Here is a 57,671-nt window from a genome sequence, read left to right as displayed (position 1 = left end):
TGGCAGTTCGCGGAGGCGATCCGTGGACTGGCCGACGGCTGCCTGCAGTTGGGCACGCCGGTCACGGGCGGCAACGTGTCCCTGTACAACCAGACGGGCGATGTCGCCATCCACCCGACTCCCGTGGTCGCGGTCCTGGGTGTCATCGACGACGTCGCCCGCCGTACGCCGGTCGCCTTCCAGGAGGAGGGCCAGCTGCTGTACCTCCTCGGCGACACGCATGAGGAGTTCGGCGGCTCGGCCTGGTCGCAGGTCGTCCACGACCACCTCGGCGGCCTGCCCCCGAAGGTCGACCTGGAGCGCGAGCGCCTCCTGGCCGAGATCCTGATCTCCGCCTCCCGCGACGGCATGATCGACTCCGCGCACGACCTCTCCGACGGCGGCCTGATCCAGGCGGTCGTGGAGTCGGCGCTGCTGGGCGGCAAGGGCGCGCGTCTGGTCGTACCGGACGGGCTGGACGCCTTCACGCTCCTCTTCTCCGAGTCGGCGGGCCGCGCGGTCGTCGCCGTACCGCGCTCGGAGGAACTCCGCTTCAACGACATGTGCGGTGCGCGGGGCCTCCCGGTCACCCGTATCGGGGTCGTGGACGGGGACACCGTCGAGCTCCAGGGCGAGTTCGAACTGACCCTGGAGGAGCTGCGCCGGGCGCACGAGGACACGATCCCGGCCCTGCTCAAGTAGGCCGCGGCCGTACGACTCCGAAGGCCCCGCCCGTCGCTGTGACGAGTGGGGCCTTCGTCACGCCGCCACCGGTTCGAGCGCGGGCCGGAAGTGCCGGGCTCGGCGGGGGCCTTGGGCAGCCGGATCTCCGGCGGGCGGTCAGGGCCATCAGGCCGGCGCCGCCCCATGCCGTACACCGGACCAGGACGGTGCCGAAGAGGGCCCAGGAGCCGTCCGAATCCGACGATCACCCTTCCCTCCTTGTCCGTCTTCCCCGCCGACTAGGCTCACCGCCATGCCCACGGCCAGGAAGCGTGCCCGCGCCTACGACCCCGCCAAGATCCGCACGGCCGTCCAGGCCCAGCTCGGGAACGTACGGGAGGCCGTACGGACGCTGAGCCCCGAGCAACTGGCGCTGCCGACACGGCTGGGGGAGTGGACCGTACGGGAGCTGGTCGCGCACATCGGGATGGCGGTCACGGCCGTCCACCGGAGCCTGGACCGGCCCGCGCCCGCGCGGCAGGACGCCGTGCTGCTCGACTGGCCGTTCGCCACCTCCGCCAGCTCCGCGGCCATCGCCGACTTCACCCGGGACCTGGCCGAGCGGCACCCCGACCTCGACGCCTACCTCACCGACGTCGACCGGACCCTGACCGAGCTGCTGGACACCCACCCCGGCACCCGGCTCCTGGAGACCAACGCCGGCGCGCTGCCCCTGGCCGACTACCTCGTCACCCGCACCGTCGAACTCGTCGTCCACACCGACGACCTGAACGCCGCCGTCCCCGGCCTCGACATCCCCTACGACCGTCAGGCCCTCGCCGCCTGCACACGCCTCCTCGCCGACGCCCTCGCCGCGAAGGCGCCCGGCGGTTCGACCGAGGTGCGGGTGCCGCCGTACGCCGTCGTGCAGTGCGTCGAGGGGCCGAAGCACACCCGGGGCACCCCGCCGAACGTCGTCGAGACCGACCCGCTGACCTGGATCCGGCTCGCCACCGGGCGGCTGACCTGGAAGGACGCGCTCGACGCCGCCAAGGTCAGCGCGAGCGGGGAGCGGGCGGACCTGGGCGCACTGCTCCCGCTGATGGGCTGAACCCATCGCACGTCTCGTGCGTCAAAGAGTCATGAAGCGGACGACATACGCCAAGTACGCGGCCGCGGCACTGGCCGGGACCACCGTCCTGGCCGCCTGTGGCACGGAGAGCGTGGGGACCAGGACCCTGGACGTCTCCACCATCGCGGACACCTCCTGGGTGCCCCAGAAGGTCACCGTCGACGGCAAGGACTACGTCCTGCCCGAGAAGGGTGCCCGCAGGAAGGCTCGCATCGACTTCAAGCCCGGCGCCGCCGAACCGGACGTCGGCGGCGGGAACTCCGGTGGTTCCGTGGGCTGCAACAGCATCGGTGCCGATGTCGACATCCAGGGCGACACCGTGAAGGTCTCCGACCTCGCCATGACACTCATCGGCTGCCCAGGGGCGGTGGGGAGGTTCGAGGAGAAGTTCGTCGGCGTCTTCGACAACGACCTCAAGGCCGAGCTGAAGGGCCCGTCAGGTGCCAGGACCCTCACACTGACCAGCCCGCAGAACGACACCATCACCCTGCGCGAGCAGAAGGCCCCCGCTCTGAAGGGCACCCGCTGGTCCCTGGGCGAGAACGCCTACCTCACCCTCACCAGGAACAACACCGTCACCGGCAGCCTCGGCTGCAACACCTTCAACGGCAGGGCCACCGTCAAGGACGGCACGATCGAGTTCGGGCGCCTCGCGACCACGCGCATGATGTGTTCGGGCCCGGTGATGAAGACCGAGCGCCAACTCGCCGAAATCCTCACCGGCAAGGTCTCCTACCAGCAGGAACGGGATTCACTGAAGATCACCGGCGCCTCCGGCGAGAGCGTTACGGCCCACGCGGAGTAAGAAAGCCCACTCTCCGCGAATTCGGACCAGTGGTCGATCTCGCCTACACTCGGAACCGTGCCACGTGGTGACGGACGACTCAACCACGACCTGCTCCCCGGTGAGAAGGGCCCCCAGGACGCTTGTGGCGTCTTCGGTGTCTGGGCTCCGGGCGAAGAGGTCGCCAAGCTCTCCTACTTCGGGCTCTACGCCCTCCAGCATCGGGGCCAGGAATCCGCGGGAATCGCGGTCAGCAACGGCTCCCAGATCCTCGTCTTCAAGGACATGGGCCTCGTGTCCCAGGTCTTCGACGAGACCTCGCTCGGTTCGCTCCAGGGTCATATCGCGGTCGGTCACGCCCGCTACTCGACCACCGGCGCCTCCGTGTGGGAGAACGCCCAGCCGACGTTCCGTGCCACCGCGCACGGTTCCATCGCGCTCGGCCACAACGGCAACCTGGTCAACACGGCGCAGCTCGCCGAGATGGTCGCCGACCTGCCCAAGCAGGAGGGCCGCAGCCCGCGTGTGGCCGCCACCAACGACACCGACCTGCTCACCGCGCTCCTCGCGGCCCAGGTCGACGAGGACGGCAAGCCGCTGACCATCGAGGAGGCCGCTCCCGTGGTCCTCCCCCAGGTCCAGGGCGCCTTCTCGCTCGTCTTCATGAACGAGCACACCCTCTATGCCGCCCGCGACCCGCAGGGCATCCGCCCGCTGGTCCTCGGCCGCCTGGAGCGCGGCTGGGTCGTCGCCTCCGAGTCCGCCGCCCTCGACATCTGCGGCGCGAGCTACGTCCGCGAGATAGAGCCGGGCGAGTTCGTCGCCATCGACGAGAACGGCCTGCGCACCTCCCGATTCGCGGAAGCGAAGCCCAAGGGCTGTGTCTTCGAGTACGTCTATCTGGCGCGCCCCGACACCGACATCGCCGGCCGGAACGTGTACCTCTCCCGCGTGGAGATGGGCCGCAAGCTCGCCAAGGAAGCGCCCGTCGACGCCGACCTGGTCATAGCGACCCCGGAATCCGGCACCCCGGCGGCCATCGGCTACGCGGAGGCCTCCGGGATCCCCTTCGGCGCGGGCCTGGTGAAGAACGCCTACGTCGGCCGCACGTTCATCCAGCCCTCACAGACCATTCGCCAGCTCGGCATCCGCCTGAAGCTGAACCCGCTCAAGGAAGTCATCAAGGGCAAGCGGCTGGTCGTCGTCGACGACTCGATCGTCCGCGGCAACACCCAGCGCGCCCTGGTCCGCATGCTCCGCGAGGCGGGCGCCGCCGAGGTCCACATCCGGATCTCCTCGCCCCCCGTGAAGTGGCCCTGCTTCTTCGGCATCGACTTCGCCACCCGCGCCGAGCTCATCGCCAACGGCATGACCATCGACGAGATCGGCACCTCGCTCGGCGCCGACTCCCTGGCGTACATCTCCATCGACGGCATGATCGAGGCGACCACCATCGCCAAGCCGAACCTCTGCCGCGCCTGCTTCGACGGCGAGTACCCGATGGAGCTCCCGGACCCCGAGCTGCTCGGCAAGCAGCTCCTGGAGACCGAGCTGGCCGCAGGGCCCGCCGCCACGGCCGCGGCCGACGCGATCCGTCGCCCGTAGGCAGCCCGTCATACCTGCCGTACGACACGAAAGTTCTCTACTGCCATGTCTGAGACAACCGGTGCCAGCTACGCAGCCGCGGGCGTCGACATCGAGGCGGGCGACCGCGCCGTAGAACTGATGAAGGAGTGGGTGAAGAAGACCCAGCGCCCCGAGGTCCTCGGCGGCCTCGGCGGTTTCGCCGGACTCTTCGACGCCTCCGCCCTCAAGCGCTTCGAGCGTCCCCTGCTCGCCTCCGCCACCGACGGCGTCGGCACCAAGGTCGACATCGCGCGTCAGCTGGGCGTCTACGACACCATCGGCCACGACCTGGTCGCCATGGTCATGGACGACATCGTGGTGTGCGGTGCCGAGCCGCTCTTCATGACCGACTACATCTGTGTCGGCAAGGTCCACCCCGAGCGTGTCGCCGCGATCGTCAAGGGCATCGCCGAGGGCTGTGTGCTCGCCGGCTGCGCCCTGGTGGGCGGCGAGACGGCCGAGCACCCGGGTCTGCTCGGCCCGGACGACTTCGACGTCGCCGGCGCCGGTACGGGCGTCGTGGAGGCCGACCGGCTGCTCGGCGCGGATCGCATCCGTAAGGGTGACGCGGTCATCGCCATGGCGGCCTCGGGTCTTCACTCGAACGGGTACTCGCTGGTGCGGCATGTGCTCCTGAACGAGGCGGGCCTCGCCCTGGACGCCCGGATCGACGAGCTCGGCCGCACCCTCGGTGAGGAACTCCTGGAGCCCACCAAGATCTACTCACTGGACTGCCTGGCCCTGCTCCGCACGGCCGAGGTGCACGCCTTCTCGCACGTCACCGGCGGCGGTCTGGCGGCCAACCTGGCCCGTGTGATCCCCGACGGCCTGCACGCCGTCGTGGACCGCACCACCTGGACCCCGGGCCCCGTCTTCGACCTCGTCGGCACGACGGGCCGGGTCGAGCGCCTGGAGCTGGAGAAGACCCTGAACATGGGCGTCGGCATGATCGCGATCGTGCCCGAGGAGTCGGCGGACGTCGCCCTGGCCACCCTGGCCGACCGCGGGGTCGACTCATGGGTCGCGGGCGAGATCACGGACCGCGGTGAGCACACCACGGGTGCCGAACTCGTCGGTGACTACGCCTAGGCACTGACAGGCAGCGCAAAACCCGGTCCGGTGGTGTGGACCACCCCGGACCGGGTTACGCACAGCCAGGTCGTCAAGCTCCGCGGCGTTGAGACGTAGGACCGGACTCGTCGTCCTCGTCCTCGTCGTCGTTATAGAGATCCGCGTACTGGGCGTACGGGTCGTCTTCTTCCTCGTCGTCCTCGAACGGCTCGCCATTCGGCGGCTGACTCGAAGTCGAAGCGCCCAGCTCATTGGCCAGACGCGAGAGGTCAGTCCCGCCGCTGCTGTACTTCAGCTGGCGGGCGACCTTCGTCTGCTTGGCCTTTGCCCGGCCGCGCCCCATGGCTCGACCCCCTCGAATACGGGGCTCGACGGCCCCAGAGTCTTGACACGCGTTCATGATCTAGAACGGGCTCTCCGCAGAGAGACCGGTCCGTAGGGCTTCCACGGTACCTGAGCCCACGCCCATACGGTACGTCGCCCGCAGCACGTGCCCTGGCCCAGAACCCTCGGGGAGCCCCGTCCCCGCTGGTCAACCGCGATTTTAACCACTTCTTCGCGGCCGACCCGCCGACGAACGTGAGAGTTCTCTCTAAGTGTGCGCCGACGGGTACCGGTCAAACGTCAGTGCGCCGGTTTCCTGGCCGCCGCCTCATGCATCCGCTGCTCGGCGATCCGGTCGGCCGCGGCGGCCGGCGGAATCCCGTCCTCCTTCGCACGTGCGAAGATAGCCAGTGTGGTGTCGAAGATCTTCGCGGCCTTCGCCCGGCACCGCTCGAAGTCGAACCCGTGCAGTTCGTCGGCGACCTGGATGACCCCGCCGGCGTTCACCACGTAGTCCGGCGCGTAGAGGATCCCGCGGTCGGCGAGGTCCTTCTCCACGCCCGGGTGCTCGAGCTGGTTGTTGGCGGCGCCGCAGACGATCCTCGCGGTCAGCGCCGGCACGGAGACGTCGTTCAGGGCTCCGCCGAGCGCGCAGGGGGCGTAGATGTCGAGCCCCTCGGTCCGGATCAGCGCGTCGGTGTCGGCGACGGCGGAGACGGCGGGGTGCCGGCCGGCGATCCGCTCCACGGCCTCCTGGCGTACGTCGGTGATCAGGACCTCGGCGCCCTCCTCGAGGAGGTGCTCCACCAGGTGGCGCCCGACCTTGCCGACGCCCGCGACGCCGATCCTGCGGTCGCGCAGCGAGGGGTCGCCCCACAGGTGCTGTGCGCTGGCCCGCATGCCCTGGTAGACGCCGAAGGCGGTGAGGACGGAGGAGTCGCCGGCGCCGCCGTTCTCGGGGGAGCGGCCGGTGGTCCAGCGGCACTCGCGTGCGACGACGTCCATGTCTGCGACATACGTGCCGACGTCGCACGCGGTGACGTAGCGGCCGCCGAGCGAGGCCACGAAGCGGCCGTAGGCGAGAAGCAGTTCCTCGCTCTTGTCGCGCTCCGGGTCGCCGATGATCACGGCCTTGCCGCCGCCGTGGTCGAGCCCGGCCATGGCGTTCTTGTACGACATCCCGCGCGCGAGGTTCAGCGCGTCGGCGACGGCCTCCTGCTCGCTCGCGTACGGGTAGAAGCGGGTCCCGCCGAGGGCGGGGCCGAGCGCGGTGGAGTGGAGGGCGATGACGGCCTTGAGGCCGCTCTTGCGGTCCTGGCAGAGCACGACCTGCTCATGGCCGCCCTGGTCCGAGTGGAACAGGGTGTGCAGCACGTCGGCAGCGGCGCCGGTTACGTCGGTCACTGTGGTGACTCCTGGGTACATTGCGGCGATGGGACACAGGCGCCCGTAAGGGTGGCGGGACCTGTGAGCACGAGATTAGGGCTTGGGGCGGCCCCTGACCGTGCAGTGCTCAGGATCACCTCCTCCCGGGGGACGGTCGTGCGACGATTTGCATAGTTTTCCCGCACGTTTGTGTGCGGGTTTCGCAGGTTTTCCCGCCAGGCGGCGGGGGAGAGAGCAGGCGTGCCCAAGGTGTCCCCGGTGATCGTCCCGTACGCGACCTATCTGCGCGTGTACGAACCGCTGGCCGCCTTCCCCGAACCCGAGCGCGGTCACTGGGCCCGTTACGCCCGCCGCCCGGACCGTCCGTCGTACCAGGACGAACTGCGTCGCTCCCTGGCCGACCTGCTGCCCATCCCGCCGGTCCCGGTGCCGGTGCACGAGAGCAGCGACGCCTTCGTGCTCGACGTGGACGGCGTGGTGTGCGTGTGCCCGTGGCGCACCCGGCTGCGCGGGTGGCTGGCCCTGGAGGAGCTCGGGGAGGAGCTGCCGGGGCCGGTCCTGGACGCGGCGCTGCCCGAGGTCGTACGCCGCCAGAGCGCCCAGGACTACGAGCGCTGGCTCGCCCGCAACCCGGACGCCCGGCCCTGGATCCGCACCGCGACCTGGCAGGTGCCGCTGCACTGGTTCGTGCTCGTCTCCGACGAGGAGCGGCGCTTCGACAAGGGCTCCGGCGAGATCCCGCCGATGCTGCGCTACCGCACGCCCATGGTGGAGGCCCGGCGGCGCGTGGCGCGGGCTCTGAGGACCCTCAAGGACGCCATCGACGAGGGACCGCTCATCGACGGTCTGATCGACGTGGGGCGCTGGCTGGAGGAGTTCCACCCGCGCTCGCTGGTCGAGCTCGACTACGGCGGTCTGGTGCACGTGCTGCCGCCGGGCGAGCTGGAGGACGACCACTCGGCGGCGGACGTGGCCGAGGGCATCGAGGCGCTCAGGCACGGCGACGGGGCCGCGGCGGGCGAGGCCTACGGGCGGCTCGTGGAGCGCTGGCGGGGCATCAGGGACCGGCGCTCGGCCAACTGAATGTGCGCCATGTCACGAACTGGCGTTTGACCTGACGCCCGTTTTGGGGTTTCGTCCTCGCTCAAGGTGTCGGCTTCCCCTGAAGTCTCACCGACTAGGGACGTAGGTTCCCGATCCGGGCGTACACCTCACGGAGTGTCAAGCGTGACGGACGGCACGTACCCGGCTCTTGCGTCTCTTGCCCCTCCTCATGCCAAAATAGGACAAGGGGCCCGGGGGAGGTTCCGCTTTGGGGGGTCTGGTGACTCCTGATCGCCCTGTGACTGATCGTCACAGTGGCGTGACTGTCCGCTATGGCATGGTCCATCGGCTTCCGTCGCCGATGAACACCTGGGGGGCAATTCCATCGGTTTGGCCGACGAGGCTGGACGGATGGTGTAGTTGTAGTGCCGAGGACAAGCCGTTCGTCCTATAACCGACTCGACCCGCATCCGCCATTTCGGGCAACGCGGGTCAAGGTGCAGAATTTAGAGGAAAGAACCGAGAACGATCGGTTCTCCCGAGGAGGCCGCTCATGACCGCTCGCACCCCTGATGCCGAGCCGCTGCTGACCCCGGCTGAGGTCGCCACGATGTTCCGCGTGGACCCGAAGACGGTCACGCGGTGGGCGAAGGCCGGCAAGCTCACGTCGATCCGTACGCTCGGCGGGCACCGCCGTTACCGCGAGGCCGAGGTCCGCGCTCTGCTCGCGGGCATCCCGCAGCAGCGCAGCGAGGCCTGAACAACTGAATAACCGGGCAAACCGGCTGGCCCCCCAGTTGGCCGCGCCGCCCGAACCCTGGCTCCAAGCGACGCGGGTCCTGCCCCAACAGGGCCCAATCTCAACCTCGTCGTCGATCGCGCTGGACTCCGCCGAGTCCAGCGCGATCTTTTTTGTGCGTGGCAGGTGGGTGGTCGGCAGCCCTGTGAGCGGGCTTGTCGGAGTCTGGGGAGGGGTGTCGGGTCTGCTGTGAGGGGCCCCTGGCGGGTGTGCGAACGGGAGTGCAATTGCACATATTAAATTGATCTGTTGTAGGACAGCGGTAAGTTCCACGGTTTCAAAAACTCATGCGGTGACTCCCGTCACATGCCAGAGTCCTTGTCGCTCCCGGCTCCCGTGCGCTAAAGGAGGCATGTGTCCCGGACTCCCGTCGGCGGGGCGGGCGTTGGGGTCCGTCGACCGTCACGCCGTGGAGGGGCTTTCTTCCTCGACGGCCTCGTCCGGGGCGGGGACGGTCCGTGGGGCGGAATCCATCGCCAGTCGCAACAGGCGGTGGCAGATCTGGCAGTGACGGGTCAGATGCCGGTACGACGACGCGGCCGCCAGGTGTGCGCGCAGCAGTGCCCGCGTCTCGTGCCTGGCCGTTGCCGCCATACGCCACCTCCGGGCTCCGCTGGGAACGGGGGCCTGGTTTCTGGGTACCGGTGCGACGCGGCGCCGTCAAGACGGCGTGAACGCCACCAGACCCTCACGGGGGGGGGGTGAGGTGGCCGCCCTGGGGGCTGCCGCCCCCAGCCCCCCGCTTCGGCCTGAACGGCCTCGTCCTCAAACGCCGGACGGGCTGAGATTGCTTGAACGGCGTCGTCCTTAAGGCTGGGGGGGCTGGGCTTGCTGAACGGCCTCGTTCTTGACGCTGGACGGCTGAGATTGCTTGAACCGGCGTACACATACGAAGAAGACATACGAAGAAGGCCCGCTCCCCGTTGCCGGGATGCGGGCCTCACTTCCAACTGCGGTCCTGACGGGATTTGCTGTGCCTGATTGCGGCTGCGCCGCGGGCGCGGCCTCCGCCTGGACAGGGCGGCGGGGCGTGGGTGCCGTGGGCATGGAGAAGGCCCGCTCCCCGTTGCCGGGATGCGGGCCTCACTTCCAACTGCGGTCCTGACGGGATTTGAACCCGCGGCCTCCACCTTGACAGGGTGGCGAGCACTCCAAGCTGCTCCACAGGACCAGGTTTCGCGGCGCTTATTGCTGCGTTGCGCTGCGAGAAGGACTGTACAGGAGCAGGGAGGTCCTGGTCGAACTCACCCTGTGTGCGGGGCCCGTCACGGCGCCAGCGTGTCGATCGTCTTTACGATCCGCTTGTCGGAGATCGGGTACGCCGTGCCGAGCGCGTGGGCGAAATAGCTGACGCGCAGCTCCTCGATCATCCAGCGGACGTCCAGAACCTGCTGGGGCACGGGCCGGCCCTGCGGAAGCTGTTCCAGGAGCCAGGCGTACTCGTCCTGCATCTCGTGGACCTTCTCCATACGGGTCGTGTCCCGCTGGACGTTCGTCGGCATCTGCTGGAGACGGCGGTCCGCCGCGACCAGGTAACGCATCAGGTCGGGCAGCCGGCGCAACCCCGTCGCCGTCACGAACCCCGGCTTCACCAACGCGTCCAGCTGCGCCCGTACGTCCGCCAGGTTAGCCAGCAGCGCAGGGCTCCGCACGGTCTTCAGGCGCCGCTCACAGGCCTGCCAGGCGGCGAGCACCTGCTGCACCTGCCCGACCGTACGGACCGTGGTGTCGACGATCTCGGCGCGCACCTTGTCGTACAGCTTCCGGTACGACTCCTCGTCCCACGCCGGCCCCCCGAAGTCCCCGATCAGCTTGTCCGCCGCAGCGGTCGCGCAGTCGTCGAACAGCGCCTGGATCGAGCCGTGCGGATTCGACGACAGGGCGAGCTTCTGGGGGTTCGTCAGCTTCTCGGACGCGAACTTCGCCGGGCTCACCGGGATGTTGCGCACGATCAGCCGCCGCGTGCCCTTCCACATCGCCTCGGCCTGCTCCGCCTCCGTGTCGAAGAGCCGGACCGAGACGGTGTCGCCGTCGTCCACCAGCGCCGGATACGCCTTCACCGGCTGGCCCGCGCGACGGGTCTCGAAAACGCGCGTGAGCGTGCCGATCGTCCAGTCCGTCAGGCCCTTGCGCTCCAGGGACTCGCCGCCCTCGCGGGACGCGGTCGCGGCAGCCGCCTGGGACAGCGCCTGGCGCGCCTTCGGCCTGAGCTTCTGCCGCAACGCCTCCAGGTCCTTGTCCTCGGCCAGATTCCGGCGCCGCTCGTCCACGATCCGGAAGGTGATCCGCAGATGCTCCGGGACCCGCGTCCAGTCGAAGCCCTCCGCGTCGAAAGGCACGCCGACCATGCGCTTGAGTTCGCGGGCCATCGTGACCGTCAAAGGCTCCTGGAGCGGGACGGCCGTATCCAGGAAGCGCCGCGCGAAGTTCGGCGCCGGTACGTAGTTGCGGCGGATCGGCTTGGGCAGGGAACGGATCAGCTCCGTCACCAACTCCTCCCTCAAGCCCGGGATCTGCCAGTCGAAGCCGTCGTCCGTCACCTGGTTCAGGACCTGGAGCGGGATGTGGACCGTCACACCGTCCGCGTCCGCGCCCGGTTCGAACTGGTAGGTCACCCGGAACTTCAGAGGTCCCTGCCGCCACGAGTCGGGGTAGTCGGCCTTGGTGACCGCCTCCGCCGACTCCCGGATGAGCATCTCCCGCTCGAAGTCCAGGAACTCCGGCTGCTCGTGCCGCTTCCGCTTCCACCACGAGTCGAAGTGCGCCCCGGACACCACGTGTTCGGGCACCCGCTGGTCGTAGAAGTCGAACAGCGTGTCGTCGTCGACCACGATGTCCCGGCGCCGCGCGCGGTGCTCCAACTCCTCGACCTCGCTGAGGAGTCTGCGGTTGTCGGCGAAGAACTTGTGATGCGTACGCCAGTCGCCCTCGACGAGAGCGTTGCGGATGAACAGCTCGCGGGAGGACTCCGGGTCGATACGGCCGTAGTTCACCTTCCGCTGGGCGACGATCGGCACGCCGTACAGCGTGACCTTCTCGTACGCCATCACCGCGGCCTGGTCCTTCTCCCAGTGCGGTTCGGAGTACGTCCGCTTCAGCAGGTGCTCGGCGAGCGGCTCGACCCACTCCGGCTCGATCTTCGCGTTGACGCGGGCCCACAGGCGGGAGGTCTCCACCAGCTCCGCCGACATGACGAACCGCGGCTGCTTCTTGAAGAGCGCCGAGCCCGGGAAGATCGCGAACTTGGCGCTCCGGGCGCCGAGATACTCGTTCTTGTTGCCGTCCTTCACGTCCTTCATGCCGATGTGCGAGAGCAGACCGGCGAGGAGGGAGACGTGGACGCTCTGGTCGGGCGCGTCGTCCTCGTTGAGATGGATGCCCATCTGCTTGGCGACCGTGCGCAGCTGGGAGTAGATGTCCTGCCACTCGCGGATGCGCAGGAAGTTCAGGTACTCCTGCTTGCACATCCGGCGGAAGGACGACGAGCCGCGCTCCTTCTGCTGCTCGCGGACATAGCGCCACAGGTTGAGGTAGGCGAGGAAGTCGCTGGTCTCGTCCTTGAAGCGGGCGTGCTGCTGGTCGGCCTGGGTCTGCTTGTCGGCCGGGCGCTCGCGCGGGTCCTGGATGGAGAGCGCGGCGGCTATGACCATGACCTCGCGGACACAGCCGTTCTTGTCGGCCTCCAGGACCATGCGGGCCAGACGCGGGTCGACGGGCAGCTGGGCGAGCTTGCGGCCGGTGTCGGTCAGCCGCTTGCGTACGTCCTTCTGCGCCGGGTCCAACGCGCCCAGTTCCTGGAGGAGCTGGACGCCGTCGCGGATGTTGCGGTGGTCCGGCGGGTCGATGAACGGGAACTTCTCGATGTCGCCGAGGCCGGCCGCGGTCATCTGGAGGATGACGGAGGCGAGGTTCGTCCGCAGGATCTCGGCGTCCGTGAACTCCGGCCTGCCGTTGAAGTCCTCTTCGCTGTACAGCCGGATGCAGACGCCGTCCGACGTACGGCCGCAGCGGCCCTTGCGCTGGTTGGCGCTGGCCTGCGAGACCGGCTCGATGGGCAGCCGCTGGACCTTGGTGCGGTGGCTGTAGCGGCTGATCCGCGCGAAGCCGGGGTCGATGACGTACTTGATGCCCGGGACGGTGAGGGAGGTCTCGGCGACGTTCGTCGCGAGAACGATCCTGCGCCCGGTGTGCGGCTGGAACACCCGGTGCTGTTCGGCGTGCGAGAGGCGCGCGTACAGCGGCAGGACCTCGGTGCCTTGCCCATTAGCGCCTCCGGCGCGGGGGTAGTTCTTCTTCACGAGCGCGTCCGCCGTGTCCCGGATCTCCCGCTCACCGGAGAGAAAGACGAGGATGTCCCCCTTGCCCTCGCCCTGGAGCTCCTCGACGGCGTCGCAGATCGCGGTGATCTGGTCGCGGTCGGAGTCGTCCGAATCCTCTTCCAGGAGCGGGCGGTAGCGCACTTCCACGGGATACGTACGCCCGCTGACCTCGACGATCGGGGCGTCGCCGAAGTGGCGCGAGAACCGCTCGGGGTCGATGGTCGCGGACGTGATGACGACCTTCAGATCCGGCCGCTTCGGCAGCAACTGCGCCAGATACCCCAACAGGAAGTCGATGTTGAGGGACCGCTCGTGGGCCTCGTCGATGATGATCGTGTCGTAGGCGCGCAGCTCGCGGTCGGTCTGGACCTCGGCGAGCAGGATGCCGTCCGTCATCAGCTTCACGAAGGTCGCGTCCTGGTTCACCTGGTCGGTGAACCGCACCTTCCAGCCGACGGCCTCGCCGAGCGGGGTGTCCAGTTCCTCGGCGACCCGCTCGGCGACCGTGCGAGCGGCGATACGACGGGGCTGGGTGTGCCCGATCATGCCCTTCACGCCCCGGCCGAGCTCCAGGCAGATCTTCGGGATCTGGGTGGTCTTGCCGGAGCCCGTCTCACCGGCGACGATCACGACCTGATGATCACGGATGGCGGCCGCGATGTCGTCCTTCTTCTGGCTGACCGGGAGCTGCTCGGGGTAGGACACGGCGGGCACGCGGGCACGGCGTGCGCTCACGCGCTCCTCGCCCTTGCCGACCTCCGCCTCGATCTCGGACAGCACGGCGGCCCGCGCCTCCGGCTTGCGGATCTTGCGCGCACCTTCGAGCCTGCGCCCGAGCCGGTGCGCGTCGCGCAGGGACAGCTCGGTCAGGCGGGCGGCGAGATCCCCGAAGGCGGGGGTACCGGGGGCGGGGGCAGGATGCGTAGACATACGCGATCCAGGATCTCATCCCCGGGAAATTACTGGCGAACGGTTTTGTCCCGCGGCCGGCCTGGCACGACATACAACAAGACCCCGATCCGGAGATCGGGGTCTGTGCTGTGGCTGGGGCCGGGGTCGAACCGGCGACCTACCGCTTTTCAGGCGGTCGCTCGTACCAACTGAGCTACCCAGCCGCGAGGCTTCCGGGGAAACCTCAGCGGTCCTGACGGGATTTGAACCCGCGGCCTCCACCTTGACAGGGTGGCGAGCACTCCAAACTGCTCCACAGGACCAAGCGTTGTGCACGAACAGTGTCGCACACAGTGATGCGTGCCCCCAACGGGATTCGAACCCGTGCTACCGCCTTGAAAGGGCGGCGTCCTGGGCCACTAGACGATGAGGGCAAACTATTACTGCTCTGCTTCGTCTATGCGTCTCCAGGGGGACGTGAGAAGCATGTGACTCCGCTTTCCCCCGGAGGGTTCCGCTTCTCCTGTTCTCCTTACGGAGAGCCGGACGGTCAAGCCCTGACCGGTGCGCTTGGGCACGACGAGACTGTACTACGCCGCTCGGAGCAGGGCCAAATTGATTGGGCGCGGCCGATCAGGGTCGCTTGTCCTCCGGGAGGTGGCGGCTGACCTCCGCCGTCGTGAGGCCGAGGCCGCCGAGTTTGATCTCGTCCCAGGCCTGCAGGCGGCGGGTGTCGCGGTCCATGTAGAGGATCGACGCCTCGATGGGGTCGGGGTACTTGCCCTCGACGGCCCGCAGCCCGCTGCCGCCGGTGGAGCCCTCCACCCGCAGCCGCGTGCCCTTCTTCATGACCTCCATCTCCTGGTGGTGGAGGTGGCCCGACAGGATCATCGGGACCTCGCCGTCGACCTCGCGGGCCGCCGAGGGCTCGTGGGCGATCGCGAGGTCGACCGGGGTGCCCGCGGCCCGCTGCTCGCGCAGGGCCGCGGCCAGGCGGTCGCCCGCCGCCTCCTGGGACTCGTCGGCTCCCGGGTTCGTGGAGCGGTCGGGGGTGAACTGGGGGTCGCCCATGCCCGCGAACCGCAGTCCTGCGATCGTCTCCGCCTTGCCGTTGTCGAGGACGTGGACCCGCTTCAGGCCCTCCATGTAGCGCTGGGTGGTGAGGGAGTCGTGGTTGCCGCGGACCCAGACGTAGGGCGCGCCGAGGTCGGGGATCGGATCCAGGAAGCCGTTCTCCGCCGCCGTGCCGTGGTCCATGGTGTCGCCGGAGTCGACGATCACGTTGACTTTGTACTGCTCCACCAGCGAGGCGATGATCTTCCAGCTCGCGGGGTTCAGATGGATGTCGGAGACGTGCAGGACCCGGATGGTGGTGGGGTCCGGCTGGTAGGCAGGGAGGGTGGACGTGACGTCGTAGAGCTTCGTCACGTTCGTCACCAGGCGGGCCAACTCCTTCTGGTAGACGTCGAATTCGGTGACGATGCTGCGCGCGTTGCCGACCAGGGACGGGGCGGAGGAGAGCAGTCCCGAGAACTTCGGCTCAAGGACGGATTCCGGGTTCCAGGTGGCGTACGCCGTGCCGCCGCAGGCCGCCAGGAGGGTCAGGGCGAGGCCGCCGGCGCCGAGGGCCCGGCGTGGGCGGCGGTAGACCGCGAGGCCGAGGGCCGTGGCGCCCGACACCACGGCGACGCAGGAGCGCAGGGCCAGGTCGAGGGTGCCGTGCTCGACGTCCGTGGCGACCTCGTCCTGGAGGCCGGAGAGACGCTCGGGGTGGTCGACGAGGGCCTGGGAGCGTTCCGGGTCGAGCTGGTCGACGTTGACGTCGAGGCGGACGGGCGCGTGGTGGCTGTCCAGCTGGAGCGCGCCGAGCGGGGACACGTTGATCTTCGTGCCGCCGGTCAGGGACGGGCGCAGGGTCATCGTCGTGTTCATGGGGCCGACCGGGACCCGGACGTCGCCGACGATCAGCAGACCGAGCCATGCGCCCATAAGGACGACGGCGACCAGGCCGAGGGCGCGGGTCCAGGGGTGCGGCTGGGGGACGAGCTCGACGGACGGGTGGGATCGGCGCCTGCCGTACTGGCTGGCGAGGGCTCGCGGGGGCTTGCGTAGGGCGTTCAGGATGCTCCGGACGTTCAGGACTGCGGCGGGGACGCGGGCCATTGATCCCGTATGCCCAAGTCCGCTCGTGGATATGCGGGCGTGCTCATGACTCTCGTACGGATGGGTCGTACCGGAGAATGGGCGTGTGCTGGAGATGACGCGCGAGGAGTTCGAGGAACTGGTCGCCGAGGCCCTGGACCGGATTCCGCCGGAGTTGACGCGGCTGATGGACAACGTCGCGGTGTTCGTCGAGGACGAACCGCCGGCGGACGATCCCGAGCTGCTCGGGCTGTACGAGGGCACTCCGCTCACCGACCGGGGCGAGTGGTACGCCGGGGTGCTGCCGGACCGCATCACGATCTACCGGGGGCCGACGCTGCGGATGTGCGATTCGCGGGAGGACGTCGTCGCGGAGACCGAGGTGACGGTCGTGCACGAGATCGCCCATCACTTCGGCATCGACGACGCGCGGCTGCACGCACTCGGATACGGCTGAGTCCGTTTCGAACGGGGCGCGTGTCCTCTTGTGGGCGGCGGGAGTTGGGCAGGTTGACTTTTTGACGACCGCCCTCGGAGGTGGCTGCTCGTGCGCCCCTTGTACGTACCCGTCCGTCTGGCCGCCACGGTCATGGCCGTCGCCGCCGCCGCGGGCTGCATGAGCGTGGGCGGGGACGGCGGAGACGGCGGCGCGAAGCCGTCGCACTCCGCCGGTGAGCGGGGCGGTGAGGCGCCGGACGGGGGATCCGGGGGCTCGGGTGGTTCCGTGGGGTTCGGCGGGGCGGGCCCGGACGGCAAGCACGGCAGGCACGGCAGGGGGAAGGGCGGCAAAGGGTCCGCCTCGCCGTCGGCGTCCGCCTCGGCGGGAGCCGGCGCGTCGCCCGCGGCGGGGGCGGAGCCGGGGAGTTCGGTGCAGCCGGTGCCCTCGGCGACGAGGAGCGACCCGGCGCCCACCCGTAGTCCCGACCCGGAGCCGCCGGCGCCGAGCGAGCCGCCCGCGTCGCCCACGCCGTCGCCGCCACCGGCCGAGCCGTCCTCGTCCGCGCAGCCGGAGACCGGGACGCAGCTGAGCCAGCGGGAGCCGGCGCCCACTGCCGGGTCGCCGGTGTGACGGACCCCGCCGGTGTGACGGACCCCGTGAAAGGCCCCGAGTGACCTCCGATACATAGGAGGGGATCGGTTTGCCTTCGGGGGCGATGGGTGCGTATGGTTATAGATCGTTTGATCATTTGCCCGGCGCCAAAGCAGAAGAGCGCCGCGTGGCGCGTTCTCTCCCTTACCGTGGCTGACCGCATAGAGGCGGTCGTATTGCGAATCACGGAGTTGACGGGCGCGTGCCGACGAGACTCCGGAAGGTTTCGCATACGCATGTCCATTTCCAGTACTGATCACGTCGTCGTGCCCGAGAACGAGGGCACGGAGGACGTCACCGAGGCCACCGCCGAAGTCACCTTCGCGAGCCTCGGTCTTCCCGAGGGCGTGGTGCGCAAGCTCGCCCAGAACGGCGTGACCGCCCCCTTCCCGATCCAGGCCGCGACCATCCCGGACGCCCTGGCCGGCAAGGACATCCTCGGCCGTGGCCGCACCGGCTCCGGCAAGACCCTCTCCTTCGGTCTGCCGACCCTGGCCCGCCTCTCCGGCGGCCGCACGGAGAAGCACAAGCCGCGCGCCGTCATCCTCACCCCGACCCGTGAGCTCGCGATGCAGGTCGCGGACGCTCTCCAGCCCTACGGCGACGTCCTCGGCCTCAAGATGAAGGTCGTCTGCGGCGGTACGTCCATGAGCAACCAGATCTACGCCCTGGAGCGCGGTGTCGACGTGCTCGTCGCCACTCCGGGCCGGCTGCGTGACCTCATCAACCGCGGCGCCTGCTCCCTGCAGGACATCGAGGTCGCCGTCATCGACGAGGCCGACCAGATGTCCGACCTGGGCTTCCTGCCCGAGGTCACCGAGCTGCTCGACCAGGTCCCGGCCGGCGGCCAGCGGATGCTGTTCTCGGCCACGATGGAGAACGAGATCTCCACCCTGGTCAAGCGCTACCTGAGCAACCCGGTCACGCATGAGGTCGACAGCGCCCAGGGCAACGTGACGACCATGTCGCACCACATCCTGATCGTGAAGCCCAAGGACAAGGCGCCGGTCACCGCGGCCATCGCCTCCCGCAAGGGCCGCACCATCATCTTCGTCCGCACGCAGCTGGGCGCCGACCGCATCGCCGAGCAGCTGTGCGACTCCGGTGTGAAGGCCGACGCGCTGCACGGCGGTATGACGCAGGGCGCACGCACCCGGGTGCTGGAGGACTTCAAGAAGGGCTACGTCAACGCGCTCGTCGCGACCGACGTCGCCGCCCGTGGCATCCACGTCGACGGCATCGACCTCGTCCTGAACGTCGACCCCGCCGGTGACCACAAGGACTACCTGCACCGCGCCGGCCGTACCGCTCGCGCGGGCCGCACCGGCACGGTCGTCTCCCTGTCCCTGCCGCACCAGCGCCGGCAGATCTTCCGGCAGATGGAGGACGCGGGCGTCGACGCCGGGCGTCACATCATCAACTCCGGTACGGCCTTCGAGCCCGAGGTCGCCGAGATCACCGGCGCCCGTTCGATGACCGAGGTCCAGTCCGAGTCCGCGGCCAACGCGGCTCAGCAGGCCGAGCGCGAGGTCGCCCAGCTCACCAAGGAGCTGGAGCGGGCGCAGCGCCGCGCGACCGAGCTGCGCGAGGAGGCCGACCGCCTGGTGGCCCGTGCCGCCCGCGAGCGCGGTGAGGACCCGGAGTCGGCGGTGGCCGAGGCGCAGGCCGTGGTGGCCGAGGCAGCGGCGTCGGCGGTGGCCGAGGCCGTGGCCGCCGAGCAGCCCGCCGAGCGTCCCGCGTACGAGCAGCCGCGTCAGCGCCGTGACGAGCGGGGCAACTACGAGCGTCGTGACGACCGTCGGGACGACCGTGGTGGCCGTTCCTTCGAGCGTCGTGACGACCGTGGCGGCTTCAACCGTGACCGCCGGGACGGCGAGCGGGGCGGGTTCCGCCGTGACGACCGTGGTGGCCGTTCCTTCGAGCGTCGTGACGACCGCTCCTCGGGTGGCTTCAACCGTGACCGTCGTGACGACCGCCCCACCGGCGGCGGTTTCAACCGTGACCGTCGTGACGAGCGTCCCTCGGGTGGCTTCCGCCGCGACGACCGCTCCTCGGGTGGCTTCAACCGTGACCGTCGTGACGACCGCCCCACCGGCGGCGGTTTCAACCGTGACCGTCGGGACGAGCGTCCCTCGGGCGGCTTCCGCCGCGACGACCGCCCCACCGGCGGTGGCTTCAACCGCGACCGCCGCGACGAGCGTCCGTCCACCCACCGGGGCAGCGACCGTCCCTTCAACCGTGACCGTCAGGGCGACCGCCCCACCGGCGGTTTCCGCTCCGGCGGCCACGACCGCCCCTCCGGCCGTCGTGACGACCACCGCGGCACCGGGACCGGCACCGGCACCGGCTCCTTCGGCCGCCGTGACGACAAGCCGCGCTGGAAGCGCAACGGCTGACACACCGTGAGCTGAGGAGGGCCCGTACGACTTCGGTCGTGCGGGCCCTTTTCGTATCCCTATTCGACTACCGAACCCTGTGGGGCAGTTGTTAACATCCGTTGATCGCGTGACGGAGTGTGGCCGAGGGGGACGTCAAGGCCTGCCGCCGCGCCTTTTCTGACTTCCCTGGGGAGGGACCCTTGACCCGGCGTGCCCGGATCGCACTCACTCTTGCCTCGCTGGCCGCTCTGAGCGCCGGCACCCTGACGTCCGCGGGCCCGGCCGCCGCGGACACCGCCCCGACGCCGATCGCCACGGACGGCGTGTGGGGCATCGACTACGCGGGCGGCTATCTGACCAGCGTGGAGAACACGCCGAGCGGCTACCAGTGGGTGGTCGGCCGACAGGTCTCCGCCGACGGTTCCACGGTGCTGGACAAGACCTCCCGCGGATACGCGGACACCTACGCGGGCGGCAGCCATGTGCAGCGGGTGTCGTGCGACGCGGGCGCGGAGGGCTGCGTGCCGATGCGGTCCTTCGGGAACACATATGTCGGCTACTTCATGGACGACGGCACCGGCAAGCAGGTGGCGCAGATCCACCTGACCGAGAACTCGCTCAGCGGCACCGACGAGCCGACCGTCACCGGTGGCCGTTTCGTCGACGCCACTGGCCGCTACTACGTCTACAACGCGGCTTCCACAGGCAAGCAGTACGTCGACGCGGTGGCCGCCTACCGCACTGCAGACGTGCGCAAGACCCGCTCGGTGACCGCCGCCTCCGTATGGGGCTCGGCCCTGTGGACGCCGGGCTCCGGCAACGGCGTCGTCACGCAGTACGACCTGGAGGGGAAGAAGACGGTCGCGACCGTCTCCACCGGGGCCCCCTGCACCGTCAAGGAGCTCCAGGTCATCGGCCGCTGGATCTACTGGAACTGCGGCCCGACGGGCGCGGCGGGCGTGTACGACCGTACGGCGAAGAAGAACATCAAGGTCCCGTCGGGTCCCGCGCTCGTCGGTGACGGTTACCTCGTCCAGCACGACCGGAGCGCCGGCAAGCTGATGCTGACGGACTATCACTCCGGTACGGCCGCCGCCGCGCGCGCGATCGCCGACCTGCCGACCGGGAACACCGCCGACCAGCGGCGGCTGACCTGGACGGTGGACAAGTTCGGCGGCGACATCGCGTACGTCGGCGCGGACAAGGCGATCCAGATCGTGCAGAGCGGGGTGCCGGCGCAGTCGCTGGCCAAGATCGAGTCGGATGTGGCCGGTGACTCGGTGGACGTGAAGGGCCGCAACGGCGTCGAATACTGGGGCAGCTACTGGCAGTTGAACAAGCCAGCCGACTGGACCTTCACCGTGAAGGACGCGCAGGGCCACACCGAGCGCACCATCACGGGCCACGGTGCCCACATCCAGGTGGACTGGGATCTGAAGACGGACTCAGGCGCTTACCTCTACAACGGCCCCAAGAGCTGGAGCCTGAAGGCGGCTGCCGAGGACGGCGGCGGCACGTACACCACGGGCGGCTCGATCGGGTACAACGGTGGCCGCCAGGGCTTCCACGACCAGGGGTACTACAGCTACGGAGAGCTGGTCACGCTCAACTCCTCGGGTGCTCTGAGCCTCCAGTACACGACTGGCAAGGGCAAGTTCGACTTCAAGAAGTCTGGTTCCGGCTGGCCTGTCGGCACTGTGGCCGTGCCCTTCGGCGACATGGGCTCCGACCGCTGCGCCGAGATGCTGGTCCGCATGCCGAACGGCGAGCTACGGCGCTACGCGGGCCGGTGCGGTGAGCCGTACGCCCCGTCGAGCAGCCACACCTCCCTCGGCACCGGCTGGAACGCGTACAACGTCCTCACCGCGCCCGGCGACCTGACCGGTGACGGCCGTACCGATCTGCTGGCCCGCAAGGCCTCGACCGGGGACGTCTATCTCTTCGCCAACGACGGGGCGAGCAAGCTCAAGCCGGGTGTGAAGATCCGCAGCTGGGCGACGTACAAGAAGATCGTCGGCGCCGGCGACCTCAACGGCGACGGCTTCGGTGACGTCCTGGTGCAGGACAGGGCCGGGACGCTGTGGCGTTACGACGGCACCGGCACCGGCCAGGTCAAGGAGCGGGTGAAGGTCTTCTCCAACTGGGGGACCTCGTACAACGTGGTCGTCGGCGTCGGGGACATCACCGGGGACGGGAAGAACGACCTCGTCTCCCGGGACACCGGCGGCAACCTGTACCGCAACAACGGCAACGGCAAGGGGTCGTTCGGCGCGCGCACGAAGATCGCCACCGGCTGGCAGGCCTACAAGGGGATCTTCTGATGCGGAACATGATCAGAACCGGCGCCGCGGCCGGCATCCTGGCGCTGGGCCTCGGGCTCACTCCGGTCCTCGCCGCACCGGCTGTCGCGGACACCCCGGGACAGCTCGACATCACGCCCAACTGGCGTGCCGTGCCCCGCGAGGACTCGCTGGGCTCCTTCGGCGCGACCGGGTTCGTGCACTCGCCCGAGGACGCCGACCCGAGCTTCGGGCAGGAGTTCGAGTGGACCCGGTTCGACACCGGACAGACCACGACCCTGCTCGGCTACGGCAACAACGAGGACGCCGGTTTCGCCGAGTTCGGCGCCGAGTCGGACTACGTGGCCCATCACTACCTGGGCTGGATCGACATCCAGAACATGGCGGACGGCACCACGCACCGGTTCGACGTGCCCTACGGTTCCGGTGACCTCTTCAGCGGCCTGCTCGGCTCCACCGTCCTGGTGCAGGACTACACGGACAACGACCTCCAGACAGTGGACAGTTGGTACCTGCTGCCCGCCGACAACCCGGTCGCCGACGCCCGGCTCACCGTCACCGGCTGGCCCGAGGGAACGGACCTCAAGCAGGTCCGGCTGGTCGCGGGCGACGCCCGCGAGGCGGTCGTACGATTCGCCACCTCGGCCGCCGACGCGGAGAACGGCCGCTACGACCGGCTCGGTCTGATCGACCTGAAGACCGGACAGTTGCGCACGCTCGACGCGAGTACCGGCTGGTCCCCGTATGTCGCGCTCGCCGGTGACGACCTGCTCTGGGTCGATCCCGACCGGGTGGCCCACGTGCGCTCCCGCACTGACCTGGACGCACCCGAGCGGACCTTCCCGGTCTCCTCCGACCTGGACATCTCCAAGATCGGACTGCTCGACGGCTGGCTGCTGGCCTTCACTCAGGCCGACGGCACCGACGCGGCACTGAAGCGGAACCTGGTCGCGCTCTCGTTCGACGGGCAGCGCCGGGCCCTGCTGGAGAAGGCCGACAAGGAGGCCGTACAGATCGCGGGCGGCGGTGTCGCGGTGATCGGCGGGACCTCGTCGGCGGACTGGTATGTCCAGAAGGTCACCGTCGGCGCGGACGGCCTGCCGCGGCTGGAGAAGGTGCGGCGGCTGGACCCGGTCGCGGCGGGGGTGGACGCGATCGCGCTGAGCGCGGGCACCCTGTCCACCGTGGAGAAGGAGGGCCCGCAGGGCGCCGGCTTCTACAACCGCACCCTCAGCCCCGCCCAGGCGCCCACCTCCGCGTCCGACCCCGTGTACGTAGGACGGGAGAGCGGGCGGTCGTACGACTACACGGTCTGCGGTCAGATGACCTGCACCCAGCTCCTCAACAGCGGTGACGGGCGCACGGTCTACCAGGTCCGCAACTACCAGTCGAGCCCCGCCCAGGTCGAGATCGTCGGCCGCCGCGGACCCGACCGGGCGGACCGCGCCCTGACCGGGAACTCCGACGGACGGCTCACCGAGGCCACCGGTCGGTACGCCGTCTACCAGAGCGGCCGGCCGACGGTCCCCGGGTACCCGGTGGACGACGGGGTGACGATCGTCGTCGACCTCGACACCGGCTCGGTGGTCGACCAGCGGCCGGAGACCGGCGCGACCGTGTGGGGCGGCACCCTCTACGCGGCCACGGCGACGGCCGGTACGGTCGCCCGCAAGGACCTCGTCACGGGCAAGGACACCGGAACCCTCGACACGGGCGCGCCCTGCGTTCCCGTCGAGCTGCAGAGCGCCGGGCCTTGGCTGTACTGGACGTGCGAGCAGTTCCAGCAGCACGGCGTGGTCAACGTGAAGACCGGCGAGAAGATCGCGCTGCCCGCCGGCCGGGGCGGCCTGCTCGGCGACGGCTACTTCGTCAACCAGCGCTACACCGGTTCGAGCCTGCGCCTGACCGCTTTCCAGAGCGGCGGCACCGCCGTCACCCATGACCTCGGCATCCCGATGCCGACCGACGGCAGCGACACCCGCCGCCGTACCTGGGCCGTGGACCGGTTCGGCGGCGGCCTCGCCTACGTCGACAAGGCGAACCTCGTCCACGTGGTGCCGAGCGGCGTGCCCGCTTCACCTCTGGCCGCGACCGGGTCCGCCACGCCGACCGCATTCAAGGCGGCGGACACCTGGAAGGCGTCCTGGCAGCTGTCCAAGCCGGCCGCCTCGTGGAAGCTGACGCTCAAGGCGGCGGACGGCACAGTGGTCCGCACCCTCGGCGGAGGCGAGTCCCGCGACTCCGTCACCGCCGCGTGGGACGGCAGAACCACCGCGGGTGCGTACGCCCCGAACGGGACGTACACCTGGACGCTCACCGCCCAGCCCGCCGACGGCCAGGGCACGCCCCTGACCGCGACCGGCAGGGCGGCGCTCTCCGGCGGCGCGGCCGTGCGCCACGACCACGCGGGCGACGACGGGTTCGGTGACCTGCTCACCCTCAACTCCTCGGGCACGCTGACCTTCCAGCAGGGCACGGGCAAGGGGACGTTCTCGGGGAAGGTGAGCGGCAACGGATGGCCGACGAGCGCCAAGTTCGTCTCTTTCGGTGATCTGAGTGGTGACCGGTGCAACGACGTGCTCGTACGGCTGAGCAGCGGGGCCCTGCGGCTGTACAAGCCGGGGTGCGGCAAGGCGGTGACGCCGTCGACGTCGTACACCTCGCTGGGGGCCGGCGGCTGGAACCAGTACGACGTGCTGACCTCGGCCGGGGATCTCACCAAGGACGGCCGTCCGGACCTGATCGCGCGGAACGCCTCCACCGGGGCCGTGTACCTCTACAAGGGGACGAGCACGGGCAAGCTGTCGGCGCGGGTGAAGCTGTACGACAACTGGAAGACGTACAAGAAGGTCGTGGGTGCCGGGGACCTGAACGGCGACGGCATCGGGGATCTGCTCGCGCAGGACAAGTCGAACAACCTTTACCGGTACTACGGCAAGGGCAACGGCACGTTCACGGCGCGGGTGAAGGTGTTCACCAACTGGGGCGGGTCGTACAACGTCGTGGTCGGGGTCGGGGACATCACCGGGGACGGCAGGGCCGACCTGGTCTCCCGGGACAGCGGCGGGAACGTCTGGCGCAACAACGGGGACGGCAAGGGGTCGTTCGGGGCGCGGACGAAGATCGCGAGTGGATGGCAGGGATACAAGGGCCTTTTCTAGAAAGGCTCTTCTCAGCCAAGTTGTGACGTGTGTCACGCCCCCGGGATGGGAATCGCTGGGGGCATGACAGATGACATAGCGAGCGGGCCTTCGGAGCTGTCCGATGAAGAACGGCTTGCCCAGCTCGGCTACACGCAGGTCCTGGCCCGCCGCATGTCGGCGTTCTCCAACTACGCGGTCTCCTTCACGATCATCTCGGTCCTGTCGGGGTGCCTGACCCTCTACCTCTTCGGCATGAACACGGGCGGCCCGGCCGTGATCACCTGGGGCTGGGTCGCCGTAGGCCTGATGACGCTGTTCGTCGGCCTGTCGATGGCCGAGATCTGTTCGGCGTACCCGACGTCCGCGGGACTGTACTTCTGGGCGCACCGCCTGGCCCCGCCCCGGACCGCGGCCGCCTGGGCGTGGTTCACGGGCTGGTTCAACGTGCTCGGCCAGGTGGCGGTGACGGCGGGCATCGACTTCGGTGCGGCGTCCTTCCTCGGGGCCTATCTGAACCTGCAGTTCGACTTCGAGGTGACGCCCGGCCGGACCGTGCTGCTGTTCGCCGCGATCCTGATCCTGCACGGTCTGCTGAACACCTTCGGCGTGCGGATCGTGGCCCTGCTGAACAGCGTGAGCGTGTGGTGGCACGTGGTCGGTGTGGCGGTGATCGTGGGAGCCCTCACCTTCGCCCCGGACCACCACCAGTCGGCGTCCTTCGTCTTCGGCAAGTTCGTGAACAACACCGGCTGGGGCAGCGGCTTCTACGTGGTCCTGCTCGGCCTCCTGATGGCCCAGTACACCTTCACCGGTTACGACGCCTCGGCCCACATGACCGAGGAGACCCACGACGCGTCCACGGCGGGCCCGAAGGGCATCGTCCAGTCGATCTGGACGTCGTGGATTGCGGGCTTCGTCCTGCTCCTGGGCTTCACCTTCGCGATCCAGTCGTACGACGGTGCCCTGAACTCCCCGACGGGCGCGCCGCCGGCCCAGATCCTCCTCGACGCGCTCGGCGCCACGGCCGGCAAACTCCTGCTGCTGGTCGTCATCGGCGCCCAGCTGTTCTGCGGGATGGCCTCGGTGACCGCCAACAGCCGCATGATCTACGCCTTCTCACGCGACGGCGCGCTGCCGTTCTCGCACCTGTGGCACACGGTGAGCCCCCGCACCCGGACCCCGGTGGCGGCGGTGTGGCTGGCGGTGGCGGGGGCACTGCTGCTCGGGCTGCCGTACCTGATCAACTACACGGCCTATGCGGCGGTGACGTCCGTCGCGGTGATCGGGCTGTACATCGCGTACGTCATCCCGACTCTGCTGCGCCTGCGCAAGGGCGAGGCCTTCCAGCGGGGGCCGTGGCACCTGGGCCGCTGGTCCCGCGCGATCGGCGTGGTCTCGGTGGCGTGGGTCGCCGTCATCACGATCCTCTTCATGCTCCCGCAGGTCTCCCCGGTCACCTGGGAGACCTTCAACTACGCCCCGATCGCCGTCCTGGTCGTCCTCGGCTTCGCCTGGACCTGGTGGATGGCCTCGGCCCGCCACTGGTTCCTGAACCCCGATCACGAACGCACCCGGGCCCGCGAGGCGGCTCGCGCGAACACCCCCGAACCGGTCGATCCCTGACCTTCCACCCCGCTTCACCGCCTCGACGTGGCCGTGTCTCCGATACCCGATCGGAGACACGGCCACGTCCCGCTATGCTCGGGGAGGCAACATCGCCTGGGCCCTTAGCTCAATTGGCAGAGCAGTGGACTTTTAATCCATTGGTTGTGGGTTCGAGTCCCACAGGGCCTACGGCTGCGGGGGAGGGGTTACCCCTCCTGACCTGCGGTGCAGCGCTCGGGGTCGGCTTCGGTCGGGTCGGGCGCTGCTTCGGTTCCGGGGACTTGCGTGAGCGATGCGTGAGCGGATGTTCGAGCAGGGTCAGGAGGGATGCGTTCGGCGCGGCCACTGACATCATCGGCGACACTCAGTTTTTCCCAGTCTGGCGCCGTCCTGTTCCATCTAGCGTATGAGCGCGAGACGTGCGCGATGGTGGTACAAGGGGGCGGTCGTGGATTCACAAGCGAAGAAGGTCGTCGTACTGACCGCGCTGCCCCTGGAGTATCGGGCGATGCGCCGCTTGCTTGAGGAGCCGAGGCGGGTCGACCACGCTGGCACTATCTTCGAGTGTAGGACCTTTCGCTGATCAGGCCGTAGAGCATGTGTAGTCCCCGACTATGGGCCGCGCTGGTCAGGTGAGAGCGGCTGCGGGCAGGGCAACCTTTGGGTCGCCCGGGCGGGCCACGCACCACGGGTTGCCGTTGAGCGCGATCGTGGGGCTGCCGTCTTGTTGGGGTGGTGCCGGGGCGAGCCGAACGCTCACCCAGGTGCTGGGCGCAGGGACGGGTAGGCCGAGACCCAAGGCCCGTTCGATGTCCAAGGGGCGAGTGCCGTTCAGGACGAGTACGCCCTGCTCGGCAAGCCTGCGCCGTGCCTCCCGCGCTCGCTTGACGCCATCAGCCTGCATGGTGACGGCGGAAAGGTCCGCAGTGGTGACCGGAGTTAGTTGGGCTCTCAAGAAGAGCTCCTCGATTCGGGCCTGCCCCGAGGTCTTGGCGAAGATCGCGTTCACCACGTCGACAGGCAACCGACGCAGGGCATGATCGGGCAGGCGAAGGTCGTGGGCAATCCAGTGGATCGCGTTCCGGCCCTGCGCGCTCAGCCCGCGTTTCCCGTCGCGGTTGGAACCTGCGCGCATCAACTCGGACCTGACCCGGAGAAGGCCGATACTCCATAGTCCACTGGCGTCGTCCGCGCGCACGACCAAGCACAGGCCGCCCTGAAGCTCAGGCGCGAAGTTCCAGTTGTTGCCGAGGGAGAACTTCACGTCCACCTCGTGCCCGGCCACCGTGAAGTCCAGAAGCAGTCCATCGGCGAGGCCCAACTCACGCTGCATCCGCTGATGTACGGCGGCGCCGAAACCCACCCTCTCGACCTTGGTGAGTTGGGACCACAGGTAGCGGCCGGTGTGCACCGGGTCGAGTAGGTGGCGTCCGGCGCCATCGATCACGGACCCCATTCGGCTTCCGTCCGGGTCCAGGCGCACCATCTCCGCCATGACCTCGGCCAGTTCGGGATCCTGCTCCAGTGTCCGAACGCGCTCGTGTGTCTGTCGTTCCAACGAGGACACCGCCCCATGTTGTGCCTCCCGCTCGACAGGTGCGGCAGTCGCGTTCGGCGCTACTCGGCCGGTTCGGCGGGTGGGGGCTTCATCCAGAGCTATCCGGTCGACGGGATCGGTACGAGTCGTCGGCCACTCCGGAGGTCCAGCGGGGGCAGAGCTTGGGAAGTCCGTGGGACCTGCGGAGTCCGGTGCATGGGCAGCGAGGAGGTCCTCCGTCTCGGCTGGGCGGCGTTGTGCTGCTCGATTGGTCTCGTCTCGTTCGGCCTTGGCTGTTGTGAGCTGAGCCTGTAGCTCAGTCTGTGCCATTTCGGAGTCTGCCCTGAACGGGCCTTCGGATGTACGGGTTGATGTGTCTGAGCCCTCGGGGCGCCCCAGGGCTCCGAACACCAGCAACATAGTCACCAGCGCGCGTGACTGGGCGGATTCTTTCTCAGCCTCGGCAGCCGTCTGGAGGGCGGCAGCGAGTTGGGCTTGGACATTGATCAACTCGCGTTGGACCCGAACCAGTTCGGCCATCGAGCCGCCGTCGTCCGGTGCCATCACCGGCTCCGGCGCTTCCGCTTCGGCATCCTCCGACCAAGCTTGGCGTAGCAGGGAGTTGGCCTGATCCCTGAGAGCCTTGGTACGTCGGTCATCGGGGACGCAGACCCCGATGACGGCTTCGACCAGACGGCGTTCGTTCTTCAACCCGACACCGCTCAGCTTGCGGTACAGCGTCGACCGGGCTGGCAGCTGGCCCTTGAAGTGGCCACCATTCTTCAGCAGTTCGTGGACGTCCTCCACGGAGAGCCGCGCTTGTGTGCGTATGTCCAGTAGGAGCAGTACCAGCGCGTCCATGGGTTCCGAACCCGTCGACGGCGGTACAACCGGCCGTCCACTGCCTAGTGGTGGGGGTGCCATGCCGCTTCTACTCCTCTCGGTAAGGTGCTTATTTTCTCCGGTAGAACCGAGAAAAGCTAGTTGATGAAGACCTCAAGAGGAAAGCTGATCACCACAGCCCGAACCGAGAGGATTCCTACCCATGCGCCGTCCCACCCCGCTCCGACGCACCCCTGCCCTGGACCTCGTTGCCTTCGGCATGGTGCTTGCGACAGGGGTCACGCTGGTGGCCTTGGGGCTGTCTCCGGAGTCCCTTGCCGCCGTGACTATCGCCCTGGCGGGTTTGTACTCGGCATGGCGCACGGGTCGGCCGCCCGCTGGAACGGATGGGCGCCAAGAGGGGGCCCGATCCGGTGACAGGGGTCCGGAAGAGGGGAGGACGGAGCGACTCAGGAGTGAGGCCCCTGAGGAGGAGAACGTTGGGTAGGCATCCCCGGGGCCAGCGCCGGCGCGCTGCCCAGCAGGTCAATCGACGCGACTGGCTGGCTGTTCTCTATCCGTTCGCGTGGTCGGTCCGATTCGAACGGGGTGCTGGATCGAGTGAGTTGGCCGGTGCGGGGGCATGACGGAAGGGCCTCTTGGTAGCTCGCGGTTGTCGAGTCCAGCGTGCAGCGACAGGCCCTGTTGTCGAAGTGTCGCGTGGGCGTGGTTGCCGGGTCCAGTCCGGCCACTCGTGGGTGTGACTGTCTCGCGAACAGGTTCGCGGACGCGGCCGACCGGCCGGATCGCCGGCCCCGGTACGGCTGCCGAGTGGGCGCTCGCGCGGGATCTGTTGCCGGTGCCCGGCGGCTGGCGGGCGGCCGGAGGGCCACTGCCACCGGCACCTGCGACTTTCCGCTCTGGCCGCGCGTGTACGCGTTCTTCGCCCGCTGGCGGGACACGGGACTGGTGGCCGAACTGCACGACCGGCTACGCGGAGCCGTCCGCGAAACTGAGATGTCACGAGGAGGAGCCAACTGTGGGCGTGGTGGACTCCCAGTCCACTGCAGCTGTCAGGTGCCGGCCTGGACGATGAGTGTGCCCACCGTGCGCGGGCCGGGCGGAGCGGCCAGTACCTGCGCGCGCACGTCCGTGTAGCCGTACCGGTGGAGCAGTTGCTTCCACACCTCCGGCTGGTAGTCCCAGCGCTTCACGACGAGCGGGTCCTCGTCGGAGCCGCGCGGAATGTACGACGCCTGGCAGCCGTAGCAGCCCTCGACAGGGGGCCGCTGGGAGAAGACGAATCGGCCACCCGGGCGAAGTCGCTCACGGATGGCGGGCAGCAGTAGCGCCGGGTCGGTGAACCAGGCGACGCCGTACACCGAATACACAGCATCGAAGCCATCCAGGTCCTCCTGCAGGAAACGGATCGCCTCAGCGCGGAGCAGCTCCAGTCCCGACATCTGCCCCCACCGCTCGCGCGCCGCGGCCAGCTGCCTGGGCGAGACGTCGACACCGACGGCGCGCATCCCTAGGGCGGCCAGGTGCGCGGCGTTGCCGCCCTTGCCGCAGCCGAGATCCAAGACCCGGCCGCCGCCTGGAAGCTCGAGGAGTTCGGCGCCAGGGCCGTGGTCTTCGTACTGGGTCCAGTTGAACCAGGTCGTCTCGCCGCGGGCGTTCGTTCGCCGGCGCTCGGGCCTCTGTCGTGCGTAGGTGTCCCAGGCGACCGCCGTGTCTGTCACTGCCTGCTCCGCTCCTAGGGCCAGCCGCCCGGTACGAGACCGGACGGCTGTAGTGTCCTACATCTTGTGCCGGTGTGTCAGCCGCTCTTCGGGCTGTCGTGGCATCCGGCGTGGCACTGGTTGCAGTCAGCGGTGGACTGCCAGAGTTCGGCGTCGACTGTGTACCCGGCGGCCTGGATCGCGCTCACGGTCCGCTCGCGCGCTGCCGCTGCGCCGCCCGGCATCTGCTCGTCCTCGTCGGTGGGGACGTGGTGGACGAACCGGCCGACGGTCTTCTGACAGAAGGCGGCGTAGTCGCCGGTGTGCAGGATGAAGGCGTGCCAGCCGTAGTCGACCAGCTCGCTCGGTACGAGGGAGTGGCCGGGCTGCCGGCCGGAGGTGGCGATGAACGCGGCGGCCTGGCCGACGATGCGGCGCGCGGTCTCGTCGGTGATCTCCGGGTGGTCGGTGGTGACGCGGCGGACGAGCCGGTTCGTCACTTCGGGGTCAACGATGGTGGTCGGGTCGGTGGTGCCCACGGGACGTTCCAACGCAATGGTCACGTGTTCCTCCTGTTGTGGACGGTTGCCCTCGGGGTTGAGGGCCGTGCCCCGCCCGTCGTGGGGGACGGACGGGAGATGGTGGGGACGACGGCGCATTCGGGGCAGGCGTAGACCTGGATGTCGAGGACATGGGCGCCTTGTGCGCTGCGTGATACGCCCGCGCTCATGGCGCCGCGCCACAGGGCTTTGCCGCACCAGCAGCAGGCCGCCCGGAGTACTGCTCGTAGGACAGGCCCGTAGGGGGCGGCGGCTCGGGTTTCCAGCTCACGGCCGGTCGGCGAGCGGCGCCAGGTCGTAGGCCTCACGGCACGGCCGACAGGCGAAGCAGTTCCCTCCGGGACCGGACCCCTGCTCATGCATTTGGATCAGCCGGACACCCTGGGCGTGGCCCTGGTGCCATGCGCACCAGCCGTAGCCGGTGGGGGTGTTCGTGATATCGGCTGCCTGCGCAGGCTCGGCCATGTCGACTCCAACCAGTCGGCCACCCCCGGAGCCGTTCGCGCGGCTGTCGGGTTCTTACGTATCTCCCGAACGCTAGGAGGGGCAATGTGCACCCGGCCAGTAATGTGCAGATCTTTGCAAGGTGCCTTCTAGCGCGGGTGATTGACCCGTTCGCATCCTTGACCGGCACCTCCACCTGCGTGATGGTGGCGCAAAGGACTGCACATCGTGTGGACGGAGACAGGCGTGCCGCTACGGTTCATCGGGATCGACCCCGACACGAAGACAGCAGACTCACCCACCGTGTGGGTCGACCAGGAGAAGCAGGAACTCGTCCTCCAGGGATGGAAGCCAGGCCCCGAACTCGAAGCAGAGTGCTCGGCATTCGAGGTACCGGGGCATGCCGTCGGGATCCCGGACGGCGAGGCCGTGATCCGGATCCCCGCCAGGATGGTGCAGATGATCAGGGAGGCGTGTGATGCCGTCGAGCGAGTCGACGATCGCTGAGCTCATGGCGGACTGCACGCGCTCTGCCGTGCACCTCGAGATGCGGGACCACTACGGAGTCGCCGAAGAGGCCGACGACTTCCGGGCCTGGCTGGAAACCGGCCGCCTCGACACCGACCCCGCCTCGCCGGACTGGGCACCCTGGGTCGGCCTCGTCTCCCAGGTCCGCAGCCGCGGCGTCGCCGTGCGGCGCGCCCGCATCGTGTCCGAGCCCGTCTCCGACTACATCCGCTACGAGCATGCCTCCACCGTCGTGAACCTGCTGGCGGGCGAAGACGTCCGCTGGCTGCCCCGCCGCCGCGCCTCAGACCTCGCCCTCCCGGGCAACGACTTCTGGCTCTTCGACGACCAGGTGATCCGCTGGGGATACTTCTCCGGCAACGGGGCCATGATCGGCCACGAGACGTCCGACGACCCCGCCGCCGCGAAGCTGTGCTCGGAGGCGTTCGCTGCAGTCTGGGATCGCTCGATCCCCCATGACCAGTACGACATCCACTGACCAGAAAGCACCGGCCGCCAGCCCATGCCTGCCTCGCCGTCCTCCTCTGCCCAGGCCGCACGCGAAGCCATAGCCCACCGGCTGCGCGACCTCCGCAAGGAAGCCGGCCTGACGGTCGTGCAGCTGGCTGCCGCGTGTGGCTGGCACTACTCGAAGACGTCCCGCATCGAGAACGCCCTCACCGGCCCATCGGCAACCGACATCCGCCGATGGTGCGCCGCCACACAGGCCGACGACCAGGCGCAGGACCTCGTCGTCCAGTCCATCAACGCCGAGTCGATGTACCGGCAGTGGCGCGACCAGGTCCGTTCCGGTCTGCGGCACCTCCAGGAAAGCCGAGTGCAACTCTTCCGCGCGACGGAGTCCCACCGCATGTACTCGGCCGGCCTCGTCCCGGGCCTCCTCCAGACGGAGGGGTACGCGCTCGCCGTCCTCGGAATCGCCGCGAGCGTTCACGGCCTGGACGTCGACGACAGCGCCCAGGCCGCACGCGCCCGCGTCGAGCGCTCCCGCATCGTCCACGAGCAGGGCCACCGCTTCGTCGTCGTCATCGAAGAGCCGGTGCTGTACTGCCAGATCGCCGACCCGGACGCGATGGCCGCTCAGCTCGGCTACCTCCTCACCGCCGGCGCACTGCCCGCGGTGTCCCTCGGCATCATCCCCATGACGATCCGGCGCACGCACTGGCCGGAGGAGACCTTCCACATCTACGACGACCGGCTTGTGTCCGTCGAACTCGTGTCCGCCGAAGTGAGCGTGACCCAGCCCGGCGAAGTCGCTGAGTACTTGGAGACGTTCGACCGACTGCGGACCATGGCCGTGTACGGCGTCGACGCCCGCGCCCTGATCCTTCGCGCCATCGAAGCCCTGCACTGACCCTGGACGCACGAGGCCCATGCAGGCCGCCACCAGCATCTCCGCCTCGCACCGCGAAGTCGGGCGGCGGCTGAGCGAGATGCACCCAGGCCGCCCGTCGCACAGGCCGGTGCACCCCGATGCAGGGGGACTTGGCCGTCTGGCCAGGACCCCTGCGCGGGACCGCGTCCGCCGTCAGTGACTGGGCGTCTGCGCTCCGAATTATTCAATAGCTGTGCCCGTGAGGTGAGATTTCAGCCGAACATGCGGACAGGTTCTCTGACGTTAAAAGCAGAGCAGGAATCCTTACCGCACACAAACCGCTGCGGCGTGCTACTGTCGATCTCAGTTGCAGGTGTGTTTGAAGGAGATATGGCATGGCTTCCGGTACGGTGAAATGGTTCAACGCAGAAAAGGGCTTCGGCTTCATCGAGCAGGACGGTGGCGGCGCTGACGTGTTCGCCCACTACTCGAACATCGCCGCCCAAGGCTTCCGGGAGCTGCTCGAGGGCCAGAAGGTGACCTTCGACATCGCGCAGGGCCAGAAGGGCCCGACGGCCGAGAACATCGTTCCCGCCTGACGCTCACCCGCACTTGCAGCTGGGGCCCGCATCCTTCGGGGTGCGGGCCCCAGCTGCTCGCATTTCCGGCGTTTCCCGCAGTGATTTTCCCTGCCCGTACGAATTTACCGTCGGCCAGATTCGCCGTCGCGTTCCACCGGCCTTTTCTTGCAATTCACCGTGCCGCTCATCGCTGCGGGAATTCCTTGATACGTGCCGCAATCGAGGAAGGTTCCGCATGAACCGCACACGTACGAACGACCGCTTCGCCCGCACCCGTAACGGCAGTGCCGACTCCGGAAGGGGTGGCGGCCGGTTCGGTTCGCCGGCCCCGCGCCGGTCCGGTGGTCAGGGCCGCCGACCCGCCGCGGTACAGGGGGAGTTCGCCCTTCCCAAGTCCGTCACCCCCGCGCTTCCCGCCGTGGAGGCCTTCGCCGACCTCGACATGCCCGGGGAACTGCTCGCAGCGCTCGGCTCGGAGGGCGTGACCGTACCGTTCCCGATCCAGGCGGCGACCCTGCCCAACTCCCTGGCCGGCCGGGACGTCCTCGGCCGCGGCCGCACCGGCTCCGGCAAGACCCTCGCCTTCGGGCTGGCGCTGCTGGCCCGTACGGCCGGTCGGCGCGCCGAGGCCAGGCAGCCGCTCGGGCTGATTCTCGTACCGACGCGTGAGTTGGCCCAGCAGGTCACCGATGCACTCACCCCGTACGCCCGTTCCGTGAGGCTGCGGCTCGCCACGGTCGTGGGCGGGATGTCGATCGGCCGGCAGGCGAGCGCGCTGCGCGGGGGCGCCGAGGTCGTCGTCGCCACCCCGGGGCGCCTCAAGGACCTCATCGACCGCGGCGACTGCCGGCTGGACCAGGTCTCCATCACCGTTCTGGACGAGGCCGACCAGATGGCCGACATGGGCTTCATGCCCCAGGTCACCGCGCTGCTCGACCAGGTCCGCCCCGGCGGCCAGCGCATGCTGTTCTCCGCCACCCTCGACCGCAACGTCGACCTGCTCGTGCGCCGTTACCTCAGCGACCCCGTCGTGCACTCCGTCGATCCCTCGGCGGGCGCGGTCACGACGATGGAGCACCACGTGCTGCATGTCCACGGCGCCGACAAGCACACGGCCACCACCGAGATCGCCGCCCGCGACGGCCGGGTGATCATGTTCCTCGACACCAAGCACGCCGTCGACCGCCTCACCGAGCACCTCCTGCACAGCGGTGTCCGCGCCGCGGCCCTGCACGGCGGCAAGTCCCAGCCGCAGCGCACCCGCACGCTGACGCAGTTCAAGTCCGGGCACGTCAACGTGCTGGTGGCGACCAACGTCGCGGCGCGCGGGATCCACGTCGACAACCTCGACCTCGTCGTCAACGTCGACCCGCCCACCGACCACAAGGACTACCTGCACCGCGGCGGTCGTACGGCCCGCGCCGGCGAGTCCGGCAGCGTCGTCACCCTGGTCACCCCCAACCAGCGCCGCGACATGAGCCGCCTCATGGTGGCGGCCGGCATCACCCCGCTGACCACCCAGGTCCGCGTCGGTGACGAGGCCCTGCACCGCATCACCGGCGCCCAGGCCCCGTCCGGCATCCCGGTCGTCATCACCGCACCGGTGGTCGAACGCCCCAAGAAGCGCGGCGCCACCTCACGCGGTCGCCGCCGCCCCGCCTCGGCGGCCCGCCGCGGGTCCGTACGGCAGTCTGCCGCCGTTGCGGCGGCCTAGGTCCTCTCGTTTGGATCAGCTCGGCGTCGCGGGGTCTGGCACGCACTCCCCCAGAGGGGGTGCCCCCAGCGGCGTTGTCGTCGGTCGCCGACGCTCCGCGTCGACTCCCTCCTCCGCCTTGCAGTTGCACGCACCAGACCCCGCTCGGGTCGGCCCGCAACGCACCGCCCCTCGTAGCCGACCTGATCCAAACGACAGGCCCTAGCACCTTCGTGATCAGCAAGCCGGCCCATCTCCGCAGGAGGCACCCTTTGACGCTGGTCCAGACGCAGACCCGCCCCATGAGCGCCCGCCCCGGGCACGGCACGCCGACCGACACCAGGGACGTGGCCGGGCCACGGGTCTGGGGGGACATGACCGTCGAGGTGGCGCTGTCCGTGATGGCGGCCGCCCGTACGGGCCGTCTGGTCGTCTGTGACGAGGACGGTCAGCGCGTCGGCCTGGTCACGCGGGCCCAGCTCAACGCCGTTCGCGACGGCCTTGGTTACACGGACCGAATCCGCCTGCGTGACGTCACCGACGGCAACGGGCTCCTCGCCCTGTTCCGCTGACCCGCTTCACCGCTGTCCCGGCTCCGTCTCCCCGTCCCCCCTTCTCCCTGTGAGGCATCATGCGCTGTGTCATCGCCCGCTTCCCGTTCGACCTGACCAAGATCGGCGTGCTGGAATCGATGAAGGGTGTCAAACCCGAACCGGTCACCGGCGAGTCCGTGATCATCGGACGTCGCCACTATCCCCTCAAGCAGGTCGGCCAGGTCATCACCCGTCAGGACCGCCGCGATTTCAGTGCCGGCGAGGTTCTTCGGGCCATGTCCCAGCTCGGCTTCACCTGCCGCGCCCTTCCCGAGGCCGCACCGGCGCACGGCGAAAGCGCGTTGCAGCGGGCCTCCGCACTGCTCGGCAGCGGCACCCCCTTGTCCGTCTGACCGACGGGACAGACGCGACCCGTCAGACCACGCGGCCGTTTCCTATGGTGGCGGCGGGTGCGGACCGGTAGCGTCTGTGCCAGCTGTCGTGGTTCGGAGTTCCCCTTGCCCACGCCTTAGGTGTGGGCGCTTTGCTGTGCTGTGCCGCAGGGACCAGGGCGATCACCTCCGTCTTCCCCACAGGGGGAGGGCGTTCATCGACTGGAAGGCATGACTATGGCTACGGGAACTGTGAAGTGGTTCAACGCGGAGAAGGGCTTCGGCTTCATCGCCCAGGACGGCGGCGGTCCGGACGTCTTCGCGCACTACTCCGCGATCAACTCCTCGGGCTTCCGTGAGCTCCAGGAGGGCCAGACCGTGACGTTCGACGTCGTCCAGGGCCAGAAGGGCCCGCAGGCGGAGAACATCACCACTGCCTGATCTTTCGCGTGACGTTCGGGGCCGCGCGGCGCATGCCGCGCGGCCCCGGCGTTTTTGCGTGACGTTTCTTGGCCACAGCTTGATCAGACGTGTCTCTCCGCTTTGATCCGCCTGGCAGGCGTCCGTCCACAATCCGGCATCCGGTGCGGTCGCCCTGCGCTCCGAGGTGACCGACTCCGCCGGGGACCGTTCGGTGGAGACGATTTACCGGGCGTACGCCATCGGCCGAGACCGGCGGGGCGCGGGGTCACAGCAGGTGGCGGTTGGGAGCCTTCGCACGGTCCTCGTACTCGCCCAGCACCACCACGTTCACGCCCGCTCCTGTGAGCAAACCCGTCCCGTCGGCGCCCGCCACGAAGGTGTCCGGCTCCCGCCACGCCGTCACCACCCGGCGTACTCCCGCGTCCAGGATCAGCCGGGCGCAGGGGAAGGGGCGGGACGCCCGCCGGGTACAGGGCTCCAGGCTCGTGTACACGGTGGCCGTGGCCAGGCGGGGGTCGGCCGGACCGATCTTCGCCAGGGCCGCCTCCTCGGCGTGGACCACCGGATCGCCGGCCTCCCTGGAGTGGCCGCGGGCCAGCTCCGTGCCGTCGGCGGCCACCACCACCGCGCCCACGCTGAACGCCGTCTCCGAGGGCGGGCACAGGGTCGCCAACTCGCAGGCCAGGGAGAGCCAGTGGCGGTCCGCGGGGGACGCCTGCACGCCCGTGCCGGGGGCGGTGGGCTCGTAGCGCATGAGAACCACGTCCTCGATCCGTCGGGACTCCACGAGGCGGAGGCGGCCTGCCTGGTAGGTGCCCGGGCCGAAGAGGCGGGGGGCGTCCGGGGTGCCCACGAAGAGGGGGGCGAGGACCAGCTGCAGCTCGTCCGCCAGGCCCTGCTGGAGAAGCTGGGTGTGGACCCGGCCGCCGCCCTCCACCATCAGACGGTCCACCCCGCGCTCCTCGTGCAGGTGCTCCAGCAGCCGGTGCCAGTCCAGTTCGGGACCGAGGGAGATCACGTCGGCCGCGAGACCCAGGGAGCGGGCCCGCTCCGCGCCCTTGTCCGTCGTACAGAGAAGCTTCTCGCCGCCCGTGTGCCAGAAGTTCGCGGACGGGTCCAGGTCGCCCGAGCCGCTGACCGTGACCTTCAGGGGGTACGGCGGCTTCCCGGCGGCGACCCGGGCCGCGCGGCGTGCCTCGGAGTTCACCAGCAGGCGGGGGTTGTCGGCGCGGATCGTGCCCGCGCCGATGAGGATGGCGTCCACGGAGGCGCGGACCTCGTCGACGCGGTCGAAGTCGGCCGGGCTGGACAGCAGGAGGCGGTCGGGGCCGGTGTCGTCGAGGTATCCGTCGAGGGATACCGCGGCGGAGAGGAGGACGTAGGGGTGGGGCATCGGGGCTGTCCCTCTCGCATACGGATGGCGGGGCTTGGTTAAAGTTTGAAGCAAACCTACACTGGGGACATGACGACCCGCTGGCTCAGCCCCGACGAGCAACGCGCCTGGCGCGCGTACATCGCGGCCGCGTTCCTCCTGGAGGACACCATCGACCGGCAGCTCCAACAGGAGGCCGGTATGCCGCACGTGTACTACTCCATCCTGGCCACCCTCTCCGAGGTGCCGGAGCGACGGCTTCGGATGACCGAGCTCGCCGAGGGTCTGAAGATCACCCGGCCCCGGCTGACGTATGCGGTCGCCCGGCTGGAGAAGGACGGGCTGGTGCGGCGCGAGAGCTGCCAGTGGGACAAGCGCGGCAGCGTCGCGGTCCTCACGGACGAGGGTATGGCGGTGCTGGAACAGGCGGCGCCCGGGCATGTGGAGACGGTCCGTGCCGCGCTCTTCGACCGGCTCACCCCCGAGCAGGTGGGGCAGCTGGAGGAGATCTTCACGAGCGTCACCGAAGGGCTCCTGGGTGAAGGCGGCGGCTCCGAGGTGGTTCCCTGGCGCCGGCGCTCGTCCCCTTCCTGCTCCTGAAAAACGCTCCGCGTGACGAGCGCCATAAATCCATTGCTTCAAATTTAAAGCATGGGGTAGGGTCTCGAATCAGTAGAACTGCTTCAAATCTGAAGCAGGTAGGCCTACGAACCGGAGTACCCGCATGCCCGACCTGCCCGCCGCCACCCAGCGCTCCCGCGTCCGTGTCCCGCTGCGCTTCGGGGACGGCTACCGCGTAGACGCCGAGCTCGTCACCTTCCACGGCCTGACCGACGGCCAGGAGCACCTCGCCGTCGTCCTCGGCGACCCGGGACCCACCCCCCTGGTGCGCCTGCACTCCGAGTGCCTCACCGGCGACGTCTTCGGCTCCGCCCGCTGCGACTGCGGCCCGCAGCTGCGCGAGGCGGTCGAGCGCATCGCCGAGCGCGGCGGCGTCCTGCTCTACCTCCGCCAGGAGGGCCGCGGCATCGGCCTCTACAACAAGCTCGACGCGTACGCCCTTCAGGACCAGGGCCTCGACACCTACGCCGCGAACACCGCGCTGGGCCTGCCCGAGGACGCCCGCGACTACACGGCGGCCGCGCAGATGCTCCGCTCCCTGGGCATCGGGGAGCTGGACCTGCTGTCCAACAACCCCGACAAGGCGGGCCAGTTGCGCGACCTCGGCATCGACGTCCGCGACCGTGTCCCCACCGGCGTCTTCACCACCGCCCACAACGTCCGCTACCTGCGCGCGAAGGTTCTGCAGACCCAGCACACGCTGCCGCTGGGGGAGTTGACCGAGCTCGGCGTCGGATGAGCGTCACCTGGGCGTGTGCGCCAGATACGCCAGTACCGCCAGCACCCTCCGGTGGCCGCTGTCGCTCGGCGGCAGGCCCAGCTTGAGGAAGACGTTGCCGATGTGCTTGCTGACCGAGCGCTCGGTGACGACAAGGGTCTTCGCGATGGTGGTGTTGTCGTGACCCTCGGCCATCAGCTTCAGCACCTCGCGCTCGCGCGGGGTGAGGGAGTCGACGGGGGTGTCGCGGCGGCGGGTGAGCAGTTCGGTGACGACCTCGGGGTCGAGCGCGGTGCCCCCGGCCGCGACCCGCTCCAGCGCGTCGAGGAACTCGTCGACCCGGCCCACCCGGTCCTTCAGCAGGTAGCCGACCCCGCTGCTGCCACCGCCCAGCAGTTCGGCGGCGTACGACTCCTCGACGTACTGCGAGAGCACCAGCACAGGCAGTCCCGGGATCCGCTCGCGCGCCTCGAGGGCGGCCCGCAGCCCCTCGTCGCGGAAGCCGGGCGGCATGCGCACGTCGAGCACCGCCACGTCCGGCCGGTGCTCCAGCACGGCGGGCAGGATGTCCGGGCCGGTGCCGACGACGGCCACCACCTCGTGTCCGGAGGACGTCAGCAGGAGGACGAGCCCCTCTCTCAGGAGGGCGTTGTCCTCGGCGATCACCACACGCACGGCAGCTCCACATCGATCACGGTCGGGCCCCCGGCGGGGCTGGTCACTTCGAAGGTCCCGTCGAGCGCGGCCACCCTGCGCCGCATCCCGATCAGACCCGAACCCGCGGACTCGTCGGCGCCGCCCCGGCCCTCGTCCCGCACCCGCACGGTCAGGCCGCGCCGGGTGCGGGCGAGCCGGACCTCGGCTCGGTCCGCCCCGCTGTACTTGGCCACATTGGTGAGGGACTCGGCGACCACGAAGTAGGCCGCGGCCTCCACCGCCGCCGGCGCCCGGGTGCCCGCGTCCAGACCGCCGTCCTCGACGCCGACCGCGAGCCCGCTGCTCGACGCCAGCGCCCGCACCGCGCCGACGAGACCCCGGTCGGTGAGGATCGGCGGATGGATGCCGCGCACCACCTGCCGCAGCTCCGTCAGCGCCTGTTCGGCCTGGTCCTGGGCGTCGTCCAGCAGCCTTCGGGCGGCGTCGGGGTCACGGTCGTAGGCCCGCTTGGCCAGTCCGATCCGCATGGAGAGCGCCACGAGGTTGGCCTGGGCGCCGTCGTGCAGGTCCCGCTCGATGCGGCGCAGTTCGGCCTCGTGAGCGGCGATGGCGTCGGCCCGGGTCTCCTTCAGCTCCTCGACCCGCCGGGCCAGCCTGGCCTTCGGGGAGGGCATGAGCAGCGCGGTCGACCAACGGGCCTCGGTGTCCGCGAGCCTCACGATCAGCGGCAGGACGACCGGGCCGCGGCGCAGGGCGCCTGCCCACACGCCGTCGACCACCAGGCCGAGGGGCCACAGCGGGAGGGCGAGGGCGAGGAGGGCGCCGTAGAGGTAATAGGAGACCATCCAGCGCAAGTCCCTGAGCGTGCCGGGGTCCCGCACGGAAATCCTCAGCCGCTCGCGGAGCGTGCCGGTCATCGGCGTGTACGCCTCGGGGATCTCCCTGCCCGTCCACAGGGCGGTCAGGTTGCGCTTGGCGCCGGCGATCCGCCGTATCAGCAGTATGGCCTCGGGCAGCAGCCAGCAGCCGACCACGGCGAGCGTGCCGATGGCGGCGATCAGCAGCACGGTGATGAAGATGTACACGCCGAAGCACATCGCCGCGGCCACCACGAGGTGCACGGTCGCCATCGCCGCACGCTGCACCGACTTCCACATGCGGCTCACGCTAGATGACCGGGCCCGGGCGCACGGTGTAGCCCGCTACACCATCGGGACCCGGGCGGGGCTCACTCCGGACGGCCGTCCCCGGCGCCGCCGTGGTCGCGGACCCAGTTCCGGTGGGCGCTGGACCCTTCGCGGCCGGGAGAGAGCTTCAGTACGGCCCCGTCGTCGATCTGCTCCAGGCTCGTCACCACGTAGGGCGAACCCGCCCGCACCGCCAGCCGGATGCTGCCGTTGCCGAACTCCGTCACCCGCAGGGTCCGGCCGCCGGAGAGCGGGATGTCCCGCCTGTCGATCTCCACCGGTCGCTCGTCGGCTGCGGCCATGAGGCCCTCCTCGTCTCCATGAGGGGCGCCACGGTACGCCGCTCTCGCCCGCCCGACCGCCACCCTGGCGCGAACCACCCCGGGGATGACGTATGCTGGTCACACAACGACGCGGGGTGGAGCAGCTCGGTAGCTCGCTGGGCTCATAACCCAGAGGTCGCAGGTTCAAATCCTGTCCCCGCTACTCAAGGCTGAGGGCCGGAATCCAGTAACTGGATTCCGGCCCTCAGCGTTTCCCCGGCGGTGACCGGTACGCCGCGGCATCCGACCCGACCGGGGCGAGGAGTACGGCTTCCCCCGCGGGGCCACGCTGCTCGCCGTACGGCGGCCTTCGTGACGTGGGGTGAGCGGGTGAGCGCCCTCCGCATAACCACTGACGCGCCGTCAAAACCTGTGAGTTGCCTGAGGTGAGGTCAACTCGCCCGTTTTTCACCGTTCATGGGCCGTAAGTCCTGCGGGATTTCGTTAATGATCAAGCGGAACAGCTTGGAATCGAGCCCCCGGGTCTATTAACGTTCGATAACGCAGCGCGGTCGTCCCAGCCGTCACAAGAGACGGCTCCGTGCTCACGCGCCGAATTCCGCAAGGGAACCGGGGAACCACCAACTTGGGGTGAATCGCTCGTAGTCCGCCGTGGCAGCACGGTGGGTATACGCGCGTAGGAGACCTTCCTGCTCCGAACCCGTCAGCTAACCCGGTAGGCGAGAAGGAAGGAAAGGAGTGCGCCCAAGTGGCGAACCCGCCTGCCCCTGAGGCTCCGTTCGAGCCCGGTCAGCGCAGTACCGACACACTTGTGTACGGCGGCTACCGCACCGACGACGAGGCCTTGCTGGGGGAGTGGAACCCCACCGCGGAGACCCTCCCCGCCGTACGTGGCCGGCATCGCGTCGCCAAGCAGCGTGGCGGGGGATTCGCCCGCAGCTCCACCGTTCTGGGCGTCGGCGTCATAGCCGCCGTCAGCGCGGGCGGGATGGCCAGCGCCAACACCGGCAAGCCGCCGGTCTCCATCTCCCTGCCCGACCTGCCCTCCGTTGATTCGCTCATCTCGGGCGACTCCGACTCCGCCGCGGACGACACGAGCGCCTTCAGCAGCGTCGGCGCCACCACCACCGACACCGCCAAGGGCACCTCGGACGCCGGTGAGGCGCTGCGCTCGCGCATCCTGGCCCAGGCCGAGGTGCAGCAGGGCCAGCTCGACACCAAGGCCGCCCAGGCCGTCGCTGCCGCCGCCGAGAAGGAGGCCGACGCGGCCGCCGCCAAGGCGGAGAAGGACGCTCAGGAGAAGGCCGCCGCCGCGAAGAAGAAGGCGGAGGAGGAGGCCGCGAAGAAGGCCGAGGCCGCGCGCCTGGCCGAGCTCGCCAAGCAGTACACGCTGCCGACCTCGTCGTACACCATCACGGGCACCTTCGGTCAGGCCGGTTCCCTGTGGTCCTCCGGCTACCACACGGGCCTCGACTTCGCCGCGCCCACCGGCACGCTCATCAAGGCCATCCACAGCGGCACCATCACCGAGGCCGGCTGGGCCGGTTCCTACGGCTACCGCACGATCCTGACCCTCGACGACGGCACCGAGCTGTGGTTCTGCCACCAGTCCTCGATCAACGTCAGCGTCGGCCAGAAGGTCGGCACCGGTGACGTCATCGGCCGCGTGGGTGCCACGGGCAACGTGACCGGCGCGCACCTGCACCTGGAGGTCCACCCGGGCGGCTCGGCCGACGGGATCGACCCGATGACGTGGCTGCGCGGCAAGGGGCTCAACCCCTGAGGTTTACGGCGATTTTGCGGCCGATGCGGAAGGTCGGCGTCCGGTGCGTGCGTTGACGTAGGACATGACTACTTCTCCGCTTCGCAAGCTCGGATCCTCCGACCTCGAGGTCTTCCCGCTCACCCTCGGCGGCAACGTGTTCGGCTGGACGGCCGACGAGGCCCAGTCCTTCGCCGTCCTCGACGCGTACACCGCCGCGGGCGGCAACTTCGTCGACACGGCCGACTCCTACTCGGCCTGGGTCGACGGCAACTCCGGCGGCGAGTCCGAGACCGTCATCGGCAAGTGGCTGGCGGCTCGGGGCAACCGCGACGACGTCGTCATCGCCACGAAGGTCAGCCAGCACCCCGACTTCCCCGGCCTGACCGCCACCAACATCAAGGCCGCCGCCGACGCCTCGCTGCAGCGCCTGGGCACCGACCACATCGACCTGTACTACACCCACTTCGACAAGACCGAGGTGCCGGTCGAGGAGATCATCGGCGCGCTGGACGAGCTGGTGAAGGCGGGCAAGGTGCGGGCGATCGGTGCCTCCAACATCTCCGCCGCGCGCCTGGCGGAGTCCCTGGCCTTCTCGGACCGCGAGGGTCTGGCACGCTATGTCGCCCTGCAGCCCCAGTACAACCTGGTCTCCCGTGACACCTACGAGGGCGAGCTGCAGGCGGTGGCCGCGCGCGAGGGCCTCGCCGCCGTCCCGTACTACGCCCTCGCCTCCGGCTTCCTCACCGGCAAGTACCGCCCCGGTACGACGGTGGAGAGTGCGCGCGCCACGGGCGCCGGCAAGCACCTGGAGACCGAACGCGGCCGCAAGGTCCTCGCGGCCCTGGACGACATCGCCGAGTCCCACGGCGTCCCGGTCGCCACGGTCGCCCTCGCCTGGCTCGCGTCCCGGCCCACGGTCGCGGCCCCGATCGCATCCGCGCGTACGGTGGAACAGCTCCCGGCCCTGCTGGGGGTGGCGGAGCTGAAGCTGACGGAGGAGGAGGCGGCGCGCCTGACGGAGGCGTCGGCCTGACGCGGGCGCGGCTGCCGACCGGCGGTGCCGGGCGCTGAGCGGCCGGCGTCGCGGTCTCGCGCGGCGGAGTGGCCTGGCGTGCGGTGGCGGCCGTGGCGGGCACTGCAAAGGCAAGCCGCGAGGGCGGCCGCGCCGAGCAGGGCGCCCACGGGTCTTGCTCTGGTCGAGCTACGTCCGGTACGGGTTGTACGCGGGATACGGCACCGTCGGCTGGACCGGCTGGACCGGTTGCGGCGGATAGCCGTACACCCCGTACACCGGCCAGGGCGGCGCGGCCACCGGTAGCGGCGGCGCCGTCATCCGGGCCGCGTGGTCCAGCGCGGGCCGCGCGACGTCCCGCCGCCGCCACAGCTCGTGCAACAACTCCCGCTCCCGTACGACGAAGTCGGCGTTCGCCCGCCCGAGCCGCCCCCGGCGCCGCAGGAACGCCAAGGACGTCGCGTACGCCTCGTACTGCGAGACCGCCCGTGCCGCGGGCCGCCCGCCGAACTGCCGCCGCGCGTACTCCCGCGCCACCCGTCGCGCCCGCATCGAGCCCAGTACGTACGGCTCGGTCGGCGCCAGCCACCCGGCGACGGCGTACGCGGGCAGTTCCTCGCGGACGGTCCTCAGCTCCCGCTGCCGCGTCCAGATGACCAGCCAGGTCAGTAGCGCGAACGCCGGCACCATGAACATCGCGTACACCGCGAAGAACCCGTACTCCCCGAGCGTCGAGGAGCCGTTCCACATCGCGTGCATGCCCATCGCGAGCAGCAGTCCGGACAGCGGGACGAGCACCCGCCGTACGTGCTGGCGTTCCGCCGAGAGCGCGGAGATGCCGAAGCCGATGCCGGTGAGGACGGTGAAGAGGGGGTGCGCGAACGGCGACATCACGACGCGTACGAAGAAGGTCGCGGCGGTGACGGAGGCGATGCCGCCATGGCCGTTGAGCTGGTCGGTGCCGAAGGCGGTACCGAGGTAGAGGATGTTCTCGGTGAAGGCGAAGCCGGTGGCGGTGACCCCCGCTATCACCACCCCGTCGACGATCCCGGTGAAGTCCCGTCTGCGGAACAGGAAGACCAGCACGACGGCCGCGGCCTTGGCCGACTCCTCGACGATCGGCGCTATCACGGTCGCGCCGAGGGTGTCGGCGCTGGTCGGATCGGCGGTCGCCGTCGCTATCCACTTCGTCGCGAAGCTGTTGGCGATGATCGCTATCAGCGCCGCCGCGCAGGCGCCCCAGGCGAAGGCGAACAGCAGATTGCGCCAGGGGCCCGGTTCGACCCGGTCGAGCCAGCGGAACGCGGCTATGAGCAGCGGTACGGGCAGGACGGCGAGGCCGAGGCCGACCAGGAACCCTTCGGTGCCGGTCTGTTGGCGGACCAGGGCGAGGATGACGAGCCCGGACAGCGTGAGAAGCGTGATCAGGGCGCCGTAGCGCACCCACTTCCGCTGCCACCAGTGCGCGTGCCGCAGCGCGGCGCCGCCGGTGGGGTCACCGGGGTGCGTCGGATACGGGGGACAGGTGGCCACAGCATCGACCTTAACGAGACAGAGGCGCCGCCCGCAGGCGGGGCGGGTGATCAGGCGCCGGTGGGGGACTGGTCGGATCGGTCGGGTCGGTCGCCGTGCTGTACGCAGCGGAACAGCAGGTCGTTCACGACATGTCCCTTGTCCAGTCCCTGCCCCTCGAAACGGGTCAGCGGCCGGAAGTCGGGACGCGACGCAAAACCGCCGTCTGCCTGTGTGTTCTCGAAGTCGGGATGCGCGGTGAGCACGTCGAGCATCTGTTCGGCGTACGGTTCCCAGTCGGTCGCGCAGTGCACCAGCGCGCCCGGCCGCAGCCGCGTCGCGGCCAGGTCCAGGAACTCCGGCTGGATCAGCCGCCGCTTGTGGTGCCGCTTCTTGGGCCAGGGGTCCGGGAAGTAGACGCGCAGCCCGTCGAGCGAGTCCTCGGCGAGCATCTCGCGCAGCAGGATGATGGCGTCGCCGTTGGCGACCCGGACGTTGGACAGCTTGTGCTGCTCGGCGAGATTGAGCAGGTTTCCCTGACCGGGGGTGTGCACATCGACGGCGAGGATGTTGATCCCCGGCTCCGCGGCGGCCATCTGCGCGGTGGCCTCACCCATCCCGAAGCCGATCTCCAGCACGACCGGGTGGTCGTTGCCGAACATCTCACCGAGGTCGATCGTGCGCTGCCCGTCGATGTCGAGGCCCCACGTGGGCCACAACCGCTGCAACGCGTCCGCCTGCCCGGCCGTCACCCGGCTGCGGCGCGGCTGAAAGCTCCGGATCCGCCGCTCGAAGTGCGATCCCGCGGGATCGGCACTGGGCCCGTCGGGAAACCGCGGCTCCCCTTTGGCCCGGCTGCGCCGAACGGGGGCACCGGGCACGTGCAGACCGGACTCGTCGGCGGCGGGCCGGGACCGGGGGGCTTCGGGGGCGTTGAGGGAGTCAGACACAGTGGGATCGATTTTACGGCGACCTGGGGGACGAATGCTGCGCAGGGATGTTCTGGCTGTCGGGTCTGGGTGGCCGCGTCCGGGACAGCCGTGTCCGAGTCGCCACCGGCGGGTGGTGGCGCCCGCGTCCGTCACGCCGTGCGCAGGGTCTCCAGCGCTCTTCGGGCCACCTCCCGGCCGATCGGCAGGGAGGCTGTCGCTGCGGGTGAGGGGGCGTTCAGTACGTGCACCGCGCGAGCGCCCTCGCGGATCAGGAAGTCGTCCACCAGCGTGCCGTCCCGCAGTACCGCCTGTGCCCGCACCCCGGCCGCCGAAGGGACCAGATCGTCCGCGGTCACGGCAGGCAGCAGCCTGCGCACAGCCGTAGTGAACGCTCTCCGCGACACCGAGCGCCGCAGCTCACCCGTGCCGTACCGCCAGTGCCGCCGGGCTATCTGCCACGATCCCGGCCAGGCCAGCGTCGCCCCCAGCTCCCGAGGCCGTACGGTCCTCCAGTCGTACCCCTCCCGGGCCAGCGCCGGGACCGCGTTGGGCCCGATGTGCACGCCGCCGTCGATCCCGCGCGTGAGATGCACCCCGAGGAACGGAAACGCCGGGTCCGGTACCGGATACACCAGTCCCCGCACCAGCTCGGGCCGCGCCAGCGTGTAGTACTCCCCCCGGAACGGCACGATCCGCATCTCTGGATCGTCCCCGGTCAGCCGGGCCACCTCGTCGCAGTGCAGCCCGGCGCAGTTCACCAGCACCCGCGCCCGTACGACGTCCCCGGCGCCCGTCAGCACGGCGACCCCGAGCTCCGGCCGCCGGTCGATCCGCCGCACCTCGGCGCCGTACCGGATCTCCGCCCCCGACGCCTCGGCCAGCTGCCGTGCGACCCCGACGAAGTCGCATACGCCGGTGGTCCCGACGTGTATGGCGGCGAGCCCCTCGACCTCGGGTTCGTACTCCGCGATCTGGGCGGCACCCAGCTCGCGCACCGGAATGCCATTCTCCCGTCCGCGCTGCACCAGGCCGTGCAGCCGTGGCAGCTCGCTGCGCTCGGTGGCGACGATCAGCTTGCCGGTGACGGCGTGAGCGATGCCGTACTCCGCGCAGAACTTGACCATCTCGGCGGCGCCCCGCGCCGCGTACTGCGCCTTGAGCGACCCGGGCCGGTAGTAGATCCCGCTGTGGATCACCCCGCTGTTGCGCCCGGTCTGATGCCGAGCGGGCCCCGCCTCCTTCTCCAGCACGACGACCCGCGTACCGGGCGCGCTGCGCGTGATCGCGTACGCCGTGGACAGTCCGACAATGCCCCCACCGACCACGAGCACGTCACAGTCGTAAGCGATCCCCGTCGACACCTGCACCACCTCCCACACCCGATAGTGCACTGCACCACTGACAGTCACTTCAAACGCGGGAGCGGTGACGGCCTCAGGGACTCAGGCCGGCGCCATCAGCAGCGGCCGGGCCCGTTCCCGGAGCTCCACCACCCGCGGCTCATCACCGTACGGCTCCAGCCTATGCAGCAGATCCTTCACGTACTCGGTGGTACGGGCCGAGGAGATCCGCCCCGCGACCTCCACCGCCCGCACGCCCTGCTCGCACGCCGCGTCGAGATTGCCCGACTCGAGCTCCGCGACCGCCGAGACCACGAGGCGGAGCCCGTGCGACCGTACGAACTCCTCCGTCGGCTTCGACAGCGCCTGCTCCGTGAACCGTCGCACCTGACGCGGTGCCTTCAGGTCCCGGTAGCACTCGGCCGCGTCGGCGGCGAACCGGTCGTACGAGTAGAACCCGAGCCACGACGGATCGTTGTCCCCGTCCCGGGACCGCTCCAGCCACCCCTCGGCCGCCTTGAGCGCCGCTCCGGCCGCCGCGGCGTCACCCGCACGCGCGTGTGCCCGCGCCTCGACGAGCCGGAAGAAACTCATGGTGCGGGCCGTCGCCAGCCCCCGGTTGCGCTCCAGCGCGGCCTGCGCGAGATCGACGCCCTCGTCTCCGAAGCCCCGGTAGGTCGCCTGCAACGACATCGACGCCAGCACATACCCGCCGAGCGGTACGTCGGCGGCGGCCCGGGCCAGCCGCAGCGCCTGGATGTAGTACCGCTGCGCCGCCTCCTGCTGGCCCGTGTCGAAGGCCATCCAGCCCGCGAGACGGGTGAGCTCGGCCGAGGCCCCGAACAGTGCCCGGCCCACCTCGTCGGAGTACGAGCCGAGCAGCAGCGGTGCCGCCTCCACCCTTAAACACTCCGGCACCATGGACGAACGCCAGTCGCCGCCTCCGTACTTGGAGTCCCAGCGCCTGGCGTCCTCGGCGGCCTCCCGCAGCTTCTGCACGTCGCTGTGGCCGACTTTGAGCGGTGCGCCGGAGTCCTCGGAGTGGTTCACCTCGCGCGCGACCGAGCTGTCGGCCGGGGTTATCAGCCACCGTGAGGCGGGCGTTGCGTATGCGCTGACTGCGAACGAACCGGCGAGGGACTGCCAGATGCCGCCCGCACCAGATCGGCGGCCGGCGAGGTCGAGACGGTAGAGCTCCGTGGCCGACCTGACGGCCTGTCCGACGTCCCTGGGGAAGGCGAGGCCCACCTCCGGCGCGGGATCCGCGTCCGCCAGGCCGATCTCGTGGAGCGGCACCGGGCGGCCGAGCTTCTGGCCGATGGCGGCGGCGATGAGATGCGGCGCCGCACCTTGCGGCACCATTCCCTTCGACACCCAGCGCGCCACCGACGTCTTGTCGTAGCGAAGAGTCAACCCGCGTTGAGCGCCAAGATCGTTGACGCGACGCGCGAGTCCTGCGTTGCTGATTCCCGCGAGGGCGAGAACGGTGCCGAGTTTTTCGTTCGGCCCGCGTTGCTCCCTGGACATGCGCCACCCCTCGACACAGACGGCTGCCGCGCTGGCATAACCATGCGGCATTCGTAAACCCAGCGTAGTTCGCCGCATCCCAAGCGTTAAGGGGCATTGTTCCGGATGGCGGGATTGTGGTCCGTACTGAAGTACGGGTCCGATACGCGCAGTTGTGTCGTGCTCCCGTTGTGTGGCCGTGCGCCTGTCCGTGCGCTCTTCTCCGGCCAACGGGGGAGCGCTTCCATGGATGATGCGTGGGTCGGCCCGCTGTACTGGATCCAGTGGGCTGGGGGACACCGCCGCCTACATCCCCGCGGGCGGCGGACGGGCCCGGGGGGCGAAGTGGCGTCTCCCGGGCTGCGCGCCTGTCGTGCGGCGCGCGGACTGTGTACGGAGCGTGCGCGAGCCTGTCCCCATGACGCCGATTTGGCTGAAAACAGACCCTCGTCTTCGCGGGCTATCAGCCCTCCTAGCATGGTAGTTGAGGGCGCGTTAGGCGTTTTTGGGGAGCGTATCGGGGGCGCATTCGCGTCGCACGTTCCTTGTCCCGCATGGGTGTTCGCAGGCGTACGCGGGTGTTCACAGGGGCGCGTTCCCCGCATCTCGAGCGACTCCACCGGCCCTCCGGCACGCTCCCTTCATGGCAGCATGGTGACCGGTTCGTACGGTGCACTGGTTGTCCACAGCCTGTGGAGGCGTCGATGCGGTGGTTGGTGGGATGGAGCAGCACCGCCGCGGGCGTTTCCGGAATCGGGGCGGCGGGGGCGACCGGAAGCGACGGTGAGACCGTGCACCCGGTGGGTTCCCATCTGCTGTGGGGCGACCCGGATCCGCTGTGGGCGGTCGGCGACTGGCGCCCCGACGAGGTGCGCGTGGTCACGGTCGACGCGCAGACCCGGATCGCGGTCCTCGGCACCTGCGGGGCCTCCGACGAACAGCTGCGGGTCGGACTGCTCGCCGCGCGCGGAGGGGCACTTCGGCATCTGACGGCCTGGTCGGGGGCGTACACGGCGGTGGTCCAGGTGGGCCGCCGGATCACCGTGGGCGGCGATCTGGCGGGCGCGCGGCCGGTGTTCTACACGCCCTGGGCCGGCGGTACGGCCTACGCGACCGCGGCCCTGCCCCTGGCCGACCTCATCGAGGCCAACCTCGACTTCGGGCACCTCGCCGCGCTGCTCGCCGCCCCCGACGTGCCGGCCGCGCTCCACGACTCCACGCCCTACGAGGGCGTACGGCGCATTCCGCCGGGGCACGCGCTGATCCTGCGCAACGGCGCCCGCGAGATCGCCGGCTACGAGCCGGTCGCCTCCCTCGCGGTCGCCGCGCCCTCCGCCGACCCGGACAGCGCGGTCGACGCTGTGCGCGACGCTCTGGTCGAGGCGGTGCGTGCCCGTCTCTCCGCGCCCCGGCACGTGCCCGACATCGACCCCGGTCCCGTGCCCGGCATGGGACCCGCCGAACGCCGCGCCGCGCGCGGGATGCCGGTGCCGGGGATCGGCGCCGACCTGTCCGGGGGGCCCGCGTCGGGAACGCTCGCCCTGCTGGCCGCCGGGCTGCCCGGGATGCCGGGGACGGTCCTGGGGCACGGCACCGGGGCCGGGGAGCGGCTGCTCGCGGTCACCTTCAACGACCTCGCCGTGGGCGGGCGGGAGGCCGAGCTGGAACGGGCGGGGACGCTCGCGGCGAACCCTCGGCTGCACCACGTGGTGGTGACCGGCGGCGAGGAAACGCTTCCCTACGCCGAACTGGACGGGCCGCTGACGGACGAACCCGGGCCGTGCCTGGTGACGGCCGCGCGGCACCGTGCCCGGCTGGCGGCGGGCAGCGCCGACCACTTCACGGGGTACGGGGCCCGGCAGGTGCTGGACGCGCATCCGGCGCGCCTCGCGGACCTGCTGATGGACCGCAAGCGGCGCCATCTGGTCAGGCCGGTGGCCGCCCTGGCCAAGGCGGACGGTTCCGTGCTCGTCCCCGCGCGCGTGTACGGCGCTGCGCGGCGGCTGGCCCGTACGCCGTACCGGGTCGGTCTTGAGATGTTGGCCGACCGGCTCATGCACCAGCGTTTCGATGAGCCCGGGGGTGCGGTGGGGGCGTCTCTCGCCGCGCTCACCTGGGCCAGACCGGGGCCCGCGGCGCGGTGGCTGACGGGGGAGGCGCTGGCTGAAGTATCGGTTCGCCTGCAGGGAGCCACGCATCGGTCCGGGGTGGGTCCCGGGCAGCATCCCGGCGATTTCCGCGCGCGTGCGGCGCTCGCTCGTCACGCGTCGGACCTTCGGGTCCTGGAGCAGGCCGTGGAGATCCGCTCCCAGCGGCTGCACGCGCCGTTCCTGGACAACCAGGTGGTGCGTGCCTGCCGTGCCCTTCCCGAGGCGCTGCGGGTCCGGCCGGGGGCTCGTGCGGAAATCCTCCGTACGGTGCTGGAGGGCGCCGGTGTCTCCGACCTCCCGCCCGGCTGGGGTGCTCCGTCCCACGCGTCCTCGGCCGCGGCGACCCGTACGGGGTTGCGGGTGGCGGCGGACTCGTTGATGTCGCTGTTCGGCACACCGTTGCTGGCGCAGGCGGGTCTGGTGGAGGCCCGGGTGGTCCGCAAGGCGCTGCGGGCGGCGGCGGAGGGCGAGCCCCTGCCTCTGGACGGCCTGGCGGACCTGGTCTCGCTGGAGCTGTGGCTGGGCCGGCTGCTGGCCCGCCGGGGCACCTGCTGGACCGGAACCCCGGCACGCGCGCGTGCGGTGCCGGCGGGGATTCGGCCGCAGCGGGGGGCGTTGGGGGCGGGTGCCTCCGGCGGTTGAGCGGGTTCGGGTGCGGGTTCGGTGGGGGCGGGCGCTTTTGCGCAGTTCCCCGCGCCCCTGGGTGCCTGCGGCGGCCTGTTTCGGCTTCGGTGGGGGCGGGTGTAGCGCGTGGGGTTCGGTGGGTGGGTCGGGGCCGGGGTGGGGGGTGTCCGTCCTCGGTCCGGCGGCTCGGTCCCTTGAGCAGGGCTCGGTAACGGACGCCGGCCGCTGCGGGCGGACACCCCCCACCCCGTCCCCTGCGCGCCGTACGCGGCCAGCGGTCCGCGGTGGCGCGCGGTGCGGCCAGCGGTCCGTGGTGGCGCGCGGTGCGGTGAACGGCCCGTCGGGGGGCGCGGGGGTGGTGATCGGTCCGTTGTGGCGCGGGTGACTGCAGCTCCCCAGGGGCGCGGGGAACTGCGCGACCGGCCCCCACCGGCCCGCAGCCGCCCGACTACCCGACCGGGCACATCCTGAGGCGACCGGCCCAAGATCCTGTGGTGGGCGAGGTGGTGATCGGCCCGTTGTGGCGCCGGTGACTGCAGCTCCCCAGGGGCGCGGGGAACTGCGCGACCGGCCCCCACTCACCTGCACCCGCCCGACAACCCGACCCGGCACCCCCGTAGGCGCATCCTGAGGCGCCACCCGGCGAAAAGGCGCGGGCGCTGGCAGGAAGCCGGTGACAATGAAGCGGTGCGGTACAGAATCCTGGGTGTGACCGAGGCGGCGGACGATCACGGCACAGGCATACCCCTGGGCGGCCCCCGCGTGCGCACGCTGCTCGCCGCCCTCGCCCTCCGTCCCGGCCGTACCGCGAGCCCCGAGACCCTGATCGACGAGGTCTGGGGCGAGGAGCCGCCCCAGGACGCCCCGGCCGCCCTGCAGGCACTGGTGGGCCGTCTCCGCCGTACCGTCGGCAAGGATGCGATCGTCTCCGGACCCGGCGGTTACCGGTTGGCCGCCACCGAGGACGACGTGGACCTGTACGTCTTCGAGCGCCTCGTACGGCAGGGAACCGTCGCCCTGGCCCACAGGGACGCACGGACAGCCGCGCGGAATCTCACCGCGGCCCTCGCCCTGTGGCGCGGTGACGCCCTCGCCGATCTTCCCGACCGCACCGCCGCTGCACGCCCCGAGACGCTGCGCCTGGAGGCCACCCGGGCCCGGATCGAGGCGGATCTGCTGCTCGGCCGTGCCCAGGACGTCGTACCGGAGCTGAAGGAGCTGACCGGGGCGCATCCGTACGACGAGCCGCTGCACGTTCTGCTCATCCGCGCCCTGCGCGACGCCGGCCGCGGCGCCGACGCCCTCGCCGCCTACGAGACCGCCCGCCGCGCTCTCGCCGACGGACTGGGCACCGACCCGGGCCCGGAGTTGCGAGACCTGCACGCCGAGCTGCTCAGGGCCCCGCTCAGCCGTCCCCGTGCCGAACGCACCGGCAACATCCGTCCGCGCCTTACCTCTTTCGTGGGCCGGGAACCCGAACTCGACGCCATCCGTTCCGAATTGCACAGGACTCGCCTCGTCACCCTCACCGGACCGGGCGGATCCGGAAAGACCCGCCTCGCCGAGGAAGCCGCCGCCGGGCTCCCGCAGGCGTGGCTGGTCGAGCTCGCCCCGCTCGACCGGCCGGAGGCGGTGCCAGGCGCGGTGGTCAGCGCGCTCGGTCTGCGCGAGACCGTGCTCATGACCACCGAGCTGACGGCCCCGCAGGACGACCCGGTCGCCCTGCTCGTGGAGTACTGCGCCCAGCGCAGCGAGCTCCTGATCCTTGACAACTGCGAACATGTCATCGAGGCGGCGGCCCGCCTCGCGGAGACCCTCCTCACCCGCTGCCCGGGTCTCACCGTCCTCGCCACCAGCCGTGAACCCCTGGGCGTGCCGGGCGAGTCCGTGCGCCCGGTCGAACCCCTCCTCCCCGACCAGGCGCACCGCCTGTTCGCCGAGCGCGCCGCCGCTGCCCGCCCCGACGCTGCCGCCGTGCTCGCCGACCAAGAGGCCGTCGCCGAGATCTGCCGGCGCCTCGACGGGCTGCCGCTCGCCATCGAACTGGCGGCGGCCCGTCTGCGCCTGCTCACTCCCCGCCAGATCGCCGACCGCCTGGACGACCGTTTCCGCCTGCTGACCTCCGGCAGCCGTACCGTCCTGCCCCGCCAGCAGACCCTGCGGGCCGTCGTCGACTGGTCCTGGGAGCTGCTGGACGAGCGGGAACGGACACTGCTGTGCGAGGTGTCCGTGTTCGCGGGCGGCTGGGAGCTGGAAGCGGCGGAGGCCGTGTGCACCGGGTCGGCCGCGGAACTCCTGGGCGCGCTCGTGGACAAGTCCCTGATCGTGGCCGCCCCGAGCGAGCGGGACGGCTCCGGCGGCATGCGCTACCGCCTGCTGGAGACCATCCACGAGTACGCGGTCGAGCGGGCCGCCGAGCGCCCCGAGCTGCGCGCCGCCGCCGAGCTCCGGCACCGCGCGTGGGTGCGCGCGCTCGTCGAGGAGGCCGAACCACAGCTGCGTTCGGCCGGACAGCTCCCGTGGATCTCCCGTCTCGAGACCGAGCTGGACAACATCCGCGCGGCCGTCGACCGCACGCTGACCGCGGGCGACGAGGCGCAGGCCGCTGCCCTGGCCCTCGCCATGGGCTGGTTCTGGTGGCTGCGCAACTACCGCCGTGAGGGAATGACCTGGGTGGACAGGGTCCTGCGCCTGGGGGTGACCCTGGACAGGGCGGCCAACCACGTTCGCCCCGATGGCGAAACCCCCGACCCGATCGACGCCTACCTCGCTGCCCCGCACACCGAGACGAGCCACCCGGCACACCGCCTCCGCATGAACCTCCGGATGCTCCATCTCTTCCTCAAGGCCGAGACAGAGCCCATGGAAGGCGACCTGGACGCCCGACTGCGCCGCTATGTGGAACTCGTCCGCAGCCACTTCGCCGAGGGCGGTCCCGACGCCGCCCGCCTCCCCGGCATCGTCTGGCCCATGATCGGGCTCATGCTGAAGGACGCGGTGGACATCCGTCCGCTGATGGACACCTCCGTGGCCCACTGCCGAGCCCACGGGGACGACTGGGCCGTGGCCGTCACCCTGATGTTCCGCACCCACCTGGTGGTCGACTCCCCGGGCGGCATGGCCGGTGTGGACGACGACCTGGAGGAACTCCGCGTGCTCAGCCGCCGCGTGGGCGACCGCTGGCTGCGCGCCCAGGTCAGCAGCGCGGCCGGCGAGGCTGCCATGGCCCGCGGCCGCCCCGCCGAGGCCAAGGAGGAGTACGAGGAGGCACTGCGCCTCGCCTACGAGGTGGGGGCGTACGCCGAGACGCCGTTCCTCATCGCCCGGCTCGCCGAGGTCGCGTACCGCACCGGCGACCGCTCCACCGCGCTGACCACCCTGGAGGAGGCGAGCGGCGCGGGCGACCGGTACGGCGTCCCGGAGACCCGGGCGTTCGTCAGGCTGATGCGGGCCCACATCGCGCTGGAGGACAAGGACACCGCCCGCGCGCGCGAGTTGGTCGATGCGGTGCGCGAGCAGATCGGTCAGTCGCCCCCGCCACCCCAGTTCACGGTGATGCTGAATTCGGTCGCCGCGATGGTGACGGTCGCCGAGTCGGGCCCGGAGCACGGCCTGCCCCTGCTGGCGGACACCGTCCGGGAGGCCATCGAGAAGCGGTGTTCCGACACGGTCGTGGCGGCGCTCGTGGACGGCGCGGCGGCCCTGCTCTGCGACCTCGGCGACCTCCCGCGCGCGGTCCGGCTGCTCGGCGCCGCGGAGCGCTGGCGCGGTGGCGACCCCCGCCCGCACCCCGAGCGCGTGGAGGTGGAGCGTGCGCAGGCCACCGCGCGCACCAGCCTGGGTTCAGCGCGCTACACGGCGGAACACACCCGGGGCTCGGCCCTCACCCCGGACGGGGCCCTCGCCGAACTCGACGAGGTGGCGCGGGCGCCGCGCCCTATGAACACCTGAACTTCGACTCCGCCCAGTCCGCGAGCATGAGGTCGTCGAACGGGCTGTGCGGCTCGACCACCAGGCGTACGGTCCTGCGCCCGGCGAGGTCCACATGCACGGGCACGGCCCGGTCGCCGCCCTCGACCATCCCGGACCTCCACAGCCGCACCCCGTCGGCGTAGACGGAGAAGTACACCTTGCCGAGGCCCAGCGTCATGTCGTCGACGCCGACCATCGCGTCGTAGGAGGAGCAGGCGCGGTTGAGGTCGATCGTGACGGAGGAGCGGCCGTGCACGGTCACGCCGTGGGCGTACTCCTGGTCGGCGACCGAGACGCCGTAGCGCTGCCACACCCAGCTGCTCTCGCCGATCCGCATCTCGGGCCCGCTGCCGTCGCCGGAGACGTCGTAGTCCAGCTCGCTCCACTGGTAGACGGCCGGAGGGGGCGGGGGAGTCGGCGTAGGGGTGGGCGTGGGAGTGGGCTTGGGGGGCGGTGTCGGTTCCGGGGTGGGGGTCGGCGTGGGAGTCGGGGTGGGCTTCGGGGTCGGTGTGGCGGTGGGGGTGGGTGTGGGTGTCGGCTTCAGGGACGATGCGGCCGCGACGGGGATCGCGGGGAGCGCCGGCTCGGGCTTCTTCGGGGAAGGCGTGGGCGCGGGGTCGGCCGGCTCGACCACCGGCGCGGACTCGGGCGGCTTGGCGTCCGGCTTCCTGGCCGGGCTGTCGTCGCCGATCAGCGCGAGCGCCACCGCGGCGGCGGCCACGGCGACCACACCGGCCGCGATACCGGCCTTCACCGGCGCGCCCAGCCCCTCCGAGGCCGCTGCGCCGCCGGCT

44 protein-coding genes, 6 tRNA genes and 1 riboswitch (1 of these 51 running past the window's edge) are annotated in these 57,671 nt (G+C 70.2%); of the genes, 29 read left to right on the top strand and 21 right to left on the bottom strand.

What is annotated here, in order from left to right:
* The 5 genes from purL to purM form a co-directional block, all read left to right on the top strand.
* Positions 1-681: the 3' end of a phosphoribosylformylglycinamidine synthase subunit PurL gene (purL, locus tag BFN33_RS46240; RefSeq protein ID WP_069766230.1), read on the top strand. Its footprint begins 1,578 nt before the window's first position; 681 of the gene's 2,259 nt are visible here — the last part of the coding sequence; its start codon lies beyond the left edge, outside the window; the stop codon is at positions 679-681.
* A 274-nt stretch (positions 682-955) separates the two neighbouring features.
* The gene (locus tag BFN33_RS46235) at positions 956-1,753 is read left to right on the top strand and encodes a maleylpyruvate isomerase family mycothiol-dependent enzyme (protein ID WP_069766229.1); all 798 of its coding nucleotides are present in this window, start codon (positions 956-958) and stop codon (positions 1,751-1,753) included.
* A 31-nt stretch (positions 1,754-1,784) separates the two neighbouring features.
* Positions 1,785-2,579 (top strand): META domain-containing protein, encoded by a 795-nt coding sequence (locus BFN33_RS46230; protein WP_069766228.1) that lies wholly within the window; start codon positions 1,785-1,787, stop codon positions 2,577-2,579.
* 57 nt (positions 2,580-2,636) lie between these two features.
* Positions 2,637-4,163 (top strand): amidophosphoribosyltransferase, encoded by a 1,527-nt coding sequence (gene purF, locus BFN33_RS46225; protein ID WP_062041437.1) that lies wholly within the window; start codon positions 2,637-2,639, stop codon positions 4,161-4,163.
* 45 nt (positions 4,164-4,208) lie between these two features.
* Positions 4,209-5,273, top strand: a complete 1,065-nt coding sequence (purM, locus tag BFN33_RS46220) for a phosphoribosylformylglycinamidine cyclo-ligase (RefSeq protein WP_069766227.1) — start codon at positions 4,209-4,211, stop codon at positions 5,271-5,273.
* 73 nt (positions 5,274-5,346) lie between these two features.
* On the opposite strand, the gene BFN33_RS46215 is transcribed toward purM, so the two are convergent.
* A complete protein-coding gene (locus tag BFN33_RS46215) occupies positions 5,347-5,598 on the bottom strand; it encodes a DUF3073 domain-containing protein (RefSeq protein ID WP_069766226.1) in 252 nt (83 codons plus the stop codon).
* A 281-nt stretch (positions 5,599-5,879) separates the two neighbouring features.
* Positions 5,880-6,983 carry a Glu/Leu/Phe/Val dehydrogenase dimerization domain-containing protein gene (locus BFN33_RS46210; RefSeq protein ID WP_069766225.1) on the bottom strand — a complete coding sequence of 368 codons (1,104 nt, stop codon included), beginning with the start codon at positions 6,981-6,983 and terminating at the stop codon, positions 5,880-5,882.
* Between the two features lie 222 nt (positions 6,984-7,205).
* Here BFN33_RS46210 and BFN33_RS46205 point away from each other — a divergent pair, with 222 nt between their 5' ends.
* Together BFN33_RS46205 and bldC are read left to right on the top strand one after the other, a co-directional pair.
* Complete coding sequence (locus tag BFN33_RS46205) at positions 7,206-8,048, top strand: hypothetical protein (protein WP_069766224.1); 843 nt, start codon at positions 7,206-7,208, stop codon at positions 8,046-8,048.
* A 514-nt stretch (positions 8,049-8,562) separates the two neighbouring features.
* Positions 8,563-8,769, top strand: coding sequence for a developmental transcriptional regulator BldC (gene bldC, locus BFN33_RS46200; RefSeq protein ID WP_003949541.1), 207 nt, complete (start codon positions 8,563-8,565; stop codon positions 8,767-8,769).
* Positions 8,770-9,210: 441 nt separating this feature from the next.
* Here the strand turns inward: bldC and BFN33_RS46195 are convergent, their stop codons facing one another.
* The 7 genes from BFN33_RS46195 to BFN33_RS46165 form a co-directional block, all read right to left on the bottom strand.
* Positions 9,211-9,402 (bottom strand): DUF6274 family protein, encoded by a 192-nt coding sequence (locus BFN33_RS46195; protein WP_069766223.1) that lies wholly within the window; start codon positions 9,400-9,402, stop codon positions 9,211-9,213.
* Positions 9,403-9,904: 502 nt separating this feature from the next.
* Positions 9,905-9,979: transfer RNA gene (locus BFN33_RS46190), tRNA-Asp, on the bottom strand.
* Between the two features lie 94 nt (positions 9,980-10,073).
* Entirely contained in the window at positions 10,074-14,057 is a 3,984-nt protein-coding gene (gene hrpA / locus BFN33_RS46185) for an ATP-dependent RNA helicase HrpA (protein ID WP_069766222.1), read from the bottom strand.
* A 111-nt stretch (positions 14,058-14,168) separates the two neighbouring features.
* Positions 14,169-14,242, bottom strand: a tRNA-Phe gene (locus BFN33_RS46180).
* 24 nt (positions 14,243-14,266) lie between these two features.
* Positions 14,267-14,341, bottom strand: a tRNA-Asp gene (locus BFN33_RS46175).
* Between the two features lie 38 nt (positions 14,342-14,379).
* Positions 14,380-14,452: transfer RNA gene (locus BFN33_RS46170), tRNA-Glu, on the bottom strand.
* A 199-nt stretch (positions 14,453-14,651) separates the two neighbouring features.
* A complete protein-coding gene (locus BFN33_RS46165) occupies positions 14,652-16,181 on the bottom strand; it encodes a metallophosphoesterase (protein WP_069766221.1) in 1,530 nt (509 codons plus the stop codon).
* An 85-nt stretch (positions 16,182-16,266) separates the two neighbouring features.
* Here BFN33_RS46165 and BFN33_RS46160 point away from each other — a divergent pair, with 85 nt between their 5' ends.
* From BFN33_RS46160 to BFN33_RS46130, 7 genes are all read left to right on the top strand, one after another.
* On the top strand, positions 16,267-16,617 hold the full coding sequence (locus BFN33_RS46160) for a metallopeptidase family protein (protein ID WP_041819691.1): 351 nt from the start codon (positions 16,267-16,269) through the stop codon (positions 16,615-16,617).
* Between the two features lie 90 nt (positions 16,618-16,707).
* Positions 16,708-17,229: a hypothetical protein gene (locus BFN33_RS46155; RefSeq protein WP_069766220.1), complete on the top strand. Its 522-nt coding sequence runs from the start codon at positions 16,708-16,710 to the stop codon at positions 17,227-17,229.
* Between the two features lie 257 nt (positions 17,230-17,486).
* Positions 17,487-19,646 carry a DEAD/DEAH box helicase gene (locus tag BFN33_RS46150; RefSeq protein ID WP_069766219.1) on the top strand — a complete coding sequence of 720 codons (2,160 nt, stop codon included), beginning with the start codon at positions 17,487-17,489 and terminating at the stop codon, positions 19,644-19,646.
* A gap of 182 nt (positions 19,647-19,828) precedes the next feature.
* Positions 19,829-21,949 (top strand): VCBS repeat-containing protein, encoded by a 2,121-nt coding sequence (locus BFN33_RS46145; RefSeq protein WP_069766218.1) that lies wholly within the window; start codon positions 19,829-19,831, stop codon positions 21,947-21,949.
* A gap of 8 nt (positions 21,950-21,957) precedes the next feature.
* Positions 21,958-25,089, top strand: a complete 3,132-nt coding sequence (locus BFN33_RS46140; protein ID WP_141758074.1) for an FG-GAP-like repeat-containing protein — start codon at positions 21,958-21,960, stop codon at positions 25,087-25,089.
* A 63-nt stretch (positions 25,090-25,152) separates the two neighbouring features.
* Positions 25,153-26,694, top strand: a complete 1,542-nt coding sequence (locus BFN33_RS46135) for an amino acid permease (RefSeq protein ID WP_069766216.1) — start codon at positions 25,153-25,155, stop codon at positions 26,692-26,694.
* Between the two features lie 98 nt (positions 26,695-26,792).
* Positions 26,793-26,865 (top strand) — tRNA-Lys (locus BFN33_RS46130).
* A 439-nt stretch (positions 26,866-27,304) separates the two neighbouring features.
* Here the strand turns inward: BFN33_RS46130 and BFN33_RS50955 are convergent.
* From BFN33_RS50955 to BFN33_RS46115, 3 genes are all read right to left on the bottom strand, one after another.
* Positions 27,305-29,074 (bottom strand): NaeI family type II restriction endonuclease, encoded by a 1,770-nt coding sequence (locus BFN33_RS50955; RefSeq protein ID WP_176742645.1) that lies wholly within the window; start codon positions 29,072-29,074, stop codon positions 27,305-27,307.
* A gap of 1,034 nt (positions 29,075-30,108) precedes the next feature.
* Positions 30,109-30,777, bottom strand: coding sequence for a bifunctional 2-polyprenyl-6-hydroxyphenol methylase/3-demethylubiquinol 3-O-methyltransferase UbiG (locus BFN33_RS46120; protein WP_069766214.1), 669 nt, complete (start codon positions 30,775-30,777; stop codon positions 30,109-30,111).
* Between the two features lie 77 nt (positions 30,778-30,854).
* Positions 30,855-31,319 carry a hypothetical protein gene (locus tag BFN33_RS46115; RefSeq protein ID WP_079141384.1) on the bottom strand — a complete coding sequence of 155 codons (465 nt, stop codon included), beginning with the start codon at positions 31,317-31,319 and terminating at the stop codon, positions 30,855-30,857.
* Between the two features lie 687 nt (positions 31,320-32,006).
* Here BFN33_RS46115 and BFN33_RS46105 point away from each other — a divergent pair.
* The 8 genes from BFN33_RS46105 (at position 32,007) to BFN33_RS46070 (ending at position 37,243) form a co-directional block, all read left to right on the top strand.
* Positions 32,007-32,267, top strand: a complete 261-nt coding sequence (locus BFN33_RS46105; RefSeq protein WP_069766240.1) for a hypothetical protein — start codon at positions 32,007-32,009, stop codon at positions 32,265-32,267.
* Positions 32,239-32,766 carry a DUF6879 family protein gene (locus BFN33_RS46100; protein ID WP_069766212.1) on the top strand — a complete coding sequence of 176 codons (528 nt, stop codon included), beginning with the start codon at positions 32,239-32,241 and terminating at the stop codon, positions 32,764-32,766. The genes BFN33_RS46105 and BFN33_RS46100 overlap by 29 nt, the downstream gene beginning before the upstream one ends.
* A gap of 24 nt (positions 32,767-32,790) precedes the next feature.
* A complete protein-coding gene (locus BFN33_RS46095; protein WP_069766211.1) occupies positions 32,791-33,642 on the top strand; it encodes a helix-turn-helix transcriptional regulator in 852 nt (283 codons plus the stop codon).
* A gap of 356 nt (positions 33,643-33,998) precedes the next feature.
* Positions 33,999-34,202 carry a cold-shock protein gene (locus BFN33_RS46090; RefSeq protein WP_018529187.1) on the top strand — a complete coding sequence of 68 codons (204 nt, stop codon included), beginning with the start codon at positions 33,999-34,001 and terminating at the stop codon, positions 34,200-34,202.
* 217 nt (positions 34,203-34,419) lie between these two features.
* On the top strand, positions 34,420-35,898 hold the full coding sequence (locus BFN33_RS46085; protein WP_069766210.1) for a DEAD/DEAH box helicase: 1,479 nt from the start codon (positions 34,420-34,422) through the stop codon (positions 35,896-35,898).
* A 251-nt stretch (positions 35,899-36,149) separates the two neighbouring features.
* Positions 36,150-36,449, top strand: coding sequence for a CBS domain-containing protein (locus BFN33_RS46080; protein ID WP_069766209.1), 300 nt, complete (start codon positions 36,150-36,152; stop codon positions 36,447-36,449).
* Positions 36,450-36,508: 59 nt separating this feature from the next.
* On the top strand, positions 36,509-36,823 hold the full coding sequence (locus BFN33_RS46075) for an SCO5918 family protein (protein ID WP_069766208.1): 315 nt from the start codon (positions 36,509-36,511) through the stop codon (positions 36,821-36,823).
* A 216-nt stretch (positions 36,824-37,039) separates the two neighbouring features.
* Positions 37,040-37,243 carry a cold-shock protein gene (locus BFN33_RS46070; RefSeq protein WP_069766207.1) on the top strand — a complete coding sequence of 68 codons (204 nt, stop codon included), beginning with the start codon at positions 37,040-37,042 and terminating at the stop codon, positions 37,241-37,243.
* A 247-nt stretch (positions 37,244-37,490) separates the two neighbouring features.
* Here BFN33_RS46070 and BFN33_RS46065 read toward each other — a convergent pair whose 3' ends face one another.
* Positions 37,491-38,618 (bottom strand): dihydrofolate reductase family protein, encoded by a 1,128-nt coding sequence (locus BFN33_RS46065; RefSeq protein ID WP_069766206.1) that lies wholly within the window; start codon positions 38,616-38,618, stop codon positions 37,491-37,493.
* Between the two features lie 69 nt (positions 38,619-38,687).
* Between BFN33_RS46065 and BFN33_RS46060 the strand changes: the two genes are divergently transcribed.
* Both BFN33_RS46060 and ribA read left to right on the top strand, forming a co-directional pair.
* The gene (locus BFN33_RS46060; protein ID WP_069766205.1) at positions 38,688-39,197 is read left to right on the top strand and encodes a MarR family winged helix-turn-helix transcriptional regulator; all 510 of its coding nucleotides are present in this window, start codon (positions 38,688-38,690) and stop codon (positions 39,195-39,197) included.
* A gap of 124 nt (positions 39,198-39,321) precedes the next feature.
* Positions 39,322-39,957 carry a GTP cyclohydrolase II gene (gene ribA, locus BFN33_RS46055; RefSeq protein ID WP_069766204.1) on the top strand — a complete coding sequence of 212 codons (636 nt, stop codon included), beginning with the start codon at positions 39,322-39,324 and terminating at the stop codon, positions 39,955-39,957.
* 3 nt (positions 39,958-39,960) lie between these two features.
* Here the strand turns inward: ribA and BFN33_RS46050 are convergent, their stop codons facing one another.
* The 3 genes from BFN33_RS46050 to BFN33_RS46040 all read right to left on the bottom strand — a co-directional run bounded on the left by BFN33_RS46050 (position 39,961) and on the right by BFN33_RS46040 (position 42,082).
* Positions 39,961-40,611, bottom strand: coding sequence for a response regulator transcription factor (locus tag BFN33_RS46050; protein ID WP_069766203.1), 651 nt, complete (start codon positions 40,609-40,611; stop codon positions 39,961-39,963).
* A complete protein-coding gene (locus BFN33_RS46045) occupies positions 40,599-41,750 on the bottom strand; it encodes a histidine kinase (RefSeq protein WP_069766202.1) in 1,152 nt (383 codons plus the stop codon). Before BFN33_RS46045 ends, BFN33_RS46050 begins: the two co-directional genes overlap by 13 nt.
* 71 nt (positions 41,751-41,821) lie before the next feature.
* Positions 41,822-42,082 (bottom strand): hypothetical protein, encoded by a 261-nt coding sequence (locus BFN33_RS46040; RefSeq protein ID WP_069766201.1) that lies wholly within the window; start codon positions 42,080-42,082, stop codon positions 41,822-41,824.
* 110 nt (positions 42,083-42,192) lie between these two features.
* Here BFN33_RS46040 and BFN33_RS46035 point away from each other — a divergent pair.
* The 3 genes from BFN33_RS46035 (at position 42,193) to BFN33_RS46025 (ending at position 44,862) form a co-directional block, all read left to right on the top strand.
* A tRNA-Met gene (locus BFN33_RS46035) sits at positions 42,193-42,266 on the top strand.
* Positions 42,267-42,643: 377 nt separating this feature from the next.
* A riboswitch (cyclic di-AMP (ydaO/yuaA leader) is annotated at positions 42,644-42,801 on the top strand.
* 11 nt (positions 42,802-42,812) lie between these two features.
* Positions 42,813-43,847: a M23 family metallopeptidase gene (locus BFN33_RS46030; protein WP_069766200.1), complete on the top strand. Its 1,035-nt coding sequence runs from the start codon at positions 42,813-42,815 to the stop codon at positions 43,845-43,847.
* Positions 43,848-43,911: 64 nt separating this feature from the next.
* Positions 43,912-44,862, top strand: a complete 951-nt coding sequence (locus tag BFN33_RS46025) for an aldo/keto reductase (protein WP_069766199.1) — start codon at positions 43,912-43,914, stop codon at positions 44,860-44,862.
* Positions 44,863-45,030: 168 nt separating this feature from the next.
* Here the strand turns inward: BFN33_RS46025 and BFN33_RS46020 are convergent, their stop codons facing one another.
* From BFN33_RS46020 to BFN33_RS46005, 4 genes are all read right to left on the bottom strand, one after another.
* Positions 45,031-46,374 carry a PrsW family intramembrane metalloprotease gene (locus BFN33_RS46020; protein WP_069766198.1) on the bottom strand — a complete coding sequence of 448 codons (1,344 nt, stop codon included), beginning with the start codon at positions 46,372-46,374 and terminating at the stop codon, positions 45,031-45,033.
* A gap of 50 nt (positions 46,375-46,424) precedes the next feature.
* Positions 46,425-47,303 (bottom strand): tRNA (guanosine(46)-N7)-methyltransferase TrmB, encoded by an 879-nt coding sequence (gene trmB, locus BFN33_RS46015; RefSeq protein ID WP_079141383.1) that lies wholly within the window; start codon positions 47,301-47,303, stop codon positions 46,425-46,427.
* Between the two features lie 131 nt (positions 47,304-47,434).
* Positions 47,435-48,655, bottom strand: coding sequence for an L-2-hydroxyglutarate oxidase (gene lhgO, locus BFN33_RS46010; protein ID WP_069766239.1), 1,221 nt, complete (start codon positions 48,653-48,655; stop codon positions 47,435-47,437).
* 72 nt (positions 48,656-48,727) lie between these two features.
* On the bottom strand, positions 48,728-50,152 hold the full coding sequence (locus tag BFN33_RS46005) for a hypothetical protein (RefSeq protein ID WP_057609392.1): 1,425 nt from the start codon (positions 50,150-50,152) through the stop codon (positions 48,728-48,730).
* A gap of 683 nt (positions 50,153-50,835) precedes the next feature.
* Between BFN33_RS46005 and BFN33_RS46000 the strand changes: the two genes are divergently transcribed.
* A complete protein-coding gene (locus tag BFN33_RS46000; RefSeq protein WP_069766196.1) occupies positions 50,836-52,923 on the top strand; it encodes an asparagine synthase-related protein in 2,088 nt (695 codons plus the stop codon).
* Positions 52,924-53,592: 669 nt separating this feature from the next.
* Positions 53,593-56,856: a BTAD domain-containing putative transcriptional regulator gene (locus BFN33_RS45995; protein ID WP_069766195.1), complete on the top strand. Its 3,264-nt coding sequence runs from the start codon at positions 53,593-53,595 to the stop codon at positions 56,854-56,856.
* Here the strand turns inward: BFN33_RS45995 and BFN33_RS45990 are convergent.
* The coding region (locus BFN33_RS45990; RefSeq protein ID WP_176742644.1) for an NPCBM/NEW2 domain-containing protein at positions 56,843-57,671 on the bottom strand (829 nt) is incomplete at its 5' end. The genes BFN33_RS45995 and BFN33_RS45990 overlap by 14 nt on opposite strands.

This window comes from Streptomyces sp. LUP47B (genome assembly GCF_001746295.1).
Classification (GTDB): Bacteria; Actinomycetota; Actinomycetes; order Streptomycetales; family Streptomycetaceae; genus Streptomyces.
The sequence above is the reverse complement of the archived record's forward strand: the minus strand, read 5'-3'. Positions and strand labels throughout refer to the sequence as shown.

What these genes read in the sequence shown, in the direction of transcription:
- BFN33_RS46235 (WP_069766229.1), top strand. Translation starts at nt 956, where the DNA reads ATGCCCACGGCCAGGAAGCGTGCCCGCGCCTACGACCCCGCCAAGATC.
- BFN33_RS46230 (WP_069766228.1), top strand. Translation starts at nt 1,785, where the DNA reads ATGAAGCGGACGACATACGCCAAGTACGCGGCCGCGGCACTGGCCGGG.
- purM (WP_069766227.1), top strand. Translation starts at nt 4,209, where the DNA reads ATGTCTGAGACAACCGGTGCCAGCTACGCAGCCGCGGGCGTCGACATC.
- BFN33_RS46215 (WP_069766226.1), bottom strand. Translation starts at nt 5,598, where the DNA reads ATGGGGCGCGGCCGGGCAAAGGCCAAGCAGACGAAGGTCGCCCGCCAG.
- bldC (WP_003949541.1), top strand. Translation starts at nt 8,563, where the DNA reads ATGACCGCTCGCACCCCTGATGCCGAGCCGCTGCTGACCCCGGCTGAG.
- BFN33_RS46195 (WP_069766223.1), bottom strand. Translation starts at nt 9,402, where the DNA reads ATGGCGGCAACGGCCAGGCACGAGACGCGGGCACTGCTGCGCGCACAC.
- hrpA (WP_069766222.1), bottom strand. Translation starts at nt 14,057, where the DNA reads ATGTCTACGCATCCTGCCCCCGCCCCCGGTACCCCCGCCTTCGGGGAT.
- BFN33_RS46165 (WP_069766221.1), bottom strand. Translation starts at nt 16,181, where the DNA reads ATGGCCCGCGTCCCCGCCGCAGTCCTGAACGTCCGGAGCATCCTGAAC.
- BFN33_RS46150 (WP_069766219.1), top strand. Translation starts at nt 17,487, where the DNA reads ATGTCCATTTCCAGTACTGATCACGTCGTCGTGCCCGAGAACGAGGGC.
- BFN33_RS46140 (WP_141758074.1), top strand. Translation starts at nt 21,958, where the DNA reads ATGATCAGAACCGGCGCCGCGGCCGGCATCCTGGCGCTGGGCCTCGGG.
- BFN33_RS46135 (WP_069766216.1), top strand. Translation starts at nt 25,153, where the DNA reads ATGACAGATGACATAGCGAGCGGGCCTTCGGAGCTGTCCGATGAAGAA.
- BFN33_RS50955 (WP_176742645.1), bottom strand. Translation starts at nt 29,074, where the DNA reads ATGGACGCGCTGGTACTGCTCCTACTGGACATACGCACACAAGCGCGG.
- BFN33_RS46100 (WP_069766212.1), top strand. Translation starts at nt 32,239, where the DNA reads ATGCCGTCGAGCGAGTCGACGATCGCTGAGCTCATGGCGGACTGCACG.
- BFN33_RS46095 (WP_069766211.1), top strand. Translation starts at nt 32,791, where the DNA reads ATGCCTGCCTCGCCGTCCTCCTCTGCCCAGGCCGCACGCGAAGCCATA.
- BFN33_RS46090 (WP_018529187.1), top strand. Translation starts at nt 33,999, where the DNA reads ATGGCTTCCGGTACGGTGAAATGGTTCAACGCAGAAAAGGGCTTCGGC.
- BFN33_RS46085 (WP_069766210.1), top strand. Translation starts at nt 34,420, where the DNA reads ATGAACCGCACACGTACGAACGACCGCTTCGCCCGCACCCGTAACGGC.
- BFN33_RS46075 (WP_069766208.1), top strand. Translation starts at nt 36,509, where the DNA reads ATGCGCTGTGTCATCGCCCGCTTCCCGTTCGACCTGACCAAGATCGGC.
- BFN33_RS46070 (WP_069766207.1), top strand. Translation starts at nt 37,040, where the DNA reads ATGGCTACGGGAACTGTGAAGTGGTTCAACGCGGAGAAGGGCTTCGGC.
- BFN33_RS46065 (WP_069766206.1), bottom strand. Translation starts at nt 38,618, where the DNA reads ATGCCCCACCCCTACGTCCTCCTCTCCGCCGCGGTATCCCTCGACGGA.
- BFN33_RS46060 (WP_069766205.1), top strand. Translation starts at nt 38,688, where the DNA reads ATGACGACCCGCTGGCTCAGCCCCGACGAGCAACGCGCCTGGCGCGCG.
- ribA (WP_069766204.1), top strand. Translation starts at nt 39,322, where the DNA reads ATGCCCGACCTGCCCGCCGCCACCCAGCGCTCCCGCGTCCGTGTCCCG.
- BFN33_RS46045 (WP_069766202.1), bottom strand. Translation starts at nt 41,750, where the DNA reads ATGTGGAAGTCGGTGCAGCGTGCGGCGATGGCGACCGTGCACCTCGTG.
- BFN33_RS46040 (WP_069766201.1), bottom strand. Translation starts at nt 42,082, where the DNA reads ATGGCCGCAGCCGACGAGCGACCGGTGGAGATCGACAGGCGGGACATC.
- BFN33_RS46025 (WP_069766199.1), top strand. Translation starts at nt 43,912, where the DNA reads ATGACTACTTCTCCGCTTCGCAAGCTCGGATCCTCCGACCTCGAGGTC.
- BFN33_RS46005 (WP_057609392.1), bottom strand. Translation starts at nt 50,152, where the DNA reads ATGTCCAGGGAGCAACGCGGGCCGAACGAAAAACTCGGCACCGTTCTC.
- BFN33_RS46000 (WP_069766196.1), top strand. Translation starts at nt 50,836, where the DNA reads ATGCGGTGGTTGGTGGGATGGAGCAGCACCGCCGCGGGCGTTTCCGGA.